The sequence below is a fragment of the Streptomyces daqingensis genome (assembly GCF_014645895.1).
GTDB classification, from domain to species: domain Bacteria; phylum Actinomycetota; class Actinomycetes; order Streptomycetales; family Streptomycetaceae; genus Streptomyces; species Streptomyces daqingensis.
On sequence record NZ_BMMP01000008.1, the window covers coordinates 1 to 57,671 of the forward strand.

A 57,671-nucleotide genomic window follows, 5' to 3' on the forward strand; every position below is an offset into this window, starting at 1 on the left:
CTTCATCGGACAGTTCATGGCGACGTATCACCCGACCATGATCCACCACACAAGATCAATTGAAGACACGGCCTAGGGTGCGTCGTCCGGACAGGGCGGGGGCACCAACTCCCGTGCGGCTTCCGGGTCTCGGGGCCCGCCGCGGACGCCCGGGTGCCGCCGGAGAGCTTGTACGAACCACCGGATGGAACCGATCGGCGGGCTTGTAACCTCCTAGGCCATGCCCGGGGGCGACCGGCCCCGAACTGCGTCCAGGGACGAAGCGGATGATCGAGGCGTACGGCCTGACGAAGCGCTACGGCGCCAAGACAGCCGTCTACAACCTGTCCTTCCAGGTACGGCCGGGCACGGTCACGGGCTTCCTGGGGCCGAACGGCTCCGGCAAGTCCACGACGATGCGCATGATCCTGGGGCTGGACGACCCGACGGCCGGCAGAGTCACCATCGGAGGCCACCCCTACCGCCGGCTGCCCAACGCGCCGCGACAGGTGGGCGCTCTGCTGGACGCGAAGGCGGTGCACGGCGGACGGTCGGCGCGCAGCCACCTGCTCTCGCTGGCGCAGCTGTCGGGCATCCCCGCCCGCCGGGTGGACGAGGTGCTCGACGTCGTGGGCCTCAAGCAGGTGGCCAGGAAGCGCTCCAAGGGTTTCTCGCTCGGTATGGGGCAGCGCCTGGGCATCGCCGCCGCCCTGCTGGGCGACCCGCAGGTGCTCCTCTTCGACGAGCCCGTCAACGGCCTCGACCCCGAAGGCATCCTCTGGGTGCGGAATCTGATGAAGCAGCTCGCCTCCGAGGGGCGCACCGTCTTCGTCTCGTCCCACCTGATGAGCGAGATGGCGCTGACCGCGGAGCATCTGATCGTCATCGGGCGCGGGCAGTTGATGGCGGACACGTCCGTCAAGCAGTTCATCGCCCAGAACTCGGTGGGCTTCGCCCGTGTCCGTACGCCCGAGGGCGAGCCGGAGCAGCGGGAGAAGCTGCAGTCCGCGGTGAAGGAGGCGGGCGGCCAGGTCCAGCAGGAGGAGGACGGCGCGATGCGGGTGAGCGGCCTGCCGCTTCCGCAGATCAGCGACCTGGCGCACAGCGCGGACGTACGGCTGTGGGAGCTCTCGCCCCATCAGGCGTCCCTGGAGGAGGCGTACATGCGGCTCACACAGGGCGCCGTGGACTACCGCTCCAGCACCGACCAGCGCGCCGGGCTGCAGATGCAGCCGGCCGCTCAGCCCGGGGTTCCCGCCGGGCCGCAGGGTCCGCCGCCCGTTCCGGGTGCTCCCGGCGGGCCGGTCGGCTGGGGCGCGCCCCAGCCCGGGGCACCCCTCCAGGGCGGACCGCACGCCGGTGCTCCGGGGTTCGGCCCCGCGCCTGCCTACGGCCCCGCGCCGGGCGCCGTCCCCGGTGCCGCCCCGGGCGTCCCCGGCGAGCAGCCCGGCCCGTACGGCGCCGCGCAGGCGCCGGCCGCGGGCCAGGTGTGGCACACGCCGCCGCAGCAGCCGCCCGCGCAGCAACCGCCGCAGCCCCAGCCCGCGCAGGCGCCGCAGCCCGTCCCGGCCGCGCAACCCGATTCCGCCCCGCAGCCCGCTCCCGCGGCGCGCCCGGAGCCCTCCGACGACGCTTCCCGGTCCGACAGCAGCGAGGACGACGCCCGATGACCACCCCCGACCAGCAGCCCCAGCAGCCGCCCCGGAACGGGGAGCACCAGCCGCAGCAGGGCCCTCCGGGGCAGCAGAACGCCGTGGCCCAGCCCCCGCACGGCGCGCCGGGCGGGCCCGGCGCACACGCCCAGGCGGAGCCCCGTACGGACGGCACCGCCATCGCATCGCCGCCCCCGCCGCCGCAGGCACACCCCCTGGCCGGGGGGACCGGGGGCGCCTGGGGCTACGCCTCCCCCATCCCGCTCCGGCGCACCCACCTCGGCCACGCCGTCGCCTCGGAGTGGACGAAGATCCGCTCGGTGCGCTCGACGGTGTGGACGCTCGGCGTGATGTTCCTGCTCACCGTCGGGATCGGCCTGCTCACCGCACTCGGCCTGAGCGGCGGCACGTTCACCGGCATGCCGCTCCTCGCGCCGGGGCTCTTCGGCCTGATGCTCGGCCAGATCTGCATCATCACCCTCGGCGTGCTGGTGATCACCTCCGAGTACGGCACCGGCATGATCCGCACCACCATGACGGCCTGCCCCAACCGGGGCCGGGTGCTCGTCGCCAAGTCGCTGATCTTCTTCCTGCTCGCCTTCTGCATGACGACGGTCGCCTGCACCATCACCGCACTCATCAACTCGGCGCTGCTGAGCGACCAGGAGATCCCGCCCTTCGCCCGGCAGATGGAGGAGTTCGAGGGCTCCATCGAGGCCGGCCGGCTCGTCGCGGACAGCAGCCAGTGGCTCGGGGCCACGGTCGGCGCCGGTCTGTACGTCGCGCTGCTGGGGCTGCTGGCCCTGGCCGTCGGGGCGCTGATGAGGCACTCGGCGGGAGCGATCACCGCCATGCTCGGCCTCGTCCTGCTGCCGCTGGTGATGTCGCTGTTCATGGCGGGCGAGTCGCTGCGCAAGGTCCGCGAGTTCCTCGTGGAGTACTCCCCGCTGAACGGCCTGGCCTCGCTCTACCGCATGCCGATGGCGGGCGAGGACCAGAACGCGACCGGATGGCCGCTGCTGGGCATCCTCGCGGCGGTCACGGCGGTCGCGCTCGCCGCCGCGTACGCCATGCTCAACAGCCGGGACGTCTGACGGTCCGGGCGGGACGTCCGGCGGTACGGCGGGGCGCGCGAAGCCCCGTCGGGCGCCGCGGTCCGGCGGCCTCCCGTCGCTCCTTCCGGCCGGCCTGACGATCCGTCGGTCCGTCCGTGCTCCGACCTGCCGTGACGTCCGCCGGCCGCCGTCCCGTCCGGGCGGTACGCCCTCCCGGCACGCGTAAAGACCCGCGAGAGGGGCACCCCTCCGGCGCGACGACGTGACCGCGCGGACGGAGGTCGGGTGATGGGTGTACGCACCTGGATCGAGAGCTGGCCGGTGTACCGGCAGCTCACCGGGGAGGATCCGCTGGGCCGCGGAGCTGCCGCCACCTCGGCGCGCACACGCGGCTTGCGGCCCAGGACGGAGACCGCCGGGAAGGTCGTGAAGTCGGTCTGCCCGTACTGCGCGGTGGGCTGCGGGCAGAACGTCTACGTCGAGGACGGCGAGGTCGTCCAGATCGAGGGCGATCCCGACTCCCCCGTGAGCCGCGGCCGGCTCTGCCCCAAGGGTTCGGCGACGCTTCAGCTGACGACGGGGGACTCCCGCCGCCACGAGGTGCTCTACCGGCGCCCGTACGGCACGGACTGGGAACGGCTGGATCTCGACACCGCCATGGACATGGTGGCGGAGCGCGTCATCCGCACGCGGCGCGAATCGTGGCAGAGGGAGCACGAGGGTCTGCCCGTGAACCGCACCCTCGGCCTGGCGACGCTGGGCGGCGCCGCCCTCGACAACGAAGAGAACTACCTGATCAAGAAGCTCTTCACGGCCCTCGGCGTGGTGCAGATCGAGAACCAGGCCCGCATCTGCCACAGCTCGACCGTCGCCGGCCTCGGCACGTCCTTCGGACGAGGAGGCGCCACGACGTTCCTGCAGGACCTGCAGAACTCCGACTGCATCGTCATCGAGGGCTCCAACTTCGCCGAGGCGCACCCGGTGGGTTTCCAGTGGGTGATGGAGGCGAAGGCACGCGGCGCCAAGGTCATCCACGTCGACCCGCGCTTCACCCGTACGAGCGCACTCGCCGACCTGTACGTCCCGATCCGGGCGGGCACCGACATCGCCTTCCTCGGCGGGATCGTCAACCACGTGCTGAGCACCGGTTCGGACTTCCGCGAGTACGTCCTCGAGTACACCAACGCGTCCACGATCGTCAGCGAGGAATTCCAGGACACCGAGGACCTCGACGGCCTCTTCTCCGGCTTCGACCCGGAGACCGGCCGGTACGACATGGACAGCTGGCAGTACGAGGGCGGCGGGACGATACAGGCCGCCTCCGGCGAGCGGGACGCGCTGTACGGCGAGCGGACGAAGGGGGCCGGGCGGGACGGGAAGGCCTCAAGCGCGCGCGGCACGCCGCGCACCCCGGCGTCCGCGGGCAAGGCGGAGTCGCACGGCTCGGGCGGTCCGGGCCTCGAAGTGGAGGCGGAGTCGCGACAGGACCGCACGCTCCAGGACCCGCGCTGCGTCTACCAGATCCTCAAGCGCCACTTCGCCCGCTACACCCCGGAGATGGTCGAGGAGACCTGCGGCATCCCGCAGGAGACCTTCCTCGAGGTCTGCCGTGCCCTGGTGGAGAACTCCGGACCCGACCGCACCAGCGAGTTCTGCTACGCGGTCGGCTGGACGCAGCACACGGTCGGCGCCCAGTACATCCGCACCGCCTGCATCCTGCAGCTCCTCCTGGGCAACATCGGGCGTCCCGGCGGCGGCATCCAGGCCCTGCGCGGCCACGCGAGCATCCAGGGGTCCAGCGACATCCCGACCCTGTTCAACCTGCTGCCCGGGTACATCCCGATGCCGCACGCGCACGAGGAGGAGGACCTCGACACGTTCGTGCGGGCGGTACAGGCGGACAAGGGCTTCTGGGGCAACATGCGCTCCTACCTCGTCAGCCTGATGAAGGCGTACTGGGGCGACGCCGCCACCGAGGACAACGACTACTGCTTCGACCACCTTCCCCGCCTCACCGGCTCGCACAGCACCTACGAGACCGTGCTGAACCAGCTCGACGGCGTCTGCAAGGGCTACTTCCTGATGGGCGAGAACCCGGCCGTCGGCTCCGCCAACTCCCGCCTGCAGCGCCTGGGGATGGCCAACCTCGAATGGCAGGTCGTCCGAGACTTCTCGCTCGTCGAATCGGCGACGTGGTGGAAGGACGGGCCCGAGATCGAGACCGGGGAGCTGCGCACGGAGGACATCGGCACCGAGGTCTTCTTCTTCCCCGCGGCCTCGCACACCGAGAAGGCGGGCTCCTTCACCAACACCAACCGGTACGTGCAGTGGCACGAACCGGCGAAGGAACCGGACGGCGAGGCCCGCAGCGACCTGTGGTTCGTGTACCACCTGGGCAAGCGCATCCGGGAGCGTCTCAAGGACTCCACCGACCCGATGGACCGTCCGCTGCTCGACCTCACCTGGGACTACCCGACCGAGGGCCGGCTGGACGAGCCCAGCGCCGAGGCCGTTCTCGCGGAGATCAACGGTTACGGCCCGGACGGCGAACCGCTCTCCGGCTACCAGCAGTTGAAGGACGACGGCTCCACGTCCTGCGGCTGCTGGATCTACTGCGGTGTCTACGCGGACGGCGTCAACCAGGCCGCCCGCAAGAAGCCGCACACGGAGCAGGACTGGATCGCCGCCGAGTGGGCGTGGTCCTGGCCCGCCAACCGCCGCATCCTCTACAACCGCGCCTCCGCCGACCCCGCCGGCAGCCCGTGGAGCGACCGCAAGGCGCTGGTGTGGTGGGACGAGAAGCAGGGCCGCTGGACGGGCCACGACAACGCCGACTTCATCGCGGACCGGCCGCCCTCCTACCGCCCCGAACCGGGCGCCACCGGGCCGGACGCGATCAGCGGCGTCGACCCGTTCATCATGCAGGCCGACGGAAAGGGCTGGCTGTACGCACCGGCCGGGCTCCTCGACGGCCCGCTGCCCACGCACTACGAGCCGCAGGACTCCCCCGTCGCCAACCCGGTCCACCCGCGGCAGCAGCGCAGCCCCGTACGCGAGTTCTTCTCCCGCGAGGGCAACCGCTACCACAACAGCGGAACGGAGCCCGGCTCGGACGTCTATCCGTACGTGGTGACGACGTACCGGCTCACCGAGCACTTCACCGCGGGCGGCATGACCCGCTGGACGCCGTATCTGGCGGAACTCCAGCCGGAGTTCTTCTGCGAGGTCTCCCCCGAGCTCGCCGCGGAACGCGGCCTGGAGCACGCCGGCTGGGCCACCATCGTCACCGCACGCAGCGCCATCGAGGCCCGGGTGCTGGTCACCGAGCGGATGTCGCCGCTGCGGGCGGGCGGCCGCACCGTCCACCAGATCGGCCTGCCGTACCACTGGGGCCGCAACGGCTACAGCACCGGCGACTCTGCCAACGAGCTGACGTCGATCGCGCTCGACCCGAACGTGCACATCCAGGAAGTGAAGGCGCTGACCGCCGACATCCGCCCCGGCCGCCGCCCGCGCGGCCCGGAGCTGCTCCAGCTCGTCCGCGAGTACCGGGAGCGCGGCGGCGTCAGCGAGGCGACAGGAACGGAGGCGCGGGGATGACCGACTCCCTGACCGGCGGCGGCAGCACCGGCGGCTCGCTCGTGGGACGGAACCTGCTCGCCGGCGCGGAGGACGACCCGGCGGGCGACGCCGGCCACACCGGGCACCCGCCGCGCGTCGGCTTCTTCACCGACACCTCCGTGTGCATCGGCTGCAAGGCGTGCGAGGTGGCGTGCAAAGAGTGGAACGCCATCCCGGAGGACGGCCTCGACCTCACCGGGATGAGCTACGACAACTCGCAGGGCCTGGGCGCCTCGACGTGGCGGCACGTCGCGTTCATCGAGCAGAGCAAGCCCCTCGGGCACGCCCACGCCGACGTCGACCACAGCGGTACGGACGTCCTCGCGCTCGCCGCCGAGATCCCCACCGGAAGCGCGGCGGCGCAGCCGCACGCGGCGGGCGCCCCGGACGCGCCGGGCCCGCCCGAGGCCGACGGCCGCACCGAACTGCGCTGGCTGATGTCCTCGGACGTGTGCAAGCACTGCACGCACGCCGCCTGCCTGGACGTGTGCCCCACGGGTTCGCTCTTCCGCACCGAGTTCGGCACCGTCGTCGTGCAGGAGGACATCTGCAACGGCTGCGGCTACTGCGTGCCCGCCTGCCCCTACGGCGTCATCGAGCAACGCCCCCACGACGGCCGGGCGTTCAAGTGCACGATGTGCTACGACCGCCTCGGCGCCGGCCAGGAACCCGCCTGCGCGAAGGCATGCCCGACGGACTCCATCCAGTTCGGCCCTCTCGACGAGCTGCGCGAGCGGGCGGAGGCCCGCGTCACCCAGCTCCGGGAGGCGGGCGTGAGCGACGCCCGGCTGTACGGACACGACCCCGACGACGGAGTCGGCGGCGACGGCGCGTTCTTCCTGCTCCTCGACGATCCGGAGGTGTACGGGCTGCCGCCCGACCCCGTCGTCACGACCCGCGACCTGCCCGACATGTGGCGGCACGCGGGTGCGGCGGCACTGGCCCTGCTGGGCGGGCTCGCGGCCGTCTTCGCCGCGCACGGACGCAGCACAGCGACGACGAGGAGGTTCCGGCGATGAGCGGCGACGCGGACGCCCACCGCGGGCAGGGCGAGGACGTGCGGCACAACGGGCACCGCCCGTACGGGGAGATCTACGAGGACCCGGCGCGGCTGCGGCGGGACGGCAGCATCTCCGACGTGACGAAGGACGGCGTGCGGGGCGAACGCCCCGGCCGGGCGGCGCTCGTCGGCGGACACGACCTCACCGGGGGCCGCGGTGAGCGCGGCGCTGCCGGCTCCGGCGGCAGGCACCGCGGCGGACGGGCAGGGCGCAAGCGCCGCAAGGGCGAGCAACCCATGGTGCCCGAGGCCGAGTTCACCTCGTACTACGGCCGCCCCGTGCTCAACCAGCCGGCGTGGAAGGCGCAGAACATCGCCGGGTACTTCTTCCTCGGCGGGCTGGCCGGAGCGGGATCCGTCCTCGCGGCCGGGGCCGAACTGACCGGCCGGCCCGTGATGGCCCGCGCGCTGAAGGTCTCGTCGGCGGCGTCGATCGCCGGCTCGGCCGCGGCCCTCATCCACGACCTCGGCCGTCCCGGCCGCTTCGTGAACATGCTGCGGGTCTTCAAGCCGACCTCGCCCATGAGCGTGGGCTCCTGGCTGCTCGCGGCGTACGGTCCGGCCGCGGGAACCGCCGGCCTGTGCGCGGCGAGCGGGCGGCTTCCCCGCCTCGGGCGCACGGCGTCGGTGGGCGCGGCGCTGCTCGGCCCGGCGGTGGCGGCGTACACCGCGGTGCTCGCGTCGGACACCGCGGTGCCCGCGTGGCACGACGGATACCGCGAACTCCCCTTCGTCTTCGTCGGTTCGGCCGCCGCCGCTGCCTCCGGAGCTGCCCTGCTGGCCTCCCCGCTCGCGGAGAACGGGCCCGCCCGCACCGCCGCCCTCGCGGGGACGGCCCTGGAGAACGCGGCGGTCAAGACGATGGAGCGCAGGCTGGGCCTCGTCGCAGAGGTCTACCGGGAGGGCGGCGGGGGCCGCTGGATGCGTGCCGCCGAAGCCCTGTCCGCCGCGGGCGCGGCCGGGGCGGCGCTGCTCGCGGGGCGCAGCCGCGTCGCCGCGGGCGTCTCGGGGGCAGCGCTGCTCGCCGCCTCGGCGTGCACGCGGCTCGGCGTCTTCCAGGCAGGGATGGCGTCCTCGAAGGACCCCAAGTACACGGTCGTACCGCAGAGGGAGAGGCTGCGCGCGCGGGAGCGGGAGCAGCAGCAGAGCCGGGCTGGGGCGCGGCACGGCGCCTCGGACGGTGAGGAGGCGCGGGACTGACGTGCCCGCCCTGAGGCACGGCGCCCCCGCGCCCCCCGGGGCCGGGCCACCTGGCTCCGGCAGGTCTGGGTCCGCGGGCTCAGTACCGCGGGGCGTTGCGCGACCGCTGGACGCGCACGCTCCGGCGGTCCCGCGCGTTCCAGCAGGCCTTGTGCCAGTGCCGCCGGTCGTCGACGTCGCCCGTCCGCGGCCAGGCCACCACGTGCGGGACGGCCGGGATCTCCTGGTCGCACCCGGGGCACCGGTAGAGCTTGCCCGTCGTGCCGCCGACGTGGCGCACGGCCCAGTCCTCTCCGCGCCACTCCTCCGTGCGCTCCAGCCCGTACCGCGGGCCCGTCTCGCCGCCGCGGGCGCCGCCCGCGAACGCGGAAGATCTCGGTGCACCGCCACGGGGGCGGTTACGACGCGGGGACACAGGACACCTCGACAGGTCGGAACCGGGGGTCTTCCAGCGTAGCCATGAATCAAGCGGATGCGCGCAGCCCCGCTCAGACGGCGGGCCGTTCTGTCAACTCCCCTGTCACGGGGAGCCGTTCATCGGAAGAATGCGCGCACCAGGCCGTGCCCTTGGCACGTGTCAGCCGTTATTGCCTGTTGGGTGTCCGCAAAGCCCAAGAGGAGGGAGCAGCATGCGAGTTGGAGCTTTCGTGCTGGCCGCGCAGTTCCCCGGGCAGAGCCAGAGGGAGCCGCTGCACCGCGCCGTCCGCACCGCCGAGGTGGCGGAGTCCTCAGGTCTGGACTCCGTCTGGCTCGCCGAACACCATTTCGTGCCGTACGGCGTCTGCCCGTCGGCCGTGACGCTCGCCGCCCTGCTGCTGGGGCGCACCCGCCGCATCGACGTGGGCACGGCCGTCACCGTGCTGCCGAACACCCACCCCGTCGCCCTCGGAGAGCAGGCCGCCCTGCTGCACCTGACCTCCGGGGGGCGCTTCGTGCTCGGCGTCGGAAGGGGCGGCCCCTGGGTCGATCTGGAAGTCCTCGGCGGCGGCCTCGACGCGTTCGAGCACGGCTTTCCCGAATCGCTGGACCTGCTGATGCGCTGGCTGAGCGAAGCGCGCGTGGGCACCGACGGGGAGCGCTACCAGTTCCGGGAGGTCGAGGTCGTGCCCCGCTGCGACGAGCCCCTGCTTCCCGTCGGCGACGCCGCACGGAACGGTCCGCCGGCCCGCCCCGGGGTCGTCGTCGCCTGCACCTCCCCCGGCACGGTCCGTGTCGCGGCGCGGCGTGCCCTGCCGATGCTGCTGGGAATGCACTGCGACGACGGGGAGAAGGCCGAGGCCGTCGCGATGTGGCGCCGTGAGGCGAGGGAGGCCGGACACAGCCTCGAGGAGATCGAACGGACGGCGTCGCTCCACGTCGCCGCCGGGGTGGCCCAGGTCGCGGACGACACCGCGGAGGCGGTCGAGGCTCTGCGCAAGTCCATGCCTGGCTGGTTCCGCACCGGTCTCGGCGCGCACCGCACCGTGGACGGCCGCCAGCGGACGATGCGCGATCCGCACGGGTACACCGATCTGCTGTGCAGGCTGCACCCCGTGGGGACGCCCGGGCTGTGCGCCGACCGGCTGGCGGCGACGAGCGAGCGCACCGGAATCAACCGGTACGCCCTGCTCGTCGAGGGGACGGGCGATCTGGCGGCGACCGAGCGGAACGTGCAGCGGCTGGGCGAAGAGGTCCTTACGCAGCTCCCCTCTGCGCAGTGAGGCCTCCGCCGAGCCTCGGCGTGCCGCCTGCCTGATCGCGGCGTCCGGTCAGCTCAGCAGTCGCGGAGTGTCGGCGACTGGTTCAGCAGCTGCCCCCGGACGGACGTGAAGCGGGCGAGCCGCTCTTCGACCGAGGAGTCCAGCGGGAAGACCGCCACCCGGTGGCAGTTCTGGAAGGCGAGTCGCACACCGAAGTGCCGCTCCAGCGCACCGCGTATCGCGTCGCTGGCGAGTGCGCGCAGCAGCTGACCCCGGGCCTTCTCGTCCGGGGGCGGCGTCTGGTTGTCGGCGAACTCGCCACCGTCCACCTTCAGTTGAGCCACCAGGGAGCTGATCATCTCCCAGGCGAACGGCAGGGAGGAACGGACGCAGTCGACGAAGTCCTTCTCGTCGACTTCGCCCCGTTCCGCCTGTTCCAGCAGTGCCGGTGGGACGTCGAGCGACATGGGGTTCTCCTCTCGCGACCCCTGGGGATATAGGGGTCTGCCTGATGGTTTGGAGGGACCCGTGACGGCGACGCGTGATGACACGATTCCGTACGGCGACACCCCCCATCGTTAACGTTAAGGGGCGGAGAGTGACCGCACCATGCGAATGGGCATACATCCGGCCACAGCCGAACAGGTGGATCAAGGGCGAATCGCATCGGGGGCGTTGCTTCCGCTAGCGTGACCGACCATGCGTCTCGTCATCGCCCGTTGCTCGGTCGACTACGCCGGCAGGCTCACGGCTCATCTCCCCCTGGCTCCGCGTCTCATCCTGGTCAAGGCCGACGGATCCGTCTCCGTCCACGCGGACGACCGCGCCTACAAGCCCCTCAACTGGATGTCCCCTCCGTGCACGGTGAAGGAGTCCGAGGACGGCTCCGACAGCGTCTGGACGGTGGAGAACAAGGCGGGCGAGAAATTGATCATCACGATGGAGGAGATCCTGCACGACTCCTCCCACGAACTCGGCACAGACCCCGGCCTCATCAAGGACGGCGTCGAAGCCCACCTGCAGGAACTCCTCGCCGACCGCATGGAGACCCTCGGGGAGGGCTGGACCCTCATCCGCCGCGAGTACCCCACCGCGATCGGCCCCGTCGACATACTCGGACGCGACGACACAGGCACGACCGTCGCCGTGGAGATCAAGCGCCGCGGCGAGATCGACGGCGTCGAGCAGCTCACGCGCTACCTCGACCTCCTCAACCGCGACCCCCGTCTGGCCCCCGTCAAGGGCGTGTTCGCCGCCCAGGAGATCAAACCGCAGGCCCGTGTCCTGGCCACCGACCGCGGCATCGGGTGCGTCACTCTCGACTACGACTCGCTGCGGGGCATCGAGGACGACCGGCTGCGCCTCTTCTGAGGCCCGCGGGCCCCGGCCCGGCTCATGCCTCCGGGCCCGGGGTCATGCCTCCCGGGGTCCGGGCCGCCGTCGCGCTTGTCGTACGTCCATACGCTCATAAGAGGTATGTGCACCCCTCGTCGCGCACGGCTCGGGCCTCCGCGCCCCTCGCGGAGCTACCGTCCGAGGCTGTCTGCGCCTGGGACGGCCCCGGCGCCCTCGGAGCCGGAGGTGTGCGGTGCGGATTCTGCTCGTGGCCAGCGCGTTCAACAGTCTCACCCAGCGCGTGCACGCTGAACTGGCCGACCGGGGCCACGAGTTGGACGTCGTCGTGGGAGGTGACGACGAGGCCCTGCGCTCAGCCGTACGCCGTCACGCCCCCGAACTGCTCCTCGCGCCCATGCTGAAGACGGCGATTCCCCAGGACGTGTGGTCCGCGCACACCTGTCTCATCGTCCATCCCGGTCCGCCCGGCGACCGCGGTCCGTCCTCTCTCGACTGGGCGGTGGCGTCGGGGGTGCGGGAATGGGCGGTCACCGTGCTGGAGGCGGAGGCGGAGATGGACGCGGGGGACGTGTGGGCCTCCGTCCCCTTCCGGATGCCCGGCGACGCGGCCCCCGGCAAGAGCGACATCTACCGCAACGAGGCCGCCGACGCGGCGGCGGCCGCCGTGCACCTGGCCGTCGGGCGCTACGAGTCGGGCGACTTCAAGCCCCGGCCCCAGCACGCGAGCGGTGCCGAGGTGACCGTGCGCCCGTACTACAAGCAGGACCGGCGCCGTATCGACTGGGCCGCCGACCCCGCCGCCGACGTTCTCCGGAAGCTGCGGGCGGCCGACTCGCAACCCGGCGTGCTCGACGAGCTGTTCGGCGAGGAGTGGTTCCTCCACGGCGGCCGTCCCGAGGACGAACTGCGCGGCGCCCCGGGGGAGATCGTGGCCACGCGCGCCGGCGCGATCTGCCGTGCGACGAGGGACGGGGCGGTGTGGATCCCCGAGCTCAGGCCCCGGCGCGCACCGGGCGGCCCGCGCCCGGTGAAGCTGCCGGCGGTGCGGGCGCTGGGACGGCGCCTGCCGGCCGTGCCGGAGGTGCCCGCTCCGCTGGCTCTGCCCGCGGAGCGGCGGACCTGGACGGACGTCCGGTACGAGGAGAGGGGCGAAGCGGGCCGCCGGGCCGGCTTCCTGTGGTTCTCGTTCCCCGGCGGCGCGATGAGCACCGGCCACTGCCGCCGCCTTCTCGCGGCCTACCGGCACGCCCTCTCCCGTCCCACGTCGGTGCTCGTCATCAGCAGCCCCCGCGACTTCTTCTCCAACGGCATCCACCTCGGGGTCATCGAGGCCGCGGAGGACCCGGCACTCGAATCGTGGGAGAACATCCAGGCGATGGACGACCTGGTCGAGGCCCTGCTCCGGACCACGGACCGCCTCGTGGTCGCGGCGCTCGGCGGCAACGCGGCAGCGGGCGGAGTGATGCTCGCGCTCGCCGCGGACGAGGTGTGGTGCCGTGAGGGGGCGGTGCTGAACCCGCACTACCGGCTCATGGGGCTGTACGGCTCCGAGTACTGGACCTACACCCTGCCCCGACGGGCCGGGGAGGCCGCCGCCGCGCGGCTCATGCGCGAGGCGGCACCGGTGAGCGCGGCGGCCGCCGTGGCGGCGGGGCTCGTCGACCGCCTCGTTCCCGCCGCCCCGCAGGACTTCGCCGCGGTGACCGCCCGGCTGGCGGCGCGTGAGGCACGGGACCCGGCCCTGGCAGGGCGCGTCGCGGGCAAAGCGGCGGCCCGGCGGAGGGACGAGGCCCACAAGCCGCTCGCGGAGTACCGCAGGGAGGAACTGCGCGTCATGCGGGGCCAGTTCTTCGACCCGGACGAGCCTTACCACGCGCTGCGGCGGGCGTTCGTGCGCAAGGAAGGGCGCGGCGCCGTACGCCCCGCGACGTGAGTCCGGGGCGTACGTCCTGCCTTTCCCGGCGCCGTCCGTCAGGCGATGGGGGAACCGGTCGGAGAGCCGGTCGGCGACGGGGTGCCGCCGGACGTGCCTCCGCTGTCGCTGCCTCCGCCGGACGTTCCGCCGCTGTTGCTGCCCCCGCCGGCATCGGTGCCGCCATCGGTCCCGCCGTCAGCGCCACCGTCCGTACCACCGTCGGCACCGCCATCGGTCCCGCCATCGGCGCCGCCGTCCGTACCACCGTCGGCACCGCCATCGGCGCCACCGTCCGTACCACCGTCGGCACCGCCATCGGTCCCGCCGTCAGCGCCACCGTCCGTACCACCGTCAGCGCCGCCGTCGGCGCCACCGTCGGCACCTCCGTTCGCACCGCCGTCGGCGCCCCCGTCGGCGCCGCCGTTGCCTGACGAGTTGCCGTTCGAACCACCGGAGTTACCCGGCTCGCTGCTCGACGGGTCCTCCTCGGGCTCCGAGCTGCTGTCGCTCGGGGCGGGCCGCGTCGAGCTGTCCGACGCCTCGGGCGAACTGCTGTCGTCGCTCGGCTTCCTGGACTTGTCCGCCCTCCGCGCCGGGCTGCTGGAGTCCGGGTCGTCGGCGTTCAGGTCGCTCTCGTCCGGCTGGGACGTCGAGGCGTCCGGCTTGTTGCCCCCGTCGTCGGGGCCGGGTCCGTCGTCGGGCATGGAGCCCAGGCCCATGATCGCGCCCAGTACGGCCATGAGTACGGCGCCGGCTCCCGCAGCGGCCATGTTGGCGCGCTTGCCGGACCTCTGACGGCCGGCCGGGCCGTGCGTCCCCGCAGCGAACTGGCCGGCCTTCTCGTTCTTGTCGACCTTGCCGCTTCCGTCGCCCGCCTGGGAAGCGGTGGCCGCGACGATCGGAGTCGTGTCGTCGTCGCGCCGGTAGGCGGGACGCGGCGCTGCTCCGGACCCCTGACGGAAGGCGGCGCTCAGACGGGACGGCCGGGGCCCCGGGTCCGGCTCGGCGTCCAGCCCTGTCCGGCCCGCAGCGCTGCCGTACAGGGCCTCTTCCCCGTACGGCTCCAGGTCCCCGTAGGGCGTCCCGCGCTCGTAGGCGGGGGTCACGTGCTCGGGCTCGGGCTCCGCCGCGGGCCCGGCGTCCTGCACTGCCGCCTCGACGCTCACCGCTCCCGCCAGGTCCGCGACGAGGGCCAGCGCCCGTCGTCCCGTGTAGGTGCCCTGCTGGTCCCAGAGCGCACCGCGCAGCGCTATCGACGCCTCCAGCTCGACGCGCGCCCGCTCCAGCTCCCCCGTGCAGAGCGCCAGCACTCCCAACTCGTGGTGGAAGTAGGCCTCCTGGGCCACCTCGCCCGCCGTCCGCGCGGCTTCCTGCCCGGCCCTCAGCAGCCGCTCCCACGCGCTCCAGCGCATCGAGACGGCGAGGATGGGAGCAGCCGTACGCGCCAGCAGCACCGCCGAACTGGCGTGGCCGCCGCGGTGCGCCCCGTGCACGGCCGCGAGCACCGCCTCGGCCTCGCCGGCGACCTGGCGGGGGCCGGCCGAGGGCTGGCCCGCCCACCAGCTGTAGTGGTGCGCGGCGCTCAGCGCCCGGTGGTGCGTCCCGTCGGCGAATCCGGCCGCGGTCAGCTCACCGGTGACTCCGGCGGCGAGCTTGTGACGCGGGCCGTGGGCGGTGATGAGACCGGCACCGGCCAGCTCCTCGACGGCGTCCGCCGCCTTGGGCTCGCCCACCAGGGCCGGAAGGTGCTTCTGGTGCGGGAGTTCGCCGCCGAGTGCGAGAGCGAAGCGCAATACCTCCCGCGCCTCCGGCGACAGGTGCTGGGCCACCACGGCGGTCACGCCGCGGGCGCCGCCGGACGAGGTGCGGCCGCGGGACGCGTCGGCCCCGGGCTGCTCCTGAGCGGACGTCGCCCTCGTCAAGTCCCCGGCCGAGCCGTTCCGCAGGAGCGCACCGGCCTGTACGAAGCGCAGCGGCAGGCCCTCCATGGCGCCCTCGACGCCGAACCACAGGTCTCCCGCCGCGTCCAGCTCCTCGTTCGTCAGGGGGCGACGGACGACGAGTTCGAGCAGCTCCAGACATCCCGTCCTGCTGAGGCCGGCCAGCGCGAAGTCCTCCACGTGGGCGTCCGCGGAGGGCGCCGGCACATCCGGGGTGGCGGCGAGGAGGAACGCGCATTCCGGTGTGGCGTCGAGGAGTTGGTCCAGCGCGTCACCGCCGAAGGCGAGGTCGTCGACGACGACGACGGCGCCGACCTCGCGCAGCGCGGCCCGCAGCTCCTCGTCCGAGGGACGGTGCCGGGACGCCGCGTGCACCGCGGAGAACAGCTCCTGCAGCAGGTCCTCCGGCGTGCGCTGGTGGCCGTTGAGGCGTACGACGCCGTCGGGGGCGAGCCCTGCGACGTCCTCGGCCACGGCGTCCAGCAGCGTGGTACGCCCCACGCCCGAGGGCCCGGTGAGGCGGATGGTGCGGCCCCGCGCGAGTTCGCGGGCGATTTCGTCGCGCTCCTCCTCGCGCTCCAGCATCGGTATCGCGGACGCGCTCTGCGCGGCCGCGCCTCCCCCGGCGGCCGCGTCCTCAGAGGAGCCGGATGCCCCGACGCCGCTCCCGGCTCGCTCGCCGGGAGCCAGCTTCCGCGGTGCGGCGGGCAGTTCGTCCGGCGGGCAGGGCTCGATCTCGCTGCCGTCGACGGGGTTGACCGTGACGAGATGCGACCCCGCCACGATCCGCACGAGCGGCACGGGAGCGGGTTCGTGCGCGGAACGGCCGTCCCCGGCGCCCTCCGGTCGTGCGGGGGTGCCGCCGGCGCCTTCCTCCTGCTCACCGCCGTGCTGATTGTCGCCGTGCTGAACCATGCTGGATGCCCCCAGTGACTGCGGTACGGGCACGCCCCGCCTTCATCGGCTTTCTTCCGTCGCAGGTCGACGCGAACGGCAGTACCGGGCGCTGCTTCGGCACAGTATTACCAAGCGGCCAAGACCTGAACCGCTCCGTCAGTTACGGCTTGGTGAGGATCTGCGTCTCCGCGGCCGGGAGCCCGCCCTCGATCGCCAGAATCCGGTGCAAGCGGGTCGCTACCAACAGCCGCTGCATCTGAGGGGGTACGTCGCGGAGCACGAGCCGGCGTCCGCATCGGCCCGCCCTGCGGTGCGCCCCCATGATCACCCCGAGTCCCGTCGCGTCCCAGGAGTCGAGTCCGGCCAGGTCGAGCACCAGGTCGCCGTCGCCGGAGTCGACGGCGGAGTGCAGGACCGTACGGGCGTCCGCCGCGCTCCGGACATCGAGGCGACCCCCGACGGCCAGCTCGGCGTGGTCGCCCCTGATGTGCATAGCTGCTCCCCGGATCTGTCGCTGGTCCGCGTGCCTTCACGTCCGAATGTCACTACGACTGACTGCGTTCCGGGCGGGCTGGTTGCCGTCCGTGCTCGAACCGATACGGAGTTCACCCTCGCGGGGGACGCCGCACCGAACGCGCCGCCGTCGAGCGGTCGTCAGTGTTGTCTCTTCTTCTGCTTCTTCTGTTTGCCGCCGCCGGCCGGAGCCCGTGACGCCGGTCAGTGTCCGCGGTGGCGGTCAGTGCTCGTAGAAGCCGCGACCGCTCTTGCGCCCGATGTCACCCGCGTCGACCATCCTGCGCATCGACTCCGGGGGCGCGAACTTCGGGTCCTGCGACTCGGTGTAGATGTTCTCGCTGGCGTGCAGGAGGATGTCGACGCCCGTGAGGTCGGCCGTCGCCAGGGGTCCCATGGCGTGACCGAAGCCCAGCTTGCAGGCGGTGTCGATGTCTTCCGCGGTGGCCACGCCGGACTCGTGCAGTTTCGCCGCCTCGACCACGAGCGCGGAGATGAGCCGGGTGGTGACGAAGCCGGCCACGTCGCGGTTGACGACGATGCACGTCTTGCCGACCGACTCCGCGAACTGCCGCGCGTCGGCCAGGGTTTCGTCACTCGTGCGGTGTCCGCGCACGAGCTCGCACAGGGCCATCATGGGCACGGGCGAGAAGAAGTGCGTGCCGACTACCCGTTCGGGGCGGGTGGTGGCCGCCGCGATCTTGGTGATGGGAATCGCGGAGGTGTTGGAGGCGAGGATCGTCTCGTCCTTCACCATCGTGTCCAGCCTGCCGAAGATCTCCCGCTTCACTTCGATCTTCTCGAAAACGGCTTCGACGACGACGTCGGCATCGGCCGCGGCGTCCAGGTCGGTGGTCGTGGTGATGCGCTCCAGGGCCGCCTCGGCCTGTTCCGCCTCGAGCTTGCCCTTGCTCACGAACTTCTCATACGAACGCTTGATTCCGTCCGTACCGCGGGTGAGCGCCTCGCCTGTCACATCGCGGAGCACCACGTCCCAACCCGCCTGGGCCGAGACCTGAGCGATACCGGAGCCCATGAGCCCGGCACCGATGACGGCGAGCTTCTTCGCCACGACTGTCACCTAGCCTTGCCTTCAATTGAACGCCTGTTGGCCGGACATTAGCGCCTCACGAAGATCTTGTGGCGGTGAAGAGACACGCGTCACGTCTCACATGGCGGACATCACATTCCCGGCGCCCGATCCGCGCGGCATGACCGGGTTCGGGCGATGCGTCCTGCGCAAAGACCACGGCGGTTGCCCAACTGACGTTACGTGCCGATCAGTTGGGAGGCCAAACGGCACCCCCGCCGACGGTGCGTCGATCTGCGCGCGGCCCGTGCGGCCGCCGCCCCGCAGCCGGAGGGCGCACCTCCCGGGCAGCGCCGCCGCAGAGACCGGGACGCGGCACGGTGGCCGCGCGCCGTGGCCGCCCCGGCGCGAATTCTCATCCTGTTCTCATCCTGATGGCGCCCCGTCCGGCGTGGCTCGATACCGCCCCGCAATTTTTACCGTTCCGTTGTGCGGTGACCGCGGTGCGTGAGGACTTCACCCGACGAGGGGCCGGAATGGCGAAGGAGGAGACTCTCCACGTGCCCGAACCTGCCGCATCCGTGACGCCGGGCACACATCTCTTTCGCATCGCGGACGCACGGCACACACGAATACCGGCATTCCTTACATCACGCCATGCCCGGAATTCCGCCGAGTTTTCGCTCTCCTAACGCAAGGGTTTCCCAAAGAACAGGGGCCTTACTGGACACCGACGGGGCAGCGCGCGCACTCTGCTGGAGTTCGCCCGGCCGCAAACCCCCCGCGGCCGCACCGGAGAGTTCGAGCCAGACAGGAGGAGGCCGTTACATGGCCGTCGAAGGCAGCCCCGAGGAACCGCTTCACGAAGGCGGTGACGACACAAAACTCAAGCGTGAATTCGGGACGATCGGACTGCTGTTCACAGCCGTCGGGTCGATCATCGGTTCCGGCTGGCTCTTCGGTGCCCTCGACGCCGCGCAGCTCGCCGGTCCCGCCGCGATCATCTCCTGGGCGCTCGGCTGCGTCATGTTCGTCATCATCGGGATGACGTACTCCGAGCTCGGCACGATGTTCCCGCACTCGGGCGGCGTCGCGCGGTACCCCCACTACTCGTTCGGCTCGTTCACCAGCTTCTCCATCGGCTGGGTGACCTGGATCGCCGCCGCGGCCGTCGCGCCCGTCGAAGTCCTCGCCGTCGTGCAGTACTCCACCAACTACGTGCCCTGGCTGCAGCGCATCCAGGAGAACGAGGCGGTGCTGACCCCTGCGGGCACGGTCGTCTCGGTAGCGCTCATGGCGGTGTTCGTGATCGTCAACTTCTTCGGGGTGCGCTGGTTCGCGCGTATCAACAATGTGCTCGTGTGGTGGAAGCTCGCCGTCATCCTCGTGGTGATCGCGGTATTCATGGCCCTGAGTTTCGAGCCCTCGCACTTCACCGCCCCCTCGCTCGGCGGATTCGCGCCGTACGGTTCGCAGGGCGTCTTCTCCGCCGTGGCGACAGCGGGTATCGCCTTCTCCTTCTTCGGATTCCGTCAGGGCGTCGAACTCGCCGGCGAGACGGACAATCCCAAGCGCAATGTCCCACTCACCCTCATCGGTTCCGTCGTCATCTGCGGCGTCATCTACATCCTGCTGCAGGTCGCCTTTCTGGGAGCCGTGCCGACGAAAGCGATCAGGGCGGAGGGATGGCAGGCCGTCGGAGCTCACTTCAGTTCGCACGGCGACGTGCTCGCGACTTTCGGCCCCCTCGCCGCCATCGCCGGGATCCTCGGGGCCGTATGGCTCGCCGGCATTCTCTACGCCGACGCCATCATCTCCCCCGGCGACACCGGTCTCATCTACGCCGGCGTCACCGCGCGCATCTCGTACGCGATGGGCCGCAACCGGAACGCGCCCGCCGGGCTCGCGAAGGTCAACCGGACCGGCGTCCCCTGGGTCAGCCTCGTGCTCGCGTTCATCGTCGGCTGCTTCTTCTTCCTGCCGTTCCCGGGCTGGAGCAAGCTGGTCGAGTTCGTCACGAACTCGACGGTGCTCTCCTTCGGCTGCGGCCCGCTGGTGCTGCTCGCCATGCGCAAGCAGATGCCCGACTACAACCGCCCGTTCCGCCTCGGCGACAGGTGGGTGTGGATCATCGGCTTCCTCGCCCTGTGGTCCACGAACCTGATCGTCTACTGGACGGGCTGGGACACCAACTGGAAGCTGTTCATCGCCATCCTCCTCGGCTACGTCCTGATGGCCGTGTACTACAAGGTGGCGAAGCAGCAGACGCCTCCCCTCGACTTCCGGCACGGCTGGTGGCTCCTGGTGTGGTACGCCGGGCTGGCCCTGATCAGCTACCTCGGCGACTACCCCGAGGAGAAGGAGAACGCGGGCAACCTCGGCCTCCTGGACTTCAACCTCGGCGCCGCAGCCACTCTCGTACTGACCGCCATCGTCATATGGCTCGCACTCCGGTGCGCGCTCCCGACGGAGCGCGTACGCGAGATCCTCCAGGACCGGGGCTCCCAGGAGCACTGAACCGGGCCCCCGCACCGAGCGCAGCGAAGCGGGCCCACGGCGGAAGCACGCCGTGGGCCCGCTGCTCGTCCTCCCCGGCGGCCGGGGCGCCGGACGCACGGCAACTCCCCGGCAGCGAGGGCATAGTCTCGACGGCATGGTCAATCTGACGCGCATCTACACCCGGACCGGCGACACGGGCACCACCGCCCTCGGCGACATGAGCCGTACGCACAAGACCGACACACGCATCGCCGCCTACGCGGACGCCAACGAGGCCAACGCCTCGATCGGGGTCGCGCTCGCCCTCGGCGACCTGCCCGAGGAGATCTCCTCGGTGCTGGTGCGTGTCCAGAACGACCTGTTCGACGTAGGCGCCGACCTCGCCACGCCCGTCGTCGAGGACCCGGAGTTCCCGCCGCTGCGCGTCGAGCAGTCCTACATCGACAAGCTGGAAGAGGACTGCGACACCTTCCTCGAAGATCTGGAGAAGCTGCGCAGCTTCATCCTCCCCGGCGGAACCCCCGGCGCGGCGCTTCTCCACCAGGCGTGCACGGTCGTACGGAGGGCCGAGCGCTCCACCTGGGCCGCCCTGGAGGAGCACGGCGACAGCATGAACCCGCTGACGGCGACGTACCTCAACCGCCTCTCCGACCTGCTCTTCATCCTCGCCCGCTCGGCGAACAAGGAGATCGGCGACGTGCTGTGGGTGCCGGGCGAGAACCGCTGACCGAGCCCTCCGGGGCGGGCAGGTGCGCCGCCCCGTGCGGGCGCCGGGTGCGGTTCGGCGCGTTCCCTGCCCGCGGACCGTCAGCCGCAGTCGAGCATCCCGGCGGCGCCCTTGGCCTTCACCACACGTTCCGCGCCGGCCTGCACGCCGGCGCGGAACTGCTCGTCCGCCCGGGCGCGTTGGAGCACCGCGCCGGCCATCTCGGGCAGCACGCCCGCGTCCACGCTGAGGACGACAGTGCCGCCCGCGTCCAGGAAGCGCAGGGCCCGCTCCGCCGGTGGTACGTCCTCGACCGCCTTGGCCGCACCCAGGTCGTCGGAGACGATGACGCCGTCGAAGCCGAGGTCCTCGCGGAGCATGCCGGTGAGGATCTCCGAAGAGAAGGCCGCCATGTTGTCCGGGTCGATCTTGGCGTAGCGCGCGCTGGAGATCATCACCAGCGAATCGCCCGATGACAGCCCTTCCTTGAACGGTCGGAGGTAGGCGTCGTCCCGGGTGGTGACGTCGTCCACGACGTCCTTGCTGTGGTCGGTGTTGCCGATCACCCGCCCCAGGCCGGGGAAGTGCTTGACCGCCGTGGTGACGCCGGCGTCCGCCATGCCCTCCTGGAAGGCGGTGCCGCTCGCGGCGACGGCCTCGGGCGTCGTGCCGTAGTTGCGCTGGAGCTTGCCGACGGGTTCGTTCTCGTCCGAGAGGTCCTCGGGCACGGTGTCCAGTACGGGCGCCAGGTTCACGTTGACGCCCGCCGAGTTCAACTGACCCGCCCAGCCCGCCGCCTGGGAGCGCAGCGCCGCCGGGTCGAGCTTGCCCTGCTCGACGGCCGAGGGCATCGCGTCGAATCCGGGCCCCTTCAGATGCTGGACCTTGCCGCCCTCCTGATCGGCGGAGACCCACAGCGGGACGTCGCCCGTGGCGGCTTCCCTCGCCCGCTCGCTGACCTGACGCGTCGTGTCGACTCCGGCCTCGCTGCCGTTCGTCAGGATGACCCCGCCGAGGTGGAGGTCCTTCACGGCGGCGAGTTCGGCTTCCGCGGGCTCGTCCGCGTCCACGCCGCTGATGAAGAGCTGGCCCACCTGCTGCTCCAGCGTCAGCTCGGCCGCCGTCCGTTCCACGCAGGCGGAGCCGTCCGGCGCGGGGCTCCGCCCGTCGCGGGCCGCCTTCGGGCCGGCCTCACCGCTGCCCGGGAAGGCGACGGCGGTCAGCGTCATCGGTACGGCGGCCAGGGCCAGGACGCCCGTGACGACTGCACCGGCGGCTCGCTTGCTGATCATCTAGGGGTACCTCCACGGGCTGGCGCGCGGTCGGGGGCGTGGTGCGGCACGCAGCACGCTAGGGCCCGCGGCCGCAGCGGGACAGGGGGCCGCCCTGACGGGCTCTCACTTAACCGCATCGTTGCGGCAGGCGACAGTGGTCCCCCCAATGAGGAGGGGCGGCGGAAGGCGTCCGATTTCACCCGCGCCGGAACGGGGACGGCACCGGGATTGGGCGCGCCCCGAACGGGGAAGAACGCCTCGGAATTACAAGCCGGATGTCCCGGTTTTTCCGTCACCCCTCGCCCGGTTGCGGCGCTTAAGCTTTTGTTAAGTCTTCCTTCACCCTGCCCTGAGGTTCTCCTTTCCGGACCCTTCCGCGACCGGAAGGACGCCGACAGAAACCCTGTTCAGAGGCGCATCCGCGTCCGCAATCCGCATTGCTTCGACAGTCTCTGCATACCTCTGATCGCCGATTAAACGGACGGACCGGGCGTACCGCATTCCGCTGGCCCACCCCACGTCGGCAACCAGGAAGAATGCGTCTGAGGCCGCCCGGGGCATTCCCTCTTACGAACCCCGTGACTTAAAGGCGATCACGGACTTCGGCTTTGCCCCCGAATTCCGTGAGTACTATCGCTCCCACAGGCCTGGACCTGATAACTGCAGGTCAGCCAAGAGGGGTTGGAGTTCTGTATGGCCAGCAATGCGAGGCGACGCACGCGTATCACCGTCGCCACGGTGGCGCTCCTGGCGGGCGTCATAGCGGTGCCCGTCGCGAACGGCGCCATCTCCGAGGACGGCGCGGACGTCAAGGGACAGGGCAACCACTGCACCATCGACGCCGGGAGCGGCGAGACGCGGTGTTTCGAGAGCCTGACCGAGGCGACCGGGGTCCCCGGCAGCGAGAAGCTCGTCAGGGCGTCCGGTGACGGCACCCGGAGCACCAAGGCCGGCGCCGACGCGGCGCCGCTCGCCTCCGCGGACGACACCCAGGGCGAGGGGAACATCATGGCCGCGACCCTGTTCGCGGACACCCAGTACGGCGGCGGCTCACTGACCGTCAAGAACGCCGAACTCTGCGACGGCGACGCCGACGACGTCGACTTCCAGATCGACCTCGCCGACGAGTGGAAGGACAAGATCTCCGCCGTCCAGCCCTGGGGCAACTGCACGCTCAACCTGTACTCCGAGCCGGGCCTCGGCGGCGACCGCGACGGACCCTTCGACGAGCTCACCCCGGACATCGGCGACGCGCTGGACGACCGTACGCAGTCCATCAGCTTCAGCTGACCACCTCAGCCGAGACGCAGTGGACGCAGCACCGGTCCCCGCACCACTCGCCTTACCCCCACCCTCGCCGGAGGCATCATGAACCGCCGCAACAAGCTGTCCATGCTGGTGATCGCCATCACCACCCTGGGCGCCACAGCGCTCTTCCCCACGGCCGCGCAGGCCGACGAGGAGCAGCCCACCACCAGAGAACTGCTCGAACAGTGCAACGACGGCACCGACCTGTGCGTCTTCCACCCCTCCGGCCTCCCCGAGGACTCCATGGGCGAGGCCCACCAGGTCGGCGACAGCGCCTTCAACTGCACGGAGAAGACGCAGCGTTCGAGCGTCGGCTGGTCGGACACGACCGGCGAGACCAACACCGTCGGCGTCTCGATGACCGCCGAGTACGGCTTCACCGAGCTGTTCAAGGTGACCATCACGGCGAGCTACCAGCACTCCTGGGAGAGCTCGCACACGGAGGAGCAGCAGACGAACGTCGAGGTCAAGCCCGGCAAGGTCGGCTGGATCACGCGCGAGGCCGCCATGCAGGAGGTCGAGGGCACGTACGAGATGCACTTCGAGGACAAGTTCTACGGCCACCACATCTGGTACGTGCCGTTCACCGCCAAGGGCCCCAAGCCGGACACCCCGAGCACCAAGACCCAGCACACGCGGAAGATGACCAAGAAGGAGAAGAAGCAGCACTGCGGCTGAGCAGGCGCTCCCCCCAGGTCGCCACCCCCCACCGCCGGCCCGGCCCGCGTTCCCGTGCACGCGTGGCCGGGCCTCCGCGCGCGTACGGGCCGAGCCCCTGGCCTCACCTCCTCGCGACCTCGCCGCCTCACCGCCTCGCCGCTTCGCCTCCTCGCCGCCTCGGTCAGCAGGCCCGGAACATCCGTTTTAGGGTGGAACGCGGGATCTGTACGCACCCGCTACCCCGGGAGCGACCATGAGTGACGAGGACCGCACCTCCGGCCGGGAGGAAGAGGACGACCGGAGCCGCGAGGTCGAGGAGTACGACGACTACGACGAGGACTACGGCCCGGAGTACAGCGACGAGTACGACGGCGAGCCTGAGCGGTCGCGGGACGGTTACCCCTCGGGTGTGCAGCGGCCGGCGCGCGACGACGACCCCGACGTCCTCCTCGACGTGCCGCAGCTGCACGTCGACGAGATCGACCTCGAAGTCGAGGACCTGCGGGCCCGGGTCTCCCTGCAGGCCGAGGTCCTGGACATCCTGAAGCTCAACGTCGGCGCGGACGTCGAACTGGGCCGCGTGCACCTGGGCATCAAGGGCGTGGACGTACAGGCCCTGCTCAAGGTCCGCCTCGACAACGTCGCGCAGGTCATCGGCCGCGTCCTGACGACGATCGACCGCAACCCCCAGATCCTCGAACACCTCACCTCGGGCCTGGGCGCCGCCGCGAAGGAGATCGGCGGAGGCGCCGGAGAGGCCGTCGGAGAGCTCGGACGCGGGGCTTCGTCGGCGGTGGAAGACGTCGGCCAGGGCGCCGGCAAGGCGGTCGAGGATGTCGGCGAGGGCGCGGGAAGCGCCGTGCAGGACGTCGGCGAGGGCGCGGGCGAAGGAGTCAAACAGGTCGGACAGGGCGCCGGCAAGGCCGTCGAGGACGTGGGCGAGGGCGCGGGCAGCGCCGTCGAGGACGTCGGCGAAGGCGCGGGAGAGACCGCCAAGAACGTCGGCGAAGGCGCCGGCAAGGCCGTCGGAGACGTGGGCGAGGGCGCGGGCAGCGCCGTCGAGGACGTCGGCGAAGGCGCGGGAGAGACCGCCAAGGACGTCGGCGAAGGCGTCCGGGAGACTGCCGAGGACGTCGGGGAAGGCGTCGGGGAGACCGCCAAGGACGTCGGCGAAGGCGTCGGGGAGACCGCCAAGGACGTCGGCGAAGGCGCGGGGAGAGCGGCAGGTGACGTCGGCGAAGGCGCAGGGGAGACCGCCAAGAACGTCGGCGAAGGGGCGGGCAAGGTCATCGACGAGTCCGGTCGCACGGTGCGCAAGGCCGGCAAGAGTGCCACCCGTACCGCGAAGAAGGCCGGCAAGACGGCGTCCGGCAGCTCGGAGGAGCGGCCCCGGCGACGTCCCACCCGCAGGCGCGACCGCGACGAACCGCCGTGAAACGGCCCGGGCGCGCAGGACGGCGGGTCTCCGGACATCGAGTTCTCGGCGTCGGTGCGGGCCGATGAACTCCGCTTCGCCGACGAGCCTCTGACCGCGGTGCGCTTCCACGGATCGCCCGGACGGGAGTCGACGTCACGCAGCGAGCGGACCAACCTGCCGGAACGCGTCGAGGCGGGAACCGGCTACAGCGACGTACGGGTCGACTACCGGCTGGCGACGCGGCTGCGCGACCCGGGCGAGGCCCCCGACCGGGAGCGCCCGGCCCAGGACACGTCCGATGCGGGAACCTCGGGTCCGGCCGTCACCGACGAGGGTGCCCCACCCCCGGACACCTCCGCGCCGGCCCCCGAGGCCGGCGAGCCGTAGCCGCCGCTCCCCCAGCAGCCACGGCCCACCGGGCCCGAACCGCGGGGCAGCAGCGAGCGGCCCGGCACGGTGGACGTCTCCACCCGCCGAGCCGCTCGGCTCCCCCGCCCTGAAGAGCCCCGGATCCCCCCACCCCAGACCGTGCAGGGCCTTGGGTCCTCCAGCCCCCGCCCTACAGGGCTTTGGGTCCTCTCTCCGCACCGGCCTGAGGCTCCCCCTCGCCGGAGTGGTCGCCGTGCTTCGGGGTCTTGGGCCAGATCGTGTAGGAGAGCGCGATGATCACGCTGATGCCCACGACGAGGCCCATCTTCCCCTGCCACTCGCGCAGCGTGGCGCTCTGCCCCGGGTCGCCCACGTACCAGACCGCGAGCTGCAGCAGGACCGCGGCGATCGCGGCCGCCCCCACGGCCCGCGCGCACATCTTCCACTCGTGCACCGCCCTGGCCATGCCGTAGCGCGGCGGTCCCGGCCGCGGCCCGCCCGCGAACCGGTGCAGTACGTGCCCGTCCGCCCACTTGATCATGTAGTGGCCGTGCGTGACGGTGAAGCCGATGTAGACCGCGGCCAGGCCGTGCTTCCAGTCCGGTGTCGCGCCGCTGCGCAAGTCGACCGCCGTGACCACCAGCAGCACCACTTCCAGCAGCGGCTCGCAGAGCAGCACGGCGACACCGGCACGCGGCATCCGCGCCAGGTAGCGCAGCGCGAGGCCGGCCGCGAGCAGCGCCCAGAAGCCGACCTCGCACATCACGATGAGCGTGACGATCACGCCTGCCTCCTCCGTCTCGGCTCCGCCCCCAGCGTTCCAGCCGCCGGTGTGGCCGGGCGTCCTCACCGGCGACGATTCACGCGCAGCCGCACTGCATCCTTCGATGTACCGGCCTCGTCCGAAGCGGGGGCGCGTCGCACCGGGCACCCGTGCTGAGATGGGTCCATGCCTGGCACGTCCCGCTCCCCGAACGCGCAGCCGCGCACCACGGACGGCCCGCGATCCCTCTCCGCGCCGCGCCCCTCCGCGGCCCCGCGCGGCGAGCCCCACCGCGGAACGCGCCGCCTCGACGCGCTGCGCCCGCACCGCGACGGCGTGCTCATCGCGCTCTCCGGGTTCGCCGGCGGCCTGATCCTGTGGAAGCTGGGCCTGTACAACACCCCTGCCGTAGGCCGCCGTTACGGCGCCTGGCTGCTCGTCCCGCTCGCCGTCATGTGCCTCACGGCGCTCGGCCGCAGGTCGGCCCAGCCGTGGGCGCTGGCGGTCGCGGTCGCGGCGCTCGCCGGGGATTTCATGATGGGCTCCCTGCTCGCCACCGTGATCGTCTTCACCGACATCGTGTACGCCGCCGTCCTGTACGGCCCTCCGCGCACCGCCCGTGCCGTGCTCCCGGGCAGCGTCGCCGTGACGGTGGCCGTCACGCTGGGGCTCATGGCCGCCTTCCGCAAATCGGAGACGCTGCTGCTGGGCGTGCTCTGCGCGGGGATCACCATCGTGCCCGCGTGGACGGGTCTGGTCGTCCGCGACCACCGCAACGCGGCCGCCGCCGAACGGCTGCGCGCCGAACAGACGGCGCTGCTGGCCGAGATGGACCGCGTGCAGGCCGTCACCGCCGAACGCGCCCGTATGGCCCGGGAGTTGCACGACGTCGTCGCCAACCACCTCTCCGCCATCGCCATCCACTCCACGGCGGCCCTCTCCATGAGCGGCGCCGGGGAGCAGCGGGACGGCGGAGACGAGGACGGTCCTGCGGACACGTCCGACGGGTTCCGCGAGGCGGCGGACGAGGCGCTCGGCGTCATCCGCCGGAACAGCGTGCAGGGGCTCGCGGAGATGCGCCGCCTCATCGGACTGCTCCGGGACCCGCACGACGACGGGACGCCGCCCACCTCCCCCACCCTGGCCGGACTCGACGCCCTCATCGACCGGGCGCGCACCGGCGCGGCGGGAACCGGGCTGCGCTTCACGCTGCGCGACGGCAGGGAGCCCGCGTCCGAGGAGACGCCGCTGCCCGCACCGGTGGAGCTGGCCGCGTACCGCGTCGTACAGGAGTCGCTGACCAACGCGCTCAAGCACGCGGGAGACGGCACGGTCGTGGTGGAGCTGCACTGCGACTCGGGTGAGGCTGCCGCAGCCGCAACGGCCCTCACGGTGCGCGTCACCAGCCCGCTGGACGGCGTCCGGCGCAGTGCCGCCCCGCGCGCGCCGGGCTCCGGCGCGGGCCTCATCGGCATGCGCGAGCGCGTGGAGCTGCTCGGCGGCGAGCTGCGCGTGGGCCCCGCGGCGGACGCCCGGGGTTCCGCGGTGTGGGAGGTCAGGGCCGAACTGCCCGTCGACGAGAGGAGTCTCCGGTGAGGGACGAGACCGACGTCCCGCCGCCCGTCCGCGTGCTCGTCGCCGAGGATCAGCAGGCCGTGCGGGCAGGCCTCGTCCTGATCCTGCGCCACGCCAGGGGCATCGAGGTCGCCGGAGAGGCCGGCGACGGCGAGGAGGCGGTGCGGCTCGCCCGTGAACTCCGCCCGGACGTCGTGCTCATGGACGTCCAGATGCCCCGCCTCGACGGCGTCACGGCGACGGAGCGCATCACCCGCGAGCGACTGGCGGACGTGCTGGTGCTGACGACCTTCGACCTCGACGAGTACGTCTTCGGCGCGCTGCGCGCCGGAGCGGCCGGATTCCTCCTCAAGGACAGCGAGGCGGCACAGGTGGTGGAGGCCGTACGGACCGTCGCCCGCGGCGAGGGGATGGTCGCACCAGCCGTGACCCGGCGCCTCATCGCGGAGTTCGCCCGTTCCGGCGGGCGGAGTCCCGCACCCGCTCGTCCGTGCCCTCCGGGACTCGACGAACTCACCCCACGCGAACGAGAAGTGCTCGGCTGCCTCGGCGCGGGCCTCTCCAACGCGGAGGCGGCAGCCCGGCTCGGAACGGCGGAGGCCACGGTGAAGACCCACGTCAGCCGGCTGCTGGCCAAGCTCGGCCTGCGCAGCCGCACCCAGGCCGCCGTACTCGCCCAGGAGTCGGGCATCACCGGGGGCTGAGCCCCGAGGCGGCCCCGCCACCGGCACCCGTCTTCAGGGACGGATGTACGGACACGGACAATTGCAGCATGCACCAACTGACGTCCGGGACGCGGAGCCGTCCGTCATGACCGGAGTGCTCACAGGGTTCGCGGTGATCGCATGCGTCATCGCCACCGGCTACGCGCTCGGCAGGCACGGGCTCCTGGGGGCCAACGGTCCCGAGGTCCTCACCAAGCTCGCCTTCCACGTCGCCACTCCCGCTCTCCTCTTCGAGACCATGGCACGGGCCGACCTCACGGCGCTCACCTCGGGCCCGCTGCTGATCACGGCGCTCAGCACCTTCGCCGTCGCCGGTTTCTACCTGGGTGTGGCGGCCCTGCGCCGCTGGCCGCCCGGCGAGAGCACCGTCGGCGCGATGTGCGCCAGTTACGTCAACGCGGGCAACCTGGGGATTCCCGTCGCCGCGTACGTACTGGGCGACGCCACGCTGATGGCGCCGATCATCCTCTTCCAGCAGCTCGTGATCTCCCCCGTCGCGCTCACCGCACTCGACGTCTTCTCGGAGCGTTCGGGGCAGCGCGGTGGCGTCGTGCGGCGCCTGACGACACCGTTCCGCAATCCGGTCGTCGTCGGTTCTCTGACGGGAGTGGCGGTGGCGGCCACCGGGCTCACCCTTCCCGGGCCCGTGCTCGAACCGTTCCAGCTGGTGGGCGCGGTGTCCGTGCCGGCCGTGCTGCTGGCCTTCGGGATGTCCCTGCGCGGCAGCGCGGTCCTCTCCAAGGAACACGAGCGACTGCCGGTCGTACTGGCGGTGGTGTGCAAAGCCGTCGGACAGCCGCTGGTGGCGTGGGCGATCGGGGCGGGAGCCTTCGGACTGACCGGCGGGGCGCTCTTCGCCGTGGTGGTGACGTCCGCGCTGCCGTCGGCGCAGAACCTGTTCACCTACGCGTCGCGGTACGACCTCGGTACGCGGCTCGCCAGGGAGTCCATCCTGCTCTCCACGCTGGCGGCGGCGCCCGTGCTGGTGCTCGTCGCCGCGCTCCTCGGCTGAGCGGCGCCTCGCAGACGGTTCGACGCGGGCGGCTCAGGCCACGTTGGCGCGCTGGCCGGGCGGTGCCGCCTCCAGCCAGGCGAGGAAGCCCGTCAGCGCGTCCTCGCTCATGGCCAGCTCGACCCGCGTGCCGTGCAGGGAGCAGGCCAGGATCACCGCGTCGGAGAGGAGCGCCAGCTCCTCCTCGCCCTCGGGGCGGCGGCGCTGGATGACCTCGATCAGGTTGCGCTCCAGGAAGCGGCGGGGGCGCGGAGCGTAGGAGAAGACACGGAACCACTCGATCTGGTCACCGTTGTAGCGGGCGATGCCGTACGCCCAGCCCTTGCCCCCGTGCCCCCGGTCATGCTCGCGGGCGTGATCGCGTTCACGGGCGGGCTCGCGGCCGGATTCGAGCCCCCCGTCACGGCTTCGCGCCTGGTCGTCGTGGGCCGTCTCGTCGGCGTACACGGCGGGCTCGGGCGCGTCCCACCGCAGGTTGCAGTCGAAAGTGCCGCCGGAGCGCTGCAGCAGCCGGCGGCGCACCCCGAAGGCGAACAGACCCGCCAGCGCCAGCAGCAGGGCCGCGCCGCACAGGGACAGAACGAGGACCATCATCACCGACCTCCTCGCACTCTCTCGTACCGCATGTGACGCGGTGACCCCGGGACCGCCGGATCTAGTGGATCCCGCGTTCCCCTCTGTATGGGCTCAGCCGCGGGCCGGTCCGGGGTTACCCGGGCCAGCCCGCGGCTGAGCTTCGTACCAGTCGTGCCGGACGTCGCGCCCGGCGTCGGGCGCCTCAGCGGCCCGCCGCCGCGCGCACACGGACCTCGGCGCGCCGCTCGGCGGCCGTGTCGGCCTCCGACTTCGCCCGCTCCAGGGCCCGCTCCGCCCGCTCGACGTCGATCTCGTCCGCAAGCTCCGCGATCTCCGCGAGCAGCGACAGCTTGTCGTCCGCGAAGGAGAGGAACCCGCCGTGCACCGCGGCGACGACTGAGCCCTCACCGCTTTCGCCCGCTGTGCGGATGGTGACCGAACCCGGCTCCAGCACGCCGAGCAGCGGCTGGTGGCCGGGCATGACGCCGATGTCGCCCGAAGTGGTGCGCGCGACGACCAGGCTGGCCTCGCCCGACCAGACCTGACGGTCCGCGGCGACCAACTCGACGTGCAGCTCAGCCACAGTGGCTCCTTCGTAGGTTAGGAAAAGGATAAGGGGTGCGGAGGCGGGGACGTACCGAGGGCTGTCGCACCCCGGGCCGGCCCCGCCGACCGTACGGGCCTGGCGTCAGGAGACGCCCAGTTCCTTGGCCTTGGCCTTGAGGTCCTCCAGGCCACCGCACATGAAGAACGCCTGCTCCGGGAAGTGGTCGTACTCGCCGTCGGCGATCGCGTTGAAGGCCGCGATCGACTCGTCCAGCGGCACGTCCGAGCCGTCCAGGCCGGTGAACTGCTTCGCCGCGTGGGTGTTCTGCGACAGGAAGCGCTCGATACGGCGGGCGCGGCTGACGGTGAGCTTGTCCTCCTCGGAGAGCTCGTCGATGCCGAGAATCGAGATGATGTCCTGCAGGTCCTTGTACTTCTGCAGGATCCCGATCACGCGCTGGGCGCAGTCGTAGTGGTCCTGCGAGATGTAGCGCGGGTCCAGGATGCGGGACGTCGAGTCCAGCGGGTCCACCGCCGGGTAGATGCCCTTCTCCGAGATCGGCCGGGAGAGGACGGTCGTCGCGTCGAGGTGCGCGAACGTCGTCGCCGGGGCCGGGTCGGTGAGGTCGTCCGCGGGCACGTAGATCGCCTGCATCGAGGTGATGGAGTGACCACGGGTCGAGGTGATGCGCTCCTGGAGCACACCCATCTCGTCCGCCAGGTTCGGCTGGTAGCCCACCGCGGAGGGCATGCGGCCGAGCAGCGTGGAGACCTCGGAACCGGCCTGCGTGAAGCGGAAGATGTTGTCGATGAAGAACAGCACGTCCTGCTTCTGCACATCGCGGAAGTACTCCGCCATGGTCAGACCGGCCAGGGCGACGCGGAGACGGGTCCCCGGCGGCTCGTCCATCTGCCCGAAGACCAGCGCGGTCTGCGGGAGGACGCCCGACTCGGCCATCTCGTCGATGAGGTCGTTGCCCTCACGCGTACGCTCGCCCACACCCGCGAAGACGGAAACACCCTCGTGCAGCTTCGCCACACGCATGATCATTTCCTGGATGAGGACGGTCTTGCCGACGCCCGCGCCGCCGAACAGGCCGATCTTTCCGCCCTTGACGTAAGGCGTCAACAGGTCGACGACCTTCAGGCCCGTCTCGAACATCTCGGTCTTCGACTCGAGCTGATCGAAGGCGGGGGCCTTCCGGTGGATCGGCCAGCGCTCGGTGACCTCGGACTCGGCCTCCGGCTCGTTGAGGATCTTGCCGAGGGTGTTGAAGACGCGGCCCTTGGTGACGTCGCCGACGGGCACCGTGATGCCGTCGCCCGTGTCGGTCACCTCGGCCTGGCGGACCAGGCCGTCGGTCGGCTCCATGGCGATGGCGCGGACGACGCCCTCCCCGAGGTGCTGCGCGACCTCGAGGGTGAGGGTCTTCTTCTTGCCCGCCTCGGCGGGGTCGGCGATGTCGACCTTCAGCGCGTTGTAGATGTCCGGCATGGCGTCGACGGGGAACTCCACGTCGACGACCGGGCCGATGACCCGTGCGACGCGGCCCGCCGCCGTGGCCTGCTCAACAGTAGTGGTCATGGTTAGCGGTCACTCCCCGCAGAAGCGTCAGCCAGCGCGCTCGCGCCACCGACGATCTCGCTGATTTCCTGGGTGATGTCGGCCTGGCGGGCCGCGTTGGCAAGCCGCGTCAGCGACTTGATGAGGTCCTCGGCGTTGTCCGTCGCCGACTTCATCGCGCGCCGCGTGGCGGCGTGCTTCGAAGCGGCGGCCTGCAACAGCGCGTTGTAGATGCGGCTCTCGACGTACCGCGGCAGCAGCGCGTCGAGCACCTCCTCCGCAGAAGGCTCGAAGTCGTACAGCGGCCGGATCTCGGGCCCCTTCTTGATGTGGCCCTCGATGACCTCCGCCGACTCCTCCGCCGTCTCCTTGAAGCTCAGCGGAAGCATCCGGTCCTTGACCGGCGTCTGCGTCATCATCGACACGAACTCGGTGTAGACGATGTGGAGTTCGTCAACGCTGTGCTCGGAGCCCCGCTCGGCCTGGATCGCCTCGATCAGTGGCTCGGCCACCGCCTTGGCGTCGGCGTACGTGGGGTTGTCCGTGAAGCCGGACCACGACTTGGCGATCACACGCTCGCGGAAGCGGTAGTACGTCACACCGCGGGTACCCACGATGTAGTTGACGACCTCTTTCCCCTCCCCGATCAGCCGGTTGGTGAGCTGGTCGGCCGCCTTGATGGCGTTCGAGTTGTAGCCGCCGGCCAGACCGCGGTCGCTCACGATGAGCAGAACCGCGGCCCGCGTGGGCCTCTCCACCTCGGTGGTGAGCGGGTGCTCGACGTTCGAGCCCGTGGCGACCGCGGTCACCGCGCGGGTGAGCTCGGTCGAGTACGGCTCGGACGCGGCCACCCTGCGTTGCGCCTTGACGATGCGCGAGGCGGCGATCATCTCCATCGCCCTGGTGATCTTCTTGGTCGCAGTGACGGATTTGATCCGCCGCTTGTAGACCCTGGTCTGAGCACCCATGGCTCAGTCCTCGCCCAGGAGCTTGCCGTCCGAGGTCTCGAACTGCTTCTTGAAGGCGTCCACCGCGTCGCCGAGCGCCTGAAGCGTGTCGTCGGACATCTTGCCGCCCTCGACGATGCTGGTCAGCAGGCCCTTGTGCTCGCGGTGCATGTACTCCAGCAGTTCGCGCTCGAACTTGCGGATGTCCTCGACCGGAACGTCGTCCATCTTGCCGCTGGTGCCCGACCAGACGGAGACGACCTGGTCCTCGGTCGAGAACGGGTTGTACTGCGACTGCTTCAGCAGCTCCGTCACGCGCTTACCGCGCTCGAGCGCGCCCTTGGAGGCGTCGTCCAGGTCGGAACCGAAGGCGGCGAACGCCTCCAGCTCGCGGTACTGGGCGAGGTCCACACGGAGCGAACCGGTGATCTGCCGGATCGCCTTGTGCTGCGCGGAACCACCCACACGGGAGACGGAGATACCCACGTTCAGCGCCGGGCGCTGGCCCGCGTTGAACAGGTCGGACTCCAGGAAGCACTGCCCGTCGGTGATGGAGATGACGTTGGTCGGAATGAACGCCGACACGTCGTTCGCCTTCGTCTCGACGATCGGCAGACCCGTCATCGAGCCCTTGCCCATGTCGTCGGAGAGCTTCGCGCAGCGCTCCAGCAGCCGGGAGTGCAGGTAGAAGACGTCGCCCGGGTAGGCCTCGCGGCCCGGCGGGCGGCGCAGCAGCAGCGACACGGCGCGGTAGGCGTCGGCCTGCTTGGTCAGGTCGTCGAAGACGACGAGGACGTGCTTGCCCTGGTACATCCAGTGCTGGCCGATCGCGCTGCCGGTGTAGGGCGCGATGTACTTGAAGCCGGCCGGGTCGGACGCGGGGGCGGCGACGATCGTCGTGTACTCCAGCGCGCCGGCCTCCTCCAGCGCACCGCGCACGGACGCGATGGTGGAGCCCTTCTGGCCGATGGCGACGTAGATGCAGCGGACCTGCTTGTCCGGGTCGCCGGTGCGCCAGTTGTCGCGCTGGTTGATGATCGTGTCGACGCAGAGCGCCGTCTTGCCGGTCTGCCGGTCGCCGATGATCAGCTGACGCTGGCCGCGGCCGATCGGGGTCATGGTGTCGACGGCCTTGTAACCCGTCTCCATCGGCTCGTGCACCGACTTGCGGTCCATGACCGAAGGGGCCTGGAGTTCGAGGGCGCGGCGGCCCTCGGACTCGATGTCGCCGAGGCCGTCGACGGGTGCACCCAGCGGGTCCACGACGCGGCCGAGGTAGCCGTCGCCGACCGGAACCGACAGGACCTCGCCGGTGCGGCGCACCTGCTGGCCCTCCTCGATACCGCTGAACTCACCGAGGACCACCGCACCGACCTCGCGCTCCTCGAGGTTGAGGGCGAGGCCGAGGGTGCCGTCCTCGAACTTCAGCAGCTCGTTAGCCATGGCCGAGGGCAGTCCCTCGACCTTCGCGATGCCGTCGCCGGCAACGCTGACCGTCCCGACCTCTTCGCGCGAGGCCGCGTCCGGCTCGTACGACTGGACGAAATTCTCCAGCGCGTCCCGGATCTCATCCGGCCGGATCGTGAGCTCCGCCATCTGGGTTCCCTGCTCTCCTTGTTGGGACCGTATCGATCTTCTACGGCCCAACTCGGGCCGCTAAGTGATGCTGTTGAGTTGGTGAGCGCGGGCTGCGCCCCGGCGTCTGCCGGAACTCAGCCCGCCATGCGGCGCTCCGCCTCGCTGAGGCGGTCCGCGATCGAGCCGTTGATGACCTCGTCACCGACGCGCACCGTGATCCCGCCGAGGACCGTGGGGTCCACGTCGAGGTTCAGGTGCATCTGGCGGCCGTACAGCCTCGCCAGCGCCGACCCGAGGCGCTCCTTCTGCCGGTCGCTCAGCGGAACCGCCGAGGTGACCACGGCCACCGAGCGGTCGCGCCGTTCCGCGGCCAGCTTGGAGAGGGCCTCCAGGCCACCTTCCAGGCTACGTCCACGGGGCTGGCTCACGAGACGCGTGATCAGGCGCTCCGTCGCGGGCCTCGTCTTCCCGCCCAGCAGCGTGTGCAGCAGCCGGGCCTTGGCCTCGGCCGACGCGCTGGGGTTGGCGAGCGCCGCGCGCAGCTCGGGGGACGAGGAGACCGTCCGGGAGAACCGGAACAGCTCGTCCTCTGTCTCCTCCAGCGAGCCGTCCCGCTCCGCGGCGACGAGGTCGGCGTAGTCCGCCAGCATCTCGACGGAGTCCACGAAGTCACGCGTCGCCGACCAGCGGGAGCGCACCATGCCCGAGAGCAGGTCGACGACGGGGCCGCCGACCTTGCCGCCGAGCACGTTCCCGACCAGCTCGGCCTTGCGCTCACCGCTCCGCGACGGGTCGCTCAGGACCCGGCGCAGGGACACCTCGCGGTCGAGCAGCGCTGTCACGGCGGCCAGCTCGTCGGCGAGCTGAACGGCGTCGACCGACGTGTTGTCGGTCAATGCCGTCAGGCTCTCGCGGGCGGCGGCCTGTGCGTCACGGCTCGCGCCGTTCATCGGGCAGCCTCGGCCTTCTCCTCGAGCTCGTCGAGGAAGCGGTCGATGGTGCGGCTCTGGCGGGCGTGGTCGTCGAGGGACTCCCCGACGAGCTTGCCGGCCAGGTCCGTGGCGAGCTTGCCCACGTCCTGGCGCAGCGCCTGAGCGGCCTGCTTGCGGTCGGCCGCGATCTGGGCGTGACCGGCCGCGATGATCTCCTCACGCTGGCGCTGGCCTTCCGCGCGCATCTCGGCGATGAGCGTGGCGCCCTGCTCCTGCGCCTCGGAGCGCAGACGCGCGGCCTCGTGCCGTGCCTCGGCGAGCTGGTCCTTGTACTGCTTGAGGACCTCTGCGGCTTCTTCCTGAGCCGCCTCAGCCTGCTCGATACCACCCTCGATGGCCTCTCGGCGCTGCTCCAGAACCTTGTTGATGTTCGGGATCAGCTTCTTCCAGAGGAAGAAGAAGACGATGGCGAAAGCGACCAGGCCGATGACGAGCTCTGGGATCGGCGGGACGAGCGGGTTCTGCTCCTCGGCCGCCTGGTGTACCAGGGCGATCACATCAGTGCCTTTCGTCGTGGGGCTGCTCGGCGCGATTACTTGATGCCGTAGACGAACGGCATGACGATGCCGATGAGGGCCAGCGCCTCACAGAAGGCGAAACCGAGGATCTGGTTCTGACGGATCAGACCAGCGGCTTCGGGCTGCCGGGCGAGGGCCTGGGTGCCGTTACCGAAAACGATGCCGACGCCGATGCCGGGGCCGATGGCGGCGAGGCCGTAGCCGATGGAGCCGATGGAACCGGAGACGGCGGCGAGGTTCTGGAGAGCGGACATGCCGTTTCTTCCTTCTGTTTCACGGACCGGTGGGGGTTGGCCACCGGACAACTGAGTGGTCGTGTGGGCAGGGTTGCTCAGTGGTGCTCGGCGAGCGCGCCCTCGATGTAGCTGCACGCCAGGAGCACGAAGACGTACGCCTGGACGGCCTGGATGAACAGCTCGAAGGCGGTCATCGCGATGGTCATCAGGAACGAGACGCCCGCGTAGGCGATGCCGATGCCGTTGAGCATGTACCAGGTGGCGATCGTGAACATCACGATCAGCAGGTGGCCTGCGAACATGTTGGCGAAGAGCCGCACCGCGTGCGTGAAGGGCCGCACCAGCAGGTTCGAGAAGAACTCGATGGTCATGCTCATCGGCAGGACCGGGCCGAGCGACTTGTCGTAGCCGGTGAAGTTCTTGAAGGCACCGACGAATCCGTGCCGCTTGAAGGTCAGGCCCACCCACAGGATGTAGACGATCAGCGCCAGACCCATGGGGTACGAGATGATCGACGTCACGGGGAACTGGGCGAGCGGGATGACCGACCAGAGGTTCATCACCCAGACGAAGAAGAAGAGGGAGACCATCAGGGGGACGTACTTCTCGCCCTCCTTCTTGCCGATGGTCTCGTAGACGATCCCGCGGCGGATGAAGTCGTAACCCGCCTCACCGATCATCTGGAGCTTGCCCGGCACGATCTTGGGCTTGCTGAACGCGGCCCAGAAGAACCAGAGGATCGCGACCGTCCCCAACACCGCCAGCAGCATCGTCTTGTTGATGTCGACGCCGCCGACGTTGGCGATCGGTTTGAAGACGAAGGAGTGCAGGCCCGGCGAGACTTCATTGAAGCCACATCCATCGAAGAGGTGGCAATCGGTGTCGAAGGCGAGCATCTGGTCAGCACTCACCGCGAACTCCTTCTGCATGGCGCATGGATACGGCTACCTCGATGTGTCGGCGCGGCGCACGGCCACGGAGCGGCACTGGACTGTTCTTACGAATTCGGGAGCGGCGGCTTCTCAGCGAGGAGGGCCGCCCGTTCCGTCCCTGGGGAAGGGCGAACTCAGCCGCCTGCGCCTGCTGCACCGCAGTTGGGAACGGACGATAGCAGTTGCCGGAGCGGTCGCTTATCTCGGCCCTACCTCGGCTGGGGATCACGGCTTCGCCCCCGTCGCCGCGGCCGTCTTGTCCTCACCGCCGGCGCTCGCGGACGAATCGGGTTCCACGTAGAGGATCTTCGCCTTCATGTGCGCCCGCGCCTGTGCGGCGACCCACACGAGAGCGGCGGCGAGCAGCGAGAAGGCGAACGCCTTGGTGTCGAACAGGGTGGTCCCCTTGAAGAAGATCAACACCAGGGCCAGCAACAGGATCTGCGTCGTGTAGAGCAGCAGCCCCATCGCCTGGAAGAGATGAGGCAGGGACTTGGCTGTGCGCTGCAGCACGACGAGGCCCATCCCCATGAAGAGGATCACCACGGTGGTACCGGCGGCCGCGCCGATGGCGCCCTTGCTGCCCGTGAGCACGGCACTCACGACTGCGGCCACGACACCTGCGAGGGCGGTCGGGACGGCGCAGTGCAAGAGCATGCGAGCGTCGTTCGACTGCATGGGAGTTGCTCCGAAGATCGGGGGTGAGTGCCGTCCTTGGACGGCTGTCTCCCCGGCGCGAAGGAGGAGCGGTCCTCACGCCGAAGACCGTCGCACTGCGGTCCTTCGGCCCCCTCGCCGGGTTTCGTGAACGGTATCACAAACTATTTGATGAGGTCTTTACCTACTTGGTGTGCTGGCCGTCACACGACGGCTCTGAACTGCGCGTCCCCTGCTGGCGGTTACCGCCGAGGGCAGTGGCGCCGTTGAGCCCCGCGAGGGCCGGCTGGGGCCGCCGAGAGCCCTTCACGGCACCCTCGCCCGCAGCCTCCACCTCCGCATCCGCCTCAACGGCCGCCGCCTCGGACTCGACTTCGGACCCAGCTCCGGGCTTCGCCGCCCCGGACTCCGACTGGCGCCTCAGATCGTCAGATTCCTGACCAGAGTCGGCAAGTTGGACATCTTTCTCATCAGAGGGCGAAGCGCTCTCGATCTTCTGCCGGTACCGCGGAGGCACGAACGCGTGGGCCCAGCCCGGCACTCGGGGAGTGAAGCGCGGCATCAGCAGCACGACCAGGCCGACGGCGCACAGGACGACGACGGCCAGGACGATCACCATGCTCGCGGACTGCACCGAGAACGCGACGGCGCCGAAAGCGATCAGCGCCGACCAGAAGTACATGATCAGCACGGCCCGGCTGTGCGAGTGCCCGATCTCCAGAAGGCGATGGTGGAGATGGCCCTTGTCCGCGGCGAACGGCGACTCGCCCCGCCACGTCCTGCGCACGATCGCCAGCACCAGGTCCGCGACCGGGATCGCGATGATCGTCAAGGGCAGCAGCAGCGGCATGTACAGCGGCACCATCGTGTGGACGGCCGCCCGGACGGAACGGGTGTGCTCCACGACGAGGTCCGGGTCGACCTGGCCGGTGACCGAGACGGCCCCCGCGGCCAGCACCAGCCCGATCAGCATCGAGCCCGAGTCCCCCATGAAGATCCGCGCCGGATGCATGTTGTGCGGCAGGAAGCCCAGGCACATGCCCATGAGGACGGCCGCGAAGAGCGTCGCCGGCGCCGCGGCCTCGATGCCGTAGCCGTACCAGATCCGGTAGGCGTACATGAAGAACGCGGCGGCCGCGATGGTGACCATCCCGGAGGCCAGGCCGTCCAGACCGTCCACGAAGTTGACCGCGTTGATCGTGATCACGACCAGCGCGACGGTGAGCAGCGTGCCCTGCAGCTGGGTCACCGCGACGTTGCCGACGCCGGGCACCGGCAGCCACAGGATGGTCAGGCCCTGGAGCACCATGACGCCCGCCGCGATCATCTGCCCGCCGAGCTTGACGAGCGCGTCGACGCCCCACTTGTCGTCGAGGACGCCCAGCAGCCAGATCAGCCCCGCGCCCGAGAGCAGCGCGCGGGGCTCGTCGGACAGGATGAACAGCTCGCCGATGTTGGTGAGTTGAGAGGCGACGAGGAGCCCCGCGCACAGCCCGCCGAACATGGCGATGCCGCCCAGGCGCGGAGTCGGCTCGCGGTGCACGTCGCGCGCCCTGATCTGCGGCATCGCTCCCGCGGCGATGGCGAACTTCCGCACCGGCCCGGTCAGCAGATAGGTGACCGCTGCCGTGACGCAGAGCGTCAGCAGGTATTCACGCACGGGCTCCCCAGAGGTTTGCTTGCTCCTTGGCCCCACACCCTAAGACACCTGCCCGCCACCGGCGGTTTCACATGTGCGGGTGCATCCTGGCGGGCACGCCCGTCAGCGCCGTGACGACCGGTTCGAGTGCTTTGTTGATTTCGTCACCCACGGATCGGAAGTACGGGATCGGCGCCCCGTACGGATCGTAGATCTCGTCCGCCTCGGGGCTCGGTGCCAGCAGCCATCCGCGCAGCGCGGCGGCGGCCTGCACCAGGGCGTTCGCCCGCTCGACGACGCCCTGCGCCGAACCCGCGTCGGGAAGCGTGGCGGCGTCTATGGCCTTCACCAGGCGCGTGAACTCCTTCAGCGTGAAGGTGCGCAGCCCCGCCGAGTGCCCCATGGAGACGACCTGCGCGCGGTGGTCGCGGGTCGCGGTCAGCACGAGATCGGCACGGATGACGTGCTCGTCCAGCAGCTCACGGCCGCGGAAGCCCTCGGGGTCCGCCCCGAGCTCCAGCAGCACCTCGGCGGCGTGCTCCTCCATGGGTGCGCCCTCGTGCCCCCAGGTGCCCGCGCTCTCGACGACGATGCCGCCGCTGCGTCCGTCCCCCAGCCGCTCCGCCAGGGCATGCCGCGTCAGCCGCTCGGTCAGCGGCGAGCGGCAGACGTTGCCGGTCGAGACGTGGAGGATGCGGAAGATGCCATCGGTGCCGCTTATGCCGCCGGGGTCCGCGGTGCCACGCCCGTGCGGGGTGCTCACTGCAGGCATCTCCAGGCCCGGCGGGCGTTCGTCGGGGCCGTGTGCGCCGTGCGGGAGTCCGCGCGGCCGGTACGGGGGCGGACGGGCCGGGACGGCCGTGCGAGCGTCCTGAGGGGCTGCGCGCCCCCTGTCATGACGCCACCTCCATGTCGGGGACGACCTTGCGCAGCTCCTCCGCGCTGAGCGCGCCGGCACGCAGCAGGACGGGGTTCTTGCCCGTCACGTCGACGATCGAGGAGGGCACCGAGTCCGGCGTCGGGCCGCCGTCCAGGTAGACGGCGACGGACTCGCCCAGCATCTCCTGCGCGGCGTCGCAGTCCTGCGGCGCGGGGTGGCCGCTGAGGTTCGCCGAGGAGACGGCCATGGGCCCGAACTCCTTGAGCAGCTCGATGGCGACGGGGTGCAGCGGCATCCGCACGGCGACGGTGCCCCGCGAGTCGCCCAGGTCCCACGTCAGCGACGGCTGGTGCCGGGCCACGAGGGTCAGGGCGCCCGGCCAGAACGCGTCCACGAGCTCCCAGGCGGACTCGGGGAAGTCGGTGACCAGGCCGTGCAGCGTGTTCGGCGAGCCGACGAGCACGGGCGAGGGCATGTTCCGGCCGCGCCCCTTGGCCTCCAGAAGGTCGCCGACGGCGTCCGGGCTGAAGGCGTCGGCTCCGATCCCGTAGACGGTGTCCGTGGGGAGCACGACGAGTTCACCGCGGCGGACCGCCGAAGCGGCCTCGCGCAGGCCGGTCTTGCGGTCGGTCGAGTCGGTGCAGTCATAACGCCGTGCCATTACGGCACCTCCCTGCGGGCTGTGGCGAATCGGGGCCGGTTGTTGAGGTCGGGATGGTCCGCGGCGTCGGCCCAGCCGCGGTCCTCGGTGAAGATCCAGGGGACTTGGCCGCCCTGGGTGTCCGCGTGCTCCACGACGACCACGCCGCCCGGGCGCAGCAGCCGGTGTGCGGCGCGTTCCAGGCCGCGGATCGTGACCAGCCCGTCCTCCCCCGAGAACAACGCGAGTTCGGGGTCGTGGTCCCGGGCCTCGGGCGCCACGTACTCCCATTCGGTGAGCGGGATGTAGGGCGGGTTGGCGACGACCAGGTCGACCTGGCCGTCGAGCTCGGGCAGAGCCGTGAGCGCGTCCCCGTGATGGAGGATCACGCGGCTGCCCTCGACGTTCTTCACCGCCCAGCTGTACGCGCCCTCGTCGAGTTCGACGGCGTGCACCCGTGAGCGGGGCACCTCCTGCGCGAGGGCGAGCGCGATGGCGCCCGAACCGGTGCACAGGTCGACGATGAGGGGTTCGGCCACGTCCATGGCGCGCACCGCGTCTATCGCCCAGCCGGCCACCGACTCGGTCTCGGGGCGGGGCACGAACACCCCGGGCCCCACCTGGAGTTCGAGGTACCGGAAGAAGGCCCGGCCGGTGATGTGCTGGAGCGGCTCGCGCGCCTCGCGGCGGGCCACCGCCTCCCAGTACCGGGCGTCGAAGTCGGCGTCGGAGACCCTGTGCAGCTCACCGCGCTTGACGCCGTGCACGAACGCGGCGAGTTCCTCCGCGTCGAACCGCGGCGAGGGCACGCCGGCGTCGGCCAGCCGCTGTGTCGCCTGGGCGACCTCGCTGACGAGCAGGCCGCGGCGGTTCGGGGGCTGCCCCCCGGACGAATGCAGCATCGTGAGTTCCCTACCACCCGTCCGTACAAGCGCTCTACTGGGCAGCGGCCAGCTTGGCCGCGGAGTCGGCGTCGACGCACGCCTGGATCACGGGGTCGAGTTCCCCGTCGAGCACCTGATCCAGGTTGTACGCCTTGAAGCCCACCCGGTGATCCGAGATCCGGTTCTCCGGGAAGTTGTACGTGCGCACACGCTCCGACCTGTCCACCGTACGTACCTGGCTGCGGCGGGCGTCCGACGCCTCCTGGTCGGCCTCCTCCTGGGCGGCGGCCAGCAGCCTCGCGCGCAGGATGCGCAGCGCCTGCTCCTTGTTCTGCAGCTGGCTCTTCTCGTTCTGGCACGAGACGACGATGCCCGTCGGCTCGTGGGTGATCCGCACCGCGGAGTCCGTCGTGTTGACGGACTGGCCGCCGGGGCCGGACGAGCGGTAGACGTCGATGCGCAGGTCGTTGGCGTTGATCTCGACGTCCACGTCCTCGGCCTCGGGCAGGACGAGCACGCCGGCGGCGGAGGTGTGGATGCGGCCCTGCGACTCCGTCGCCGGCACGCGCTGCACCCGGTGCACGCCGCCCTCGTACTTCAGCCGCGCCCACACGCCCTGGCCGGGCTCCGTGGCACCGCCGCCGCCCTTGGTCTTCACGGCCACCTGGACGTCCTTGTAGCCGCCCAGGTCCGACTCCGTCGCCTGGATCAACTCCGTCTTCCAGCCGACGCGTTCGGCGTACCGCAGATACATCCGCAGCAGGTCTCCGGCGAAGAGCGCCGACTCGTCGCCGCCCTCGCCCGCCTTGATCTCGAGGATGACGTCCTTGTCGTCGCTCGGGTCGCGCGGCACCAGCAGGAGCCGGAGCTTCTCCGTGAGCTCCTCGCGCTGCCCTTCGAGCTCCTTGACCTCGGCGACGAAGTCGGAGTCGTCGGCGGCCAGTTCACGGGCCGTGGCGAGGTCCTCGCCGGTCTGCTTCCACGAGCGGTACGCGGCGATCACGGGGGTCAGCTCGGCGTAGCGCTTGTTGAGCTTGCGGGCGCGCGCCTGGTCGGCGTGGATCGCCGGGTCGGCGAGCTGCTTCTCCAGCTCCGCGTGCTCGCCGATCAGTTCCTCGACCGCCTCGAACATCGTTTGTCCCTTACGTGGAAGAAGAAAGTGCCAGGCAGCGCAAAAGAGCGCCGGTCCGTCACGCCCGGCGGAGGGCGTGCCGAGGACCGGCGCTCGAGCGTTGCTACTTCTTCTTGGCGTTACCGGCGCTCTTGCCGAAGCGGGCCTCGAAGCGGGCCACGCGGCCTCCGGTGTCGAGGATCTTCTGCTTGCCGGTGTAGAAGGGGTGGCACGCGGAGCAGATGTCGGCGCGGATGACGCCGCTGCCGACCGTGCTGCGCGTGGTGAAGGAGTTACCGCAGGTGCAGCTGACCTGGGTCTCCACGTACTCGGGGTGGATGTCCTGCTTCAAGGTGTCTCCTAGTTTCGGGAGGGCGCCGGGTCGGAAGGGCGGATTGCCATCCGTGAACCGGAGCCGACGGTCCAGTCTGCCATCACTGGCCGTGCCTCCCAAAACCGGGGGCGGGCGGCCTTTATTCCTCGGTACTCCGCGATCCGGCGCGCGCGCAGTCCCCGATCCGGCGCGCGAGCGGGCTCACGGCGCCGGACGCACCCGGTCAGCGCACCACACCGCCGATGTCGGTCCGGTCGCCCGCGGAGCCCTTCGTCGCCGACGCCGGTATGGCGGCGTCACGCTCGAGCGCCGCCCACATCTTCCGCGCCTTCGACTCCATCGGCACGACGCGGTTGGGGTCCTCCGGGTCATAGGTGACCGGCAGCGTCGAGAACTGGATGTCGTCGGACTTCACGCCCTTGAGCAGCTTCGCGACCCCCACGAGGTCCGTGACCGAGTCCAGCTCGGAGTCCGTGGTCACAGCGGACGTGGCGCTGTCCGCGAGGTTGTAGAGCTTCTTCGGGCTGCTGAAGACGCCGACGTCGTTGACCTGGTCCATCAGCGCCTTGACGAACGCCTGCTGGAGCTGGATGCGGCCCAGGTCGCTGCCGTCCCCGACCGCGTGCCGGGTACGTACGAGCCCCAGCGACTGCTCGCCGCTCAGCTTGTGCCGTCCGGGCTGCAGCGCCAGGTGACTTTCCTTGTCGTTGATCGGCTTCCGGGTGGTGACCTCGACGCCGCCGAGGGTGTCGATCAGCTTCTTGAAGCCGTCGAAGTCGACCTCGACGTAGTGGTCCATCCGCACGCCGGACATCGATTCGACCGTCTTCACGGCACAGGCCGGGCCGCCCACCTGGTACGCCGAGTTGAACATCGCCTTCTGCGCCGGCGCCTTGCCGCCGCCGTCCTGGGAGCACCCCGGACGGTCGACGATGGTGTCCCGCGGTATCGAGACGACGCTCGCCTTCTCGTGCTCCTTGTCGACGTGGACGATCATCGCCGTGTCGGAGCGTGCGCCCTCCTGGCCGGCGCCGCCGTACTTGGCGTTGGCGCCTGAGCGGTTGTCGGAGCCGAGGACGAGGATGTCCATGGAGCCGTCGGGGGCGTCGTCGGGGCGGTTCCCGCCGAGTTCGGCGTCGATGTCGACGCCGGAGATGTTGCCGTTCAGCTTGAAGTAGGCGAAGCCCAGACCGGAGCCGCCGAGGACGAACACGGCGCCCGCCGTCCAGGCGCCCGCCTTGAGGAGGCGCCGGCGGCGGTCCACCGGCCTGCGGCGCCTGCCGGTGGCGCGGAGACCGCCTCGCGAGCGCCCGGCTTCCGCCGCCTGCCCGTCCGTGTTGCCGTCCGCCATCGTCACTTGCCTCAGTCCTGTCCTTGCTGCTTCCGCTGCCGTTCGTAATGCGGGCGCGCGACCGCTGCCCGAGGGCGCGTACGCCGTGTCGGCGTCGCGCCCCGCGAAGAGTGGCACACGCAGTGACCCGGATGCCTCTGCTGTGATGATCAGCGCGGATTTGCGCCGATCATGGCGGTACGGCGTCCACCTGCGAAGACGCCCCTGCCGACGGCGGCCGGGAAGCCGCGAACGGCGGACCCGGCGTGTGGGCAAGCTCTCAAGCCCCGTCACGCACGGCGAGGACCGCCCCACCAGATGTGGCGGGACGGTCCTCGTCGACTGGGCCCCTCAGGGACCGGCGGTGGCGGCGGCTGTCAGTCGCCGCCGTTGCCGGGCGTGGGCGTCGTCTTCTGGATCTGCAGCAGGAACTCGGTGTTCGACTTCGTCTGCTTCATCTTGTCCAGCAGCAGCTCGATGGCCTGCTGCTGGTCCAGGGCGTGCAGCACGCGGCGGAGCTTCCAGATGATCTGGAGCTCGTCCGACGGCATGAGGATCTCTTCCTTGCGGGTGCCGGAGGCGTCCACGTCCACGGCGGGGAAGATGCGCTTCTCGGCGAGCTTCCGGTCGAGCTTGAGCTCCATGTTGCCGGTGCCCTTGAACTCCTCGAAGATCACCTCGTCCATGCGCGAGCCGGTCTCGACCAGCGCCGCGGCGAGGATCGTCAGCGAACCGCCGTCCTCGATGTTCCGCGCCGCACCGAAGAACTTCTTCGGCGGGTACAGCGCCGTGGAGTCCACACCGCCGGAGAGGATGCGGCCCGAGGCCGGAGCCGACAGGTTGTAGGCGCGACCGAGCCGGGTGATGTTGTCCAGCAGCACCACCACGTCGTGGCCGAGCTCCACGAGCCGCTTCGCCCGCTCGATCGCCAGCTCCGCGATCGTGGTGTGGTCCTCGGCGGGACGGTCGAAGGTCGAGGAGATGACCTCGCCCTTGACCGAACGCTGCATGTCGGTGACCTCTTCGGGCCGCTCGTCGACCAGCACCACCATCAGGTGGCACTCAGGGTTGTTCACCGTGATCGAGTTCGCGATCGACTGCAGCACCATCGTCTTGCCCGCCTTGGGCGGCGCGACGATCAGACCGCGCTGGCCCTTGCCGATGGGCGAGACCAGGTCGATGATCCGCGACGTGAGGTGGTTCGGCTCCGTCTCCAGACGCAGCCGCTCCTGCGGGTACAGCGGCGTGAGCTTGTTGAACTCCGCCCGCGACTTGCCGCCCTCGGGAGCGGTGCCGTTGACCGAGTCGAGGCGCACCAGCGCGTTGAACTTCTCGCGCCGCTCCCCCTCACGGGGCTGACGGACAGCGCCGGTGATGTGGTCGCCCTTGCGGAGGCCGTTCTTGCGGACCTGCGCCAGCGACACGTACACGTCGTTCGGGCCCGGCAGGTATCCGGACGTCCGCACGAACGCGTAGTTGTCGAGGATGTCCAGGATTCCGGCGACCGGGATCAGGACGTCGTCCTCGGCGACCTGCGGCTCGAACTCCTCACGCCCTCCGCGACGGCCCCGGCGGTCGCGGTAGCGGCCCCGGCGGCCGCGCCGGCCGCCCTCGAAGTCGTCGTCGTCGCGGCGTCCGCCGCCACCGCCCTGGTTCTGACCGCCGCCCTGGTTCTGGTTCTGGCCGCCGCCGTCACCGCCCTTGTTGCCGCGGCCGCGCTGGCGGTCGCGCTTGGACGGGCGGTCCTGCTGCTGCCTGCCGCCGCCGTCACCACGGTCACCGCGCTGGCCGTCGCCCTTGCCGGACTGGCCGCCGTCCTGCTGCCGGCCCTCGGCCGCGTCCGCGGAGGCCTCCGCCTTGGCGTTGCCCTCGCGGCGGCCGCGCCGCCCGTCGGCAGCCTTCTCCTCGTTGGCCGGCTGGCCGGGGATGTCGATCTGCTGGGCGTCCTGCCCGCCTTCCGCGGACGCGTCGCCCGTGCGCGCCTTCGAGGTCGCCCGGCGCTTCGGCTTGGAACCTGCGTCCTTGGCGGCCGCGGCGTCGCCGGCGCTACCGCCGTCCTTCGCGCCGCCGGAAGCAGCTGACGCACCGCCAGAACCGCCGCCCGACTGCTTCTCCTTGATGGTTTCGATCAGCTGGCTCTTGCGCATCCGCGCGGTGCCCTTGATGCCGAGACCGGAGGCGACTTGCTGGAGCTCGGCGAGGACCATGCCCTCGAGCCCGGTGCCGGAGCGCCGGCGTTTGGGCGCAGCACCGGAGGCAGGCGCGGCAGAAGCGTCCGTTGCAGGCGCGTCGGCATTGTTCCCGGACGTACCCCCGGAAGGGGTACCACCCGAGCCGCCGGCCTCGGAGGCAGCGGCGTTCACGCCCATCAGATCGGTGGTGTCGCTCACTAAGGGTCCTTCCCTGGAGCGGACGTCGGCCTGTCTGGCTCGGCGACCGGTCGTGCTGTCCGGCGGGGTCCTGTACGAGCGGACCTGACCGAAGCGGTGGTCCCGCCTGCATGTGTGGCGGGGAGATCAATTCAATGGTTCGACGTACAACAAAGGACGCGGTGTCCTGCACGTCGGCTCCGGAGCGTGCTCGAGACTGCCGAGCGAGGCTAAGCAGCGGGGAGGCTCCTGGAAGAAGAGGCGATCCCTGGGGCTCTGCCCTGGGGAATCACACAAGCACTGCACTCTACGGGCCACCACAGCATTTCACGTGCGGACCACGAGACTGCGAGTACAGACTTGAGGTTAACACTACCGGATCCAACAAACATTCCCCCTTCCACGGATCGTCGCCCTCCGCCGTGCCCCGACCGGCCCGGCGCATTCCTGCACTGTCACTGAGGTGCGCCGCGGGCCGCGCCGTCCGCGTTGAGCGGCAGCACGCACGCGCCCGCGGCGTCGAGGCTCAGCCTGTTCGCCGTCCACTGCTCTCCTGCCAGACGGGCCACCTTCTCGGCGGCGCCGTCCCCCTCGGGAAGCGCGAGCACCGTGGGCCCCGCACCCGAGACAACTGCTGGGACGTCGTCAGCCCGCAAGCGGTTCAGCAACTCCACGCTTTCCTGCATCGCCGGTGCCCGGTACTCCTGGTGCAGCCGGTCCTCCGTCGCGGGCAGCAGCAGGTCGGGGCGCCTGGTCAGCGCCTCGACGAGCAGCGCGGAGCGTCCGGCGTTGAACGCCGCGTCCACGTGCGGCACATGACGGGGCAACAGCCCCCGGGCGGTCTCCGTCAGCAGCGGCTTCGCCGGGACGAAGACGACCGGCACGACGGACGGCGCCGGGTCCATCCTGATGGCGCGCGCCGCGCCGGCGTCCATCCACGCGAGGGTGAAGCCGCCGAGGAGGCACGCCGCGACGTTGTCCGGGTGCCCTTCGATCTCGGTGGCCAGCTCCAGCATCGCGGCGTCGTCCAGCCGGGCCTCTCCGCCCGTGGTGACCGCGCGGGCGGCCATGATGCCCGCGCAGATCGCGGCGGACGACGAGCCGAGGCCGCGTCCGTGCGGGATGCGGTTGGCGCAGACGACCTCCAGGCCGCGGGGCTGCCCGCCCAGCAGGTCGAACGCGGTGCGCAGCGACCGTACGAGCAGGTGGTCCTCGTCGCGGGGGAGGGTGTCGGCGCCTTCACCGGCGATGTCGATGTGCAGCCCGGAGTCGGCGACCCGGACCACGACGTCGTCGTAGAGCCCCAGCGCAAGTCCCAGGCTGTCGTAACCGGGGCCGAGGTTGGCGCTTGTGGCGGGAACGCGCACACGGACTGCTGCGGCGCGGAACGCGGGGCCGGCCATCTCCCGATGACTCTCCTTGGTTGGTCCTGACGATTTCCCGTGAGACCGCGGCGTGACGCCGGACCGGTCAATGACCCAGTGTGTCCCGGACCTTACGGCCCGGACGTGGCCCCCGGCGGACGCGGGGAACCGAAGCAGGTGCGGGGGTTTTCGGGGTTGTTCGAGGCTGGCTCAAGCTTATCGAAGGAAGGTTCAGTGACGACACAGGGCGCACGGGAGGCGCACGAAGCGTGTCGCGTACGGCTCCGCGCTCCCTGACCGCCGTCCGCCGCGGACGGGGAAGGAGCCCCTCCCCCACGCCGCCGGCGGCCTGCCCGGTCGAGAGCAGTCACCAGGTGACTGCCCAGTTCCGGGCAGGCGGACACCTCGATCAGGCGAGCCCCAGCCGTTCCGCCGCCGCATCCGCGTCGATCGGCACGATCACCGGCTGCGGAGCGCCCGCGACCGCCCAGTCCGGGTCCTTCAGGCCGTTGCCGGTCACGGTGCACACCACACGCTGCCCCGGCTCCAACTGCCCCTGCTCGGCGGCCTGGAGCAGCCCCGCGACGGACGCCGCGGACGCGGGCTCCACGAAGACGCCCTCCCGCTGCGCCAACAGCTTGTAGGCGCGCAGGATTTGACGGTCCGTCACCGCGTCGATGAAGCCGCCCGACTCGTCCCGCGCCTGCTCCGCGAACTCCCACGAGGCGGGGTTGCCGATCCTGATGGCGGTGGCGATGGTGCTGGGGTCCTTCACGGCCTCGCCGCGCACGATCGGAGCGGCGCCCGACGCCTGGAACCCCCACATGCGGGGGGTGCGCGCCGCCGGGCCGTCCGCCGCGTATTCGCGGTAACCCCGCCAGTACGCGGTGATGTTGCCCGCGTTGCCGACCGGGAGGACGTGGATGTCGGGGGCGTCCCCGAGCATGTCGACGACCTCGAAGGCAGCGGTCTTCTGGCCTTCGATGCGGTGCGGGTTGACCGAATTGACCAGCGCCACGGGGTACTTGTCGGACAGGCCGCGCGCGAGGGTGAGGCAGTCGTCGAAATTGCCCTCCACCTGGAGGATCTTGGCGCCGTGCACCAGGGCCTGGCCCATCTTGCCCAGCGCGATCTTGCCCTGCGGGACGAGGACCGCGCAGACCATTCCCGCGCGGACGGCGTAGGCGGCCGCCGACGCCGAAGTGTTGCCCGTCGAGGCGCAGATGACCGCCTGCGCGCCCTCCTCCTTGGCGTGCGTGATGGCCATCGTCATGCCGCGGTCCTTGAAGGAACCGGTGGGGTTCGCCCCCTCGACCTTGAGGTGGACGTCGCAGCCCGTGAGCTCGGAGAGCAGCTGCGCCGGGACGAGCGGCGTGCCCCCCTCGCGCAGGCTGACGGGAGCCGTGTCCGGGCCCAGGGCGAGCCGGTCGCGGTACTCCTCGATGACGCCTCGCCACTGCCGCGTCCCGGCTGCCCGGGCGGGCGCCCCGGAGGCCGCCGGGGCCTCGGACGCTCCGGCTGCGGATGCTGCGCTTTCCATGGTGGTCACTGTCCTCCGACTCCCTGCTGCCCTATTCGCCCTCGACCCGCATGATGCTGGCGACGCCGCGCACCGTGTCCAGTTTGCGCAGTGCCTCGACGGTCGCGCTGAGCGCGGCGTCCGCCGCGCGGTGGGTGACCACGACGAGCCACGCGTCGCCGTCCTTGCCCTGCTGGCGGACGGTGTCGATGGAGACGCCGTGCTCCGCGAAGACGGTGGCGACCTGCGCCAGGACACCGGGCTTGTCCGCCACGTCGAGGCTGATGTGGTACCGCGTGACCACCTCGCCCATGGGCGAGACCGGGAGCTGCGCGTACGACGACTCGCCCGGCCCGCGGCCGCCGTTGAGCTTGTTGCGGCAGGCGGCCACCAGGTCGCCCAGGACGGCGGAGGCCGTGGGAGCGCCGCCCGCCCCGGGCCCGTAGAACATCAGCTGGCCGGCGGCGTCCGACTCGACGAAGACCGCGTTGTAGGCCTCGCGGACGTTGGAGAGCGGATGGCTGAGCGGGATCATCGCCGGATGCACGCGCGCCGTGACGGAGCGGCCGTCGGCGGAGCGCTCGCAGATGGCCAGGAGCTTCACCGTGCAGCCCATGCGCTTCGCCGAGGCGATGTCGGCGGCGCTCACCTCGGTGAGGCCCTCGCGGTGCACGTCGTCGAGGCGTACGCGCGTGTGGAAGGCGATTCCGGCGAGGATCGCGGCCTTGGCGGCCGCGTCGAAGCCCTCGACGTCGGCGGTCGGGTCGGCCTCCGCGTACCCGAGGGCGGTGGCCTCGTCGAGCGCCTCGCCGTAACCGGTACCGCTGGAGTCCATCCGGTCGAGGATGAAGTTCGTCGTGCCGTTGACGATGCCGAGGACGCGGTTGACCTTGTCGCCGGCCAGGGATTCGCGCAGCGGCCTGACCAGCGGGATCGCGGCGGCGACCGCGGCCTCGTAGTACAGGTCTGCGCCGTGTTTCTCCGCGGCCTCGTGGAGGGTGGGGCCGTCCTCGGCGAGGAGCGCCTTGTTGGCCGTCACCACGCTCGCGCCGTTCTCGAAGGCGGAGGTGATCAGCGCGCGGGCGGGCTCGATGCCGCCGATGACCTCGACGACGACGTCGACGTCCGCGCGCCGGGCGAGAGCGGCCGCGTCCGTGGTGACCAGGGCGGGGTCGATGCCCTCCCGCACCCGGTCGGGGCGGCGCACGGCCACCCCCGCCAGCTCGACGGGGGCGCCGATGCGCGCGGCGAGGTCCTCGGCGTGCGTCGTCATGATGCGTGCCACCTCTGAGCCGACCGTTCCGCAGCCCAGCAGCGCCACCTTCAGCGGACGCGTACGCATCATCCGACCTCGCCTCTCGTCATTTCCTGTGCTGTCAGTCTCACGTAAGGAACGGGAGAATCGACGCCCGTTCCAACATGTGGGACGTATATCTCGCTAACCGACATCGAGTCGCAAGAGATCCTCTTCCGTCTCCCGGCGGATGATCACTCGCGCCTCTCCGCCGCGCACCGCGACCACGGGCGGACGCAGCGCGTGGTTGTAGTTGTTCGCCATGGAGCGGCAGTAGGCGCCCGTCGCCGGAACGGCGAGCAGGTCACCCGGGGCGACGTCCGCCGGCAGGAACGCGTCCCGTACGACGATGTCCCCGCTCTCGCAGTGCTTGCCGACGACGCGGGAGAGCATCGGCTCGGCGTCCGACGTCCGCGAGACCAGCGAGACGCTGTACTCGGCGTCGTAGAGCGCTGTGCGGACGTTGTCCGACATGCCGCCGTCCACGCTGACGTACGTGCGAAGCCCCGGCAGCTCCTTGACCGTCCCCACCTCGTAGACCGTGCACGCCGAAGGGCCGACGATGGCGCGGCCCGGTTCGACGGACAGCCGCGGCACCGCGAGCCGGGCCCCCCGGCACTCACGGCCGACGATCTCGCGGAGCGACTTGGCGATGGTGTGCGGGTCACTCGGGTCGTCCTCGGACGTGTAGGCGATGCCGAGCCCTCCGCCCAGGTCGATCTCCGGCAGTTCGACGCCGTGCTCGTCGCGGATCTCCGCGAGAAGGCCGACGACGCGGTGCGCGGCCACCTCGAAGCCCGACGTGTCGAAGATCTGCGAGCCGATGTGCGAGTGGATGCCCACCAGCTCCAGGCTGTCCAGCTTCAGCACCCGGCGCACGGCCTCCGCCGCCTGGCCCCCGGCGAGCGCGAGCCCGAACTTCTGGTCCTCGTGCGCCGTCGCGATGAACTCGTGCGTATGCGCCTCGACGCCGACCGTCACCCTGATCTGGACGGGCTGCCGCCTGCCCAGCCGCTCAGCGGTCCGGGCCACTCGGGCGATCTCCTGGAAGGAGTCCACGACGATGCGCCCCACGCCCGCCTCGATCGCCTGGTGGAGCTCGGCGGACGACTTGTTGTTGCCGTGCAGAGCGATCCGCTCGGGCGGCATGCCGCCCGCGAGAGCGATCGACAGCTCGCCGCCGGAGCAGACGTCCAGGTTCAGCCCCTCCTCCGTCAGCCAGCGCACGACGGCGCGGGAGAGGAACGCCTTGCCCGCGTAGAAGACGTCGGCGTCCGGGCCGAACGCGTCACGCCAGGCGCGGCAGCGGGCGCGGAAGTCGTCCTCGTCGAGCACGAAGAGCGCCGTACCGAACTCCTCGGCCAGCTCGGCCAGGCCGAGACCGCCGACGCTGACGGCTCCGGACCCGGAACGGGCCGCCGTGAGGGGCCAGACCTTCGGGTCCAGCGCGTTGAGGTCGGTGGGCGGCGCCGTGTAGTGCCCCTCGGGCAGCACGTCGGCGTACCGCGGGCCTGCGGGGTGTGCGGAGCGGCTCATTCGGGGGCCTCGCTCTCACTGTGCGCGTGGGGGTGGTGCGGATTCATGTCGGTTCTGCGTCCTTTACGAAGTCTCGGACGTCCCGGGTGCCGGCCGCTCGCCGGGCGGCGGCGTTCGGCCGTGGGACTGGAGCGAAAGTCGGTCGGGGCCCGCCTGGGTCTCACGGGGACGCTCAGAGGCGGGCGGGCGCGGTGACGCCCAGCTGGGACAGGCCGCCTGCCAGCACCGCCCCGGTGGCTTCGACCAGGGCCATCCGGGCGCGGTGGGCGGCCCCGGGTTTCTCGTCGCCACGGGGCAGGGGCGGACATCGGTCGTGGAACTCGAAGAAGGCGTCCCCCACGGACACGAGGTGACGGGCATGCCTGGCCGGGCCCGACTGCTCGCTGATGCGCCGGTGGTCGGCGAGGAGCGCGAGCAGGGCGCGTGCGCTGGGACTGCCGTACGGGGAGCGCGCCGGGGCGGGGGACGGTGGCGGGGCGGGGGCGTGCGACGGGACGGCGGTGTCGGCGGCGCGGTCGTGTCCGTCGGTGCACGCATACGGATCGCCGCGGAAGCCCAGGTCGCGGGCGTTGCGTGCGAGTGCGCGGGTGCGTGCGTGCGCGTACTGGACGTGGAAGAGCGGGCTGGAGCGGGAAGTCCGCACGGCCAGCGCGTCCCGGGCGTCCCCCGTGACGGCACTCCATCGCGCGATGTCGGTGGCGGGATCGTCGGCACCGGCCGGGGCGGCCCCAGAGCGGGCGAGCTCGTCGACCAGCGCCGCCCTGGCCCCGTCCTCCAGCGTCACGTTGAGGAAGCCGCCTCCGGTGACCTCCACGCCGCGCACACCGTCCTGCTCGGCGAGCCCGGCCCGGAGCACCCGGGCCACCTCGTGCGGCGGAGCGCCGCACGCCTTCGCGACCTGGAACGCGACGTTGACCGAGTAGTCCCCCTCGCCCCGCCTCGGCGGAGCCTCCACCACCACCCGTCCGCGCGGTCCGAGGTCGTCACGCAGGGAGAGCGGGAGCTCCCCCTTCTCGGCGGCGCGACGCACTGTGCGCAGGACAGTGCGGGAGAGCTGGGCGGGTGTCACGGAGCAAGCGTATGGGAGAGGGGGTGGGTGCGCGCGAACCGGTTTGCCCGAGGCGGAGACGACCGGGCAGTGAGACGCCGGAACAGGTCCACGCAGCCGGCGGGGAGCACGTAACCGCTGGTGACGGTGGGTGCGCGCGCGACGACCGGCGGCCACGGGGCGAACACCGGGACGGCCACAGGGTGAGCGCCGAACTCGTACCCGGAAGACGGTCACCCGGCGGTCGGCGGAGGAACAGGGTTGGGAGAGAGCGCGGGTCCGCGTCAGGGACGGGCCGGCCCCACGGCCGGCTCCTCCCCCTCCTCCTCGGAGGTCTCACTGCCGACGTCGGCGCCCGTCAACTGCCGTACCATGCGGACCAGTTCGGACGGCTCGAAGGGTTTCGCCAGAAGGGCGTCCACCTCCGGCTCACCCCCCTCGCCGTCACCGAGATGGGAGCGCCCGCTCACGATGGCGACGGGAATGTGACGCGTACGGGGGTCGGAGCGGAGCCGGGCGGCCGTGCGCAGACCGTCGAGACGGGGCATCACGACGTCGAGCGTGACGAGATCGGGACGCACACCGTGCACGACGTCCAGGCATTCGACGCCGTCGGTGGCGGTCACGACCTCGAAGCCCTCCAGCTCGAGATTGACCTTGATCAGCTGCCGGACAACCTTGTCGTCGTCCACGACAAGAACCCGGCCGGACATACCTGGCACGCGACTAAGCCTAGGCTTACCACTCCCCCGTCGTCCGGGTTTTGCCCTTTTCCACCCCTGCGGGCGGCAGCACCGTCACAACATCCACACCGGTCCCCGGGCAGGCGTCAAGCCCTGAAACCCGGTTCCGGTGCACCACCACCGAGCTGGTACTGTTCTTCCTGTCGCCGCCGAGAAGCGCCGACGAGCCCCCGTAGCTCAGGGGATAGAGCAACGGCCTCCGGAGCCGTGTGCGCAGGTTCGAATCCTGCCGGGGGTACCTCGCAACAGGTACTCAAACGCCCCGCCACCAGCCACGATGCTGAGTGCGGGGCGTTGTTTCGTGTACTCACCGGGGAGGTCCCGTTCTGGCTGGAGGACCGCAGGCAGCCAGAAATCACTCACTGGCAAGGCTCCGAACGGCCCGATGCAGATCCGAAACGGGCCCGATGCAGAGGTGCGTGTCTCCGTTCCCGTGCGTGATGCCCCTGCACCTCGCGGTCGGCTGAAGTGCCGCGGCAAGGGCTCAGCGGACCGGGGGCTGTCTGCGGGCCGAATCCGGCGGGCGCTCGCACCGGACTTCGGGTGATCTCACCCGCGTACCGCCGTACGGGGAAGTCGCACCGGGGACTGCGGAGGAGTTGCCGGCCGAACTCTCGGGGGATCGGCCGGCAACCGGGCGTCTGACGTGTAGGAGGGGGTGACACGCGGCGGGGAGTCCGGCGCCGCCTCCGTTGCTCCGCCCCCGGTGCCTCGCTCAGTGGCGGCTCGCGGAGAGGAACCACTCCGTGATGTGGGGCTGGGCGGCGATCTGCGAGCCGAAGTGGAGGGAGGGGCCGGTGACTTCGGCGCCGACGTCCTGCACCGGCACGTCGACCCCCTGCCGTGCGAAGGCACGGGCGCAGAACGGGGTGTTGGCGTTGGCGGCCTGCTCGTCCCCGCCGGCGAAGTAGAGCCGGGTGGGTGCCTGCGGGCGCCAGCCGGTGCAGGCGTTGTCGGTCTCCACCAGGGCCCGGGACATCGCCTCGTTCGGTTCGCGCAGCAGTCCCTCTCCGTGGGGGGTGAGGAGCTCCTGGAGGGTTTCCGGGGTGGCTTCTGCCAGTTCCTGGTAGGAGTGCGTGCCGTCGGTCAGCTCGTCGATCTTCGGCGCGTAGGGCTCGCGGAAGACCTCACCCGGGTCGTCGTACACGTCGTGCAGCCGGTTGAAGCTGGCGAGGGCATAGGCGCTGCTGACCGTGGCGGGCTTGGCCGCGACCTCGCCCTCGAGCATCGCCGGGATCTGGACGCGGCGCAGGTCGTACGCCCCGCTTACGGCGGCCATCGCGCCCAGCCGGAACCGTGTGCCGTCGTCCTCCCGCAGGTTCCGGCCCAGCCCGAGCGCGACTCCGCCGCCCTGGGAGAACCCGGTGGCGAAGACCTTGCTGCGAAGTGTCCGGCCCTCGGTCGGCAGGTAGCCGTCGGCCGCGCGCAGCATGTCGAGGGTGACGTCCGCCGCGGAGCGCACGTGCAGGTACGGGTGGGTGCCGGGGCCCTTGCCCATGCCGAGGTAGTCGGGGGCGAGGGTGGCGAATCCGGAGGCGGCGTAGCCGAGTGCGGCCGTGGCGTCGAAGCCGTGCGGGTCCGTCGAGGGCGCGTCGGTGCGGAGCAGTTCGCTGCCGTGCCCGTAGGTCACGGGGGTCAGCGCGCCGGAGCGGTGGAGCGGCAGGATGAGCAGGCCACTGGCCGTGGTGGGACGGCCGTCGGTGTCGACGGTGCGGTACACGAGGCGGTAGCCCTCCACGCCGTACCGGACCTGGTCGTTGCCGAAGCCGTGCTCCTCCAGGCTGGCGGAGACCTCTTCGACGGTGGGCAGCGTGTAGATCCGCTCAGCGGAGACGACGGTGCCGCGTCCCTGGGCGTGCTGGCCGCCGGGATGCAGGTCGCCCGCGGGAGAGGCCGTCGCGGCGACGGCGGGGTCGGCGGGGACGGCGCCGAGCAGGAGCACGCTCACCGCGGAAGCGGCGAGGAGTAACCGGCCCCCGGGCAGCAGACGACGGTTGGTTGACCGCACAGTGCGGAAAGTCATGAACATGCCACAACTTATCTCACTACGGGCAGACGGGTAAACAGATGTGAGGGCGGAGGGAACCAGCGAACACGCCCCCGGGCCACGGTGTGTCAGTCGTCCGAGGAGAACCGGACGTACGTCGAGGACGGTGGACGTACGACGCGGGCACGGCAGTTGCACAGCTCCGGGCCCGGCCCCGCCCTAGAACCTCTCGCGGCCCGGCC

At 71.1% G+C, this 57,671-nt stretch carries 50 protein-coding genes and 1 tRNA gene (1 of these 51 running past the window's edge); 18 read left to right on the plus strand and 33 right to left on the minus strand.

All coding sequences use genetic code 11. The features are described from left to right. The first annotated feature begins 266 nt into the window (after positions 1-266). The 5 genes from IEY56_RS13120 (at position 267) to nrfD (ending at position 8,567) form a co-directional block, all read left to right on the plus strand. Positions 267-1,649: an ABC transporter ATP-binding protein gene (locus IEY56_RS13120; RefSeq protein ID WP_189037355.1), complete on the plus strand. Its 1,383-nt coding sequence runs from the start codon at positions 267-269 to the stop codon at positions 1,647-1,649. After that, entirely contained in the window at positions 1,646-2,725 is a 1,080-nt protein-coding gene (locus IEY56_RS13125) for an ABC transporter permease subunit (RefSeq protein ID WP_189037356.1), read from the plus strand. Before IEY56_RS13120 ends, IEY56_RS13125 begins: the two co-directional genes overlap by 4 nt. Positions 2,726-2,974: 249 nt before the next feature. Next, entirely contained in the window at positions 2,975-6,286 is a 3,312-nt protein-coding gene (gene fdh / locus IEY56_RS13130) for a formate dehydrogenase (RefSeq protein ID WP_189037357.1), read from the plus strand. Then, a complete protein-coding gene (locus IEY56_RS13135; RefSeq protein WP_189037358.1) occupies positions 6,283-7,326 on the plus strand; it encodes a 4Fe-4S dicluster domain-containing protein in 1,044 nt (347 codons plus the stop codon). The genes fdh and IEY56_RS13135 overlap by 4 nt, the downstream gene beginning before the upstream one ends. Further along, positions 7,323-8,567: an NrfD/PsrC family molybdoenzyme membrane anchor subunit gene (gene nrfD, locus IEY56_RS13140; protein ID WP_189037359.1), complete on the plus strand. Its 1,245-nt coding sequence runs from the start codon at positions 7,323-7,325 to the stop codon at positions 8,565-8,567. The genes IEY56_RS13135 and nrfD overlap by 4 nt, the downstream gene beginning before the upstream one ends. A gap of 79 nt (positions 8,568-8,646) precedes the next feature. On the opposite strand, the gene IEY56_RS13145 is transcribed toward nrfD, so the two are convergent. Then, entirely contained in the window at positions 8,647-8,982 is a 336-nt protein-coding gene (locus tag IEY56_RS13145; RefSeq protein WP_189037360.1) for an Rv1322 family protein, read from the minus strand. Positions 8,983-9,196: 214 nt separating this feature from the next. Between IEY56_RS13145 and IEY56_RS13150 the strand changes: the two genes are divergently transcribed. Continuing rightward, on the plus strand, positions 9,197-10,267 hold the full coding sequence (locus IEY56_RS13150; protein WP_189037361.1) for an LLM class flavin-dependent oxidoreductase: 1,071 nt from the start codon (positions 9,197-9,199) through the stop codon (positions 10,265-10,267). A gap of 53 nt (positions 10,268-10,320) precedes the next feature. Here IEY56_RS13150 and IEY56_RS13155 read toward each other — a convergent pair whose 3' ends face one another. Beyond that, on the minus strand, positions 10,321-10,713 hold the full coding sequence (locus IEY56_RS13155; RefSeq protein ID WP_189037362.1) for an SCO5389 family protein: 393 nt from the start codon (positions 10,711-10,713) through the stop codon (positions 10,321-10,323). A 232-nt stretch (positions 10,714-10,945) separates the two neighbouring features. Here IEY56_RS13155 and nucS point away from each other — a divergent pair, with 232 nt between their 5' ends. Both nucS and IEY56_RS13165 read left to right on the plus strand, forming a co-directional pair. Continuing rightward, complete coding sequence (gene nucS / locus IEY56_RS13160; protein WP_189037363.1) at positions 10,946-11,617, plus strand: endonuclease NucS; 672 nt, start codon at positions 10,946-10,948, stop codon at positions 11,615-11,617. Between the two features lie 217 nt (positions 11,618-11,834). Further along, complete coding sequence (locus IEY56_RS13165; RefSeq protein WP_189037364.1) at positions 11,835-13,535, plus strand: enoyl-CoA hydratase-related protein; 1,701 nt, start codon at positions 11,835-11,837, stop codon at positions 13,533-13,535. 38 nt (positions 13,536-13,573) lie between these two features. Here IEY56_RS13165 and IEY56_RS13170 read toward each other — a convergent pair whose 3' ends face one another. From IEY56_RS13170 to IEY56_RS13180, 3 genes are all read right to left on the minus strand, one after another. Next, positions 13,574-16,372, minus strand: coding sequence for an ATP-binding protein (locus IEY56_RS13170; RefSeq protein WP_189037365.1), 2,799 nt, complete (start codon positions 16,370-16,372; stop codon positions 13,574-13,576). Between the two features lie 142 nt (positions 16,373-16,514). Next, positions 16,515-16,847, minus strand: a complete 333-nt coding sequence (locus tag IEY56_RS13175; RefSeq protein WP_045862606.1) for an STAS domain-containing protein — start codon at positions 16,845-16,847, stop codon at positions 16,515-16,517. A gap of 243 nt (positions 16,848-17,090) precedes the next feature. Then, positions 17,091-17,939: a 3-hydroxyacyl-CoA dehydrogenase family protein gene (locus tag IEY56_RS13180; RefSeq protein WP_189037366.1), complete on the minus strand. Its 849-nt coding sequence runs from the start codon at positions 17,937-17,939 to the stop codon at positions 17,091-17,093. A 786-nt stretch (positions 17,940-18,725) separates the two neighbouring features. On the opposite strand from IEY56_RS13180, the gene IEY56_RS13185 reads away from it, so the two are divergent. Further along, positions 18,726-20,414, plus strand: a complete 1,689-nt coding sequence (locus IEY56_RS13185) for an APC family permease (protein ID WP_189037367.1) — start codon at positions 18,726-18,728, stop codon at positions 20,412-20,414. A 136-nt stretch (positions 20,415-20,550) separates the two neighbouring features. Next, a complete protein-coding gene (locus IEY56_RS13190; RefSeq protein ID WP_189037368.1) occupies positions 20,551-21,123 on the plus strand; it encodes a cob(I)yrinic acid a,c-diamide adenosyltransferase in 573 nt (190 codons plus the stop codon). Between the two features lie 80 nt (positions 21,124-21,203). Here IEY56_RS13190 and IEY56_RS13195 read toward each other — a convergent pair whose 3' ends face one another. Further along, entirely contained in the window at positions 21,204-22,394 is a 1,191-nt protein-coding gene (locus IEY56_RS13195; protein ID WP_229711856.1) for a glycoside hydrolase family 3 N-terminal domain-containing protein, read from the minus strand. A gap of 675 nt (positions 22,395-23,069) precedes the next feature. On the opposite strand from IEY56_RS13195, the gene IEY56_RS13200 reads away from it, so the two are divergent. From IEY56_RS13200 to IEY56_RS28440, 4 genes are all read left to right on the plus strand, one after another. Then, positions 23,070-23,666 carry a hypothetical protein gene (locus tag IEY56_RS13200; RefSeq protein WP_189037369.1) on the plus strand — a complete coding sequence of 199 codons (597 nt, stop codon included), beginning with the start codon at positions 23,070-23,072 and terminating at the stop codon, positions 23,664-23,666. A gap of 78 nt (positions 23,667-23,744) precedes the next feature. Next, positions 23,745-24,362: a hypothetical protein gene (locus IEY56_RS13205; protein WP_189037370.1), complete on the plus strand. Its 618-nt coding sequence runs from the start codon at positions 23,745-23,747 to the stop codon at positions 24,360-24,362. Between the two features lie 235 nt (positions 24,363-24,597). Next, positions 24,598-25,779: a hypothetical protein gene (locus IEY56_RS28840; RefSeq protein WP_268241328.1), complete on the plus strand. Its 1,182-nt coding sequence runs from the start codon at positions 24,598-24,600 to the stop codon at positions 25,777-25,779. A gap of 54 nt (positions 25,780-25,833) precedes the next feature. Beyond that, positions 25,834-26,148 carry a hypothetical protein gene (locus IEY56_RS28440; protein ID WP_229711857.1) on the plus strand — a complete coding sequence of 105 codons (315 nt, stop codon included), beginning with the start codon at positions 25,834-25,836 and terminating at the stop codon, positions 26,146-26,148. Positions 26,149-26,320: 172 nt separating this feature from the next. Here IEY56_RS28440 and IEY56_RS13220 read toward each other — a convergent pair whose 3' ends face one another. After that, positions 26,321-26,914: a hypothetical protein gene (locus tag IEY56_RS13220; RefSeq protein WP_229711858.1), complete on the minus strand. Its 594-nt coding sequence runs from the start codon at positions 26,912-26,914 to the stop codon at positions 26,321-26,323. 165 nt (positions 26,915-27,079) lie between these two features. Here IEY56_RS13220 and IEY56_RS13225 point away from each other — a divergent pair, with 165 nt between their 5' ends. The 3 genes from IEY56_RS13225 (at position 27,080) to IEY56_RS13235 (ending at position 30,205) form a co-directional block, all read left to right on the plus strand. After that, positions 27,080-28,489: a sensor histidine kinase gene (locus IEY56_RS13225; protein ID WP_189037372.1), complete on the plus strand. Its 1,410-nt coding sequence runs from the start codon at positions 27,080-27,082 to the stop codon at positions 28,487-28,489. Further along, positions 28,486-29,172, plus strand: a complete 687-nt coding sequence (locus IEY56_RS13230) for a response regulator (protein ID WP_189037373.1) — start codon at positions 28,486-28,488, stop codon at positions 29,170-29,172. Before IEY56_RS13225 ends, IEY56_RS13230 begins: the two co-directional genes overlap by 4 nt. A gap of 106 nt (positions 29,173-29,278) precedes the next feature. After that, complete coding sequence (locus tag IEY56_RS13235) at positions 29,279-30,205, plus strand: AEC family transporter (RefSeq protein WP_189037374.1); 927 nt, start codon at positions 29,279-29,281, stop codon at positions 30,203-30,205. Positions 30,206-30,238: 33 nt separating this feature from the next. Here IEY56_RS13235 and IEY56_RS13240 read toward each other — a convergent pair whose 3' ends face one another. The 24 genes from IEY56_RS13240 to IEY56_RS13360 form a co-directional block, all read right to left on the minus strand. Then, positions 30,239-30,796, minus strand: coding sequence for a DUF2550 domain-containing protein (locus IEY56_RS13240; protein ID WP_229711887.1), 558 nt, complete (start codon positions 30,794-30,796; stop codon positions 30,239-30,241). A gap of 187 nt (positions 30,797-30,983) precedes the next feature. Beyond that, on the minus strand, positions 30,984-31,364 hold the full coding sequence (locus tag IEY56_RS13250; protein WP_189037375.1) for a F0F1 ATP synthase subunit epsilon: 381 nt from the start codon (positions 31,362-31,364) through the stop codon (positions 30,984-30,986). Positions 31,365-31,469: 105 nt separating this feature from the next. Further along, positions 31,470-32,912, minus strand: coding sequence for a F0F1 ATP synthase subunit beta (atpD, locus tag IEY56_RS13255; protein WP_189037376.1), 1,443 nt, complete (start codon positions 32,910-32,912; stop codon positions 31,470-31,472). 2 nt (positions 32,913-32,914) lie between these two features. Further along, positions 32,915-33,859 carry a F0F1 ATP synthase subunit gamma gene (locus IEY56_RS13260; RefSeq protein ID WP_189037377.1) on the minus strand — a complete coding sequence of 315 codons (945 nt, stop codon included), beginning with the start codon at positions 33,857-33,859 and terminating at the stop codon, positions 32,915-32,917. A 3-nt stretch (positions 33,860-33,862) separates the two neighbouring features. Further along, complete coding sequence (gene atpA / locus IEY56_RS13265) at positions 33,863-35,434, minus strand: F0F1 ATP synthase subunit alpha (protein WP_189037378.1); 1,572 nt, start codon at positions 35,432-35,434, stop codon at positions 33,863-33,865. Positions 35,435-35,550: 116 nt separating this feature from the next. Then, a complete protein-coding gene (locus IEY56_RS13270) occupies positions 35,551-36,366 on the minus strand; it encodes a F0F1 ATP synthase subunit delta (RefSeq protein WP_189037379.1) in 816 nt (271 codons plus the stop codon). Beyond that, positions 36,363-36,905: a F0F1 ATP synthase subunit B gene (locus tag IEY56_RS13275; protein WP_189037380.1), complete on the minus strand. Its 543-nt coding sequence runs from the start codon at positions 36,903-36,905 to the stop codon at positions 36,363-36,365. Before IEY56_RS13275 ends, IEY56_RS13270 begins: the two co-directional genes overlap by 4 nt. Before the next feature lie 35 nt (positions 36,906-36,940). Beyond that, a complete protein-coding gene (atpE, locus tag IEY56_RS13280) occupies positions 36,941-37,180 on the minus strand; it encodes an ATP synthase F0 subunit C (protein WP_045862620.1) in 240 nt (79 codons plus the stop codon). Between the two features lie 77 nt (positions 37,181-37,257). Further along, positions 37,258-38,073 (minus strand): F0F1 ATP synthase subunit A, encoded by an 816-nt coding sequence (atpB, locus tag IEY56_RS13285; protein ID WP_506004311.1) that lies wholly within the window; start codon positions 38,071-38,073, stop codon positions 37,258-37,260. 246 nt (positions 38,074-38,319) lie between these two features. Continuing rightward, positions 38,320-38,772 carry a Cg1360 family ATP-synthase-associated protein gene (locus tag IEY56_RS13290; RefSeq protein WP_189037382.1) on the minus strand — a complete coding sequence of 151 codons (453 nt, stop codon included), beginning with the start codon at positions 38,770-38,772 and terminating at the stop codon, positions 38,320-38,322. A 163-nt stretch (positions 38,773-38,935) separates the two neighbouring features. Beyond that, entirely contained in the window at positions 38,936-40,411 is a 1,476-nt protein-coding gene (locus IEY56_RS13295) for an MraY family glycosyltransferase (protein ID WP_189037383.1), read from the minus strand. Between the two features lie 67 nt (positions 40,412-40,478). Further along, entirely contained in the window at positions 40,479-41,153 is a 675-nt protein-coding gene (locus tag IEY56_RS13300; RefSeq protein ID WP_229711859.1) for an arsenate reductase/protein-tyrosine-phosphatase family protein, read from the minus strand. Between the two features lie 130 nt (positions 41,154-41,283). Then, on the minus strand, positions 41,284-41,931 hold the full coding sequence (locus IEY56_RS13305) for an L-threonylcarbamoyladenylate synthase (protein WP_189037385.1): 648 nt from the start codon (positions 41,929-41,931) through the stop codon (positions 41,284-41,286). Continuing rightward, positions 41,931-42,812 (minus strand): peptide chain release factor N(5)-glutamine methyltransferase, encoded by an 882-nt coding sequence (gene prmC / locus IEY56_RS13310; RefSeq protein ID WP_189037386.1) that lies wholly within the window; start codon positions 42,810-42,812, stop codon positions 41,931-41,933. Before prmC ends, IEY56_RS13305 begins: the two co-directional genes overlap by 1 nt. Positions 42,813-42,846: 34 nt before the next feature. After that, positions 42,847-43,926 carry a peptide chain release factor 1 gene (prfA, locus tag IEY56_RS13315; RefSeq protein WP_189037387.1) on the minus strand — a complete coding sequence of 360 codons (1,080 nt, stop codon included), beginning with the start codon at positions 43,924-43,926 and terminating at the stop codon, positions 42,847-42,849. 103 nt (positions 43,927-44,029) lie between these two features. Then, positions 44,030-44,257: a 50S ribosomal protein L31 gene (gene rpmE / locus IEY56_RS13320; RefSeq protein WP_189037388.1), complete on the minus strand. Its 228-nt coding sequence runs from the start codon at positions 44,255-44,257 to the stop codon at positions 44,030-44,032. A 205-nt stretch (positions 44,258-44,462) separates the two neighbouring features. Further along, the gene (locus IEY56_RS13325; RefSeq protein ID WP_189037571.1) at positions 44,463-45,590 is read right to left on the minus strand and encodes an LCP family protein; all 1,128 of its coding nucleotides are present in this window, start codon (positions 45,588-45,590) and stop codon (positions 44,463-44,465) included. A gap of 356 nt (positions 45,591-45,946) precedes the next feature. Further along, entirely contained in the window at positions 45,947-47,959 is a 2,013-nt protein-coding gene (gene rho / locus IEY56_RS13330; protein ID WP_229711860.1) for a transcription termination factor Rho, read from the minus strand. Between the two features lie 434 nt (positions 47,960-48,393). Next, entirely contained in the window at positions 48,394-49,341 is a 948-nt protein-coding gene (gene thrB / locus IEY56_RS13335; protein WP_189037389.1) for a homoserine kinase, read from the minus strand. Positions 49,342-49,711: 370 nt separating this feature from the next. After that, on the minus strand, positions 49,712-50,842 hold the full coding sequence (thrC, locus tag IEY56_RS13340; protein WP_189037390.1) for a threonine synthase: 1,131 nt from the start codon (positions 50,840-50,842) through the stop codon (positions 49,712-49,714). A 31-nt stretch (positions 50,843-50,873) separates the two neighbouring features. After that, a complete protein-coding gene (locus tag IEY56_RS13345; protein WP_189037391.1) occupies positions 50,874-52,166 on the minus strand; it encodes a homoserine dehydrogenase in 1,293 nt (430 codons plus the stop codon). 93 nt (positions 52,167-52,259) lie between these two features. Continuing rightward, the gene (lysA, locus tag IEY56_RS13350; RefSeq protein ID WP_189037392.1) at positions 52,260-53,651 is read right to left on the minus strand and encodes a diaminopimelate decarboxylase; all 1,392 of its coding nucleotides are present in this window, start codon (positions 53,649-53,651) and stop codon (positions 52,260-52,262) included. Between the two features lie 172 nt (positions 53,652-53,823). Next, positions 53,824-54,720 (minus strand): DALR anticodon-binding domain-containing protein, encoded by an 897-nt coding sequence (locus IEY56_RS13355; RefSeq protein ID WP_189037393.1) that lies wholly within the window; start codon positions 54,718-54,720, stop codon positions 53,824-53,826. Positions 54,721-54,983: 263 nt separating this feature from the next. After that, positions 54,984-55,412: a response regulator gene (locus tag IEY56_RS13360; RefSeq protein ID WP_189037573.1), complete on the minus strand. Its 429-nt coding sequence runs from the start codon at positions 55,410-55,412 to the stop codon at positions 54,984-54,986. Positions 55,413-55,608: 196 nt separating this feature from the next. Between IEY56_RS13360 and IEY56_RS13365 the strand changes: the two genes are divergently transcribed. Next, a tRNA-Arg gene (locus IEY56_RS13365) sits at positions 55,609-55,680 on the plus strand. Between the two features lie 477 nt (positions 55,681-56,157). Here the strand turns inward: IEY56_RS13365 and IEY56_RS13370 are convergent. Together IEY56_RS13370 and IEY56_RS13375 are read right to left on the minus strand one after the other, a co-directional pair. Further along, positions 56,158-57,390 carry an alpha/beta hydrolase family protein gene (locus IEY56_RS13370; protein ID WP_189037394.1) on the minus strand — a complete coding sequence of 411 codons (1,233 nt, stop codon included), beginning with the start codon at positions 57,388-57,390 and terminating at the stop codon, positions 56,158-56,160. Between the two features lie 258 nt (positions 57,391-57,648). Further along, positions 57,649-57,671, minus strand: the 3' end of a protein-coding gene (locus tag IEY56_RS13375; protein ID WP_229711861.1) for a DNA topoisomerase subunit B. It continues 631 nt past the right edge of the window; only the last 23 of its 654 coding nucleotides appear in the window; its start codon lies beyond the right edge, outside the window; it ends in the stop codon at positions 57,649-57,651.

Coding starts and splice junctions, on each gene's coding strand:
- IEY56_RS13175 (WP_045862606.1), bottom strand. CDS start 16,847: ATGCACATCAGGGGCGACCACGCCGAGCTGGCCGTCGGGGGTCGCCTC.
- IEY56_RS13345 (WP_189037391.1), bottom strand. CDS start 52,166: ATGATGCGTACGCGTCCGCTGAAGGTGGCGCTGCTGGGCTGCGGAACG.
- prmC (WP_189037386.1), bottom strand. CDS start 42,812: ATGCTGCATTCGTCCGGGGGGCAGCCCCCGAACCGCCGCGGCCTGCTC.
- nucS (WP_189037363.1), top strand. CDS start 10,946: ATGCGTCTCGTCATCGCCCGTTGCTCGGTCGACTACGCCGGCAGGCTC.
- IEY56_RS13205 (WP_189037370.1), top strand. CDS start 23,745: ATGAACCGCCGCAACAAGCTGTCCATGCTGGTGATCGCCATCACCACC.
- IEY56_RS13290 (WP_189037382.1), bottom strand. CDS start 38,772: ATGCAGTCGAACGACGCTCGCATGCTCTTGCACTGCGCCGTCCCGACC.
- IEY56_RS13170 (WP_189037365.1), bottom strand. CDS start 16,372: ATGGTTCAGCACGGCGACAATCAGCACGGCGGTGAGCAGGAGGAAGGC.
- IEY56_RS13305 (WP_189037385.1), bottom strand. CDS start 41,931: ATGGCACGGCGTTATGACTGCACCGACTCGACCGACCGCAAGACCGGC.
- IEY56_RS13200 (WP_189037369.1), top strand. CDS start 23,070: ATGGCCAGCAATGCGAGGCGACGCACGCGTATCACCGTCGCCACGGTG.
- IEY56_RS13135 (WP_189037358.1), top strand. CDS start 6,283: ATGACCGACTCCCTGACCGGCGGCGGCAGCACCGGCGGCTCGCTCGTG.
- atpE (WP_045862620.1), bottom strand. CDS start 37,180: ATGTCCGCTCTCCAGAACCTCGCCGCCGTCTCCGGTTCCATCGGCTCC.
- IEY56_RS28840 (WP_268241328.1), top strand. CDS start 24,598: ATGAGTGACGAGGACCGCACCTCCGGCCGGGAGGAAGAGGACGACCGG.
- thrB (WP_189037389.1), bottom strand. CDS start 49,341: ATGGCCGGCCCCGCGTTCCGCGCCGCAGCAGTCCGTGTGCGCGTTCCC.
- IEY56_RS13235 (WP_189037374.1), top strand. CDS start 29,279: ATGACCGGAGTGCTCACAGGGTTCGCGGTGATCGCATGCGTCATCGCC.
- IEY56_RS13190 (WP_189037368.1), top strand. CDS start 20,551: ATGGTCAATCTGACGCGCATCTACACCCGGACCGGCGACACGGGCACC.
- IEY56_RS13195 (WP_229711856.1), bottom strand. CDS start 22,394: ATGATCAGCAAGCGAGCCGCCGGTGCAGTCGTCACGGGCGTCCTGGCC.
- nrfD (WP_189037359.1), top strand. CDS start 7,323: ATGAGCGGCGACGCGGACGCCCACCGCGGGCAGGGCGAGGACGTGCGG.
- atpA (WP_189037378.1), bottom strand. CDS start 35,434: ATGGCGGAGCTCACGATCCGGCCGGATGAGATCCGGGACGCGCTGGAG.
- IEY56_RS13360 (WP_189037573.1), bottom strand. CDS start 55,412: ATGTCCGGCCGGGTTCTTGTCGTGGACGACGACAAGGTTGTCCGGCAG.
- IEY56_RS13150 (WP_189037361.1), top strand. CDS start 9,197: ATGCGAGTTGGAGCTTTCGTGCTGGCCGCGCAGTTCCCCGGGCAGAGC.
- thrC (WP_189037390.1), bottom strand. CDS start 50,842: ATGGAAAGCGCAGCATCCGCAGCCGGAGCGTCCGAGGCCCCGGCGGCC.
- IEY56_RS13270 (WP_189037379.1), bottom strand. CDS start 36,366: ATGAACGGCGCGAGCCGTGACGCACAGGCCGCCGCCCGCGAGAGCCTG.
- IEY56_RS13155 (WP_189037362.1), bottom strand. CDS start 10,713: ATGTCGCTCGACGTCCCACCGGCACTGCTGGAACAGGCGGAACGGGGC.
- prfA (WP_189037387.1), bottom strand. CDS start 43,926: ATGTTCGAGGCGGTCGAGGAACTGATCGGCGAGCACGCGGAGCTGGAG.
- lysA (WP_189037392.1), bottom strand. CDS start 53,651: ATGAGCCGCTCCGCACACCCCGCAGGCCCGCGGTACGCCGACGTGCTG.
- IEY56_RS13260 (WP_189037377.1), bottom strand. CDS start 33,859: ATGGGTGCTCAGACCAGGGTCTACAAGCGGCGGATCAAATCCGTCACT.
- IEY56_RS13325 (WP_189037571.1), bottom strand. CDS start 45,590: ATGGCGGACGGCAACACGGACGGGCAGGCGGCGGAAGCCGGGCGCTCG.
- IEY56_RS13240 (WP_229711887.1), bottom strand. CDS start 30,796: ATGGTCCTCGTTCTGTCCCTGTGCGGCGCGGCCCTGCTGCTGGCGCTG.
- IEY56_RS13225 (WP_189037372.1), top strand. CDS start 27,080: ATGCCTGGCACGTCCCGCTCCCCGAACGCGCAGCCGCGCACCACGGAC.
- IEY56_RS13120 (WP_189037355.1), top strand. CDS start 267: ATGATCGAGGCGTACGGCCTGACGAAGCGCTACGGCGCCAAGACAGCC.
- IEY56_RS13185 (WP_189037367.1), top strand. CDS start 18,726: ATGGCCGTCGAAGGCAGCCCCGAGGAACCGCTTCACGAAGGCGGTGAC.
- atpD (WP_189037376.1), bottom strand. CDS start 32,912: ATGACCACTACTGTTGAGCAGGCCACGGCGGCGGGCCGCGTCGCACGG.
- IEY56_RS13125 (WP_189037356.1), top strand. CDS start 1,646: ATGACCACCCCCGACCAGCAGCCCCAGCAGCCGCCCCGGAACGGGGAG.
- fdh (WP_189037357.1), top strand. CDS start 2,975: ATGGGTGTACGCACCTGGATCGAGAGCTGGCCGGTGTACCGGCAGCTC.